The organism is Bacillus sp. DNRA2, assembly GCF_012843265.1.
Lineage (GTDB): Bacteria > Bacillota > Bacilli > Bacillales > Cytobacillaceae > Bacillus_BU.
This window is the reverse complement of the sequence record NZ_JABAIT010000005.1, coordinates 57,672-115,342: the sequence shown is the minus strand read 5'-3', so window position 1 is coordinate 115,342 and position 57,671 is coordinate 57,672. Positions and strand designations below refer to the sequence as shown.

At 38.3% G+C, this 57,671-nt stretch carries 55 protein-coding genes (2 of these 55 cut by a window edge); 44 read left to right on the top strand and 11 right to left on the bottom strand.

Features of this window, described 5'->3' with window-relative positions:
* Positions 1 to 242, top strand: the final stretch of a protein-coding gene (fdhF, locus tag HHO41_RS22335) for a formate dehydrogenase subunit alpha (protein ID WP_348981226.1). The gene continues 1,819 nt to the left of window position 1, outside the view; only the last 242 of its 2,061 coding nucleotides appear in the window; its start codon lies off the left edge, out of view; its stop codon occupies positions 240 to 242.
* A 43-nt stretch (positions 243 to 285) separates the two neighbouring features.
* On the opposite strand, the gene HHO41_RS06460 is transcribed toward fdhF, so the two are convergent.
* Together HHO41_RS06460 and HHO41_RS06455 are read right to left on the bottom strand one after the other, a co-directional pair.
* A complete protein-coding gene (locus tag HHO41_RS06460; RefSeq protein WP_169096658.1) occupies positions 286 to 465 on the bottom strand; it encodes a DUF1657 domain-containing protein in 180 nt (59 codons plus the stop codon).
* A gap of 48 nt (positions 466 to 513) precedes the next feature.
* A complete protein-coding gene (locus HHO41_RS06455) occupies positions 514 to 1,458 on the bottom strand; it encodes a magnesium transporter CorA family protein (protein WP_169096656.1) in 945 nt (314 codons plus the stop codon).
* Between the two features lie 207 nt (positions 1,459 to 1,665).
* Between HHO41_RS06455 and HHO41_RS06450 the strand changes: the two genes are divergently transcribed.
* From HHO41_RS06450 to HHO41_RS06440, 3 genes are all read left to right on the top strand, one after another.
* Positions 1,666 to 1,971 (top strand): iron-sulfur cluster assembly accessory protein, encoded by a 306-nt coding sequence (locus HHO41_RS06450; protein WP_169096654.1) that lies wholly within the window; start codon positions 1,666 to 1,668, stop codon positions 1,969 to 1,971.
* 142 nt (positions 1,972 to 2,113) lie between these two features.
* Complete coding sequence (locus HHO41_RS06445; protein ID WP_169096652.1) at positions 2,114 to 2,398, top strand: hypothetical protein; 285 nt, start codon at positions 2,114 to 2,116, stop codon at positions 2,396 to 2,398.
* Positions 2,399 to 2,429: 31 nt separating this feature from the next.
* Positions 2,430 to 3,062, top strand: coding sequence for a hypothetical protein (locus HHO41_RS06440; RefSeq protein ID WP_169096650.1), 633 nt, complete (start codon positions 2,430 to 2,432; stop codon positions 3,060 to 3,062).
* A gap of 89 nt (positions 3,063 to 3,151) precedes the next feature.
* On the opposite strand, the gene HHO41_RS06435 is transcribed toward HHO41_RS06440, so the two are convergent.
* Both HHO41_RS06435 and cls read right to left on the bottom strand, forming a co-directional pair.
* Positions 3,152 to 3,811, bottom strand: coding sequence for a transglutaminase domain-containing protein (locus tag HHO41_RS06435; RefSeq protein WP_169096648.1), 660 nt, complete (start codon positions 3,809 to 3,811; stop codon positions 3,152 to 3,154).
* Positions 3,812 to 3,996: 185 nt separating this feature from the next.
* Positions 3,997 to 5,442 (bottom strand): cardiolipin synthase, encoded by a 1,446-nt coding sequence (gene cls, locus HHO41_RS06430; RefSeq protein WP_169096647.1) that lies wholly within the window; start codon positions 5,440 to 5,442, stop codon positions 3,997 to 3,999.
* A gap of 421 nt (positions 5,443 to 5,863) precedes the next feature.
* On the opposite strand from cls, the gene HHO41_RS06425 reads away from it, so the two are divergent.
* The 14 genes from HHO41_RS06425 (at position 5,864) to HHO41_RS06360 (ending at position 23,487) form a co-directional block, all read left to right on the top strand.
* Positions 5,864 to 7,615: a SulP family inorganic anion transporter gene (locus tag HHO41_RS06425; RefSeq protein ID WP_169096846.1), complete on the top strand. Its 1,752-nt coding sequence runs from the start codon at positions 5,864 to 5,866 to the stop codon at positions 7,613 to 7,615.
* Positions 7,616 to 7,692: 77 nt separating this feature from the next.
* Entirely contained in the window at positions 7,693 to 8,058 is a 366-nt protein-coding gene (locus tag HHO41_RS06420; RefSeq protein ID WP_169096645.1) for an ArsR/SmtB family transcription factor, read from the top strand.
* Between the two features lie 130 nt (positions 8,059 to 8,188).
* The gene (locus HHO41_RS06415; RefSeq protein WP_169096643.1) at positions 8,189 to 9,271 is read left to right on the top strand and encodes a branched-chain amino acid aminotransferase; all 1,083 of its coding nucleotides are present in this window, start codon (positions 8,189 to 8,191) and stop codon (positions 9,269 to 9,271) included.
* A gap of 227 nt (positions 9,272 to 9,498) precedes the next feature.
* Complete coding sequence (locus tag HHO41_RS06410) at positions 9,499 to 9,840, top strand: hypothetical protein (RefSeq protein ID WP_169096641.1); 342 nt, start codon at positions 9,499 to 9,501, stop codon at positions 9,838 to 9,840.
* 1,189 nt (positions 9,841 to 11,029) lie between these two features.
* Positions 11,030 to 11,554, top strand: a complete 525-nt coding sequence (locus tag HHO41_RS06405; protein ID WP_169096639.1) for an HD domain-containing protein — start codon at positions 11,030 to 11,032, stop codon at positions 11,552 to 11,554.
* Between the two features lie 104 nt (positions 11,555 to 11,658).
* Positions 11,659 to 12,825: a tryptophan synthase subunit beta gene (gene trpB, locus HHO41_RS06400; protein WP_169096637.1), complete on the top strand. Its 1,167-nt coding sequence runs from the start codon at positions 11,659 to 11,661 to the stop codon at positions 12,823 to 12,825.
* A gap of 107 nt (positions 12,826 to 12,932) precedes the next feature.
* Positions 12,933 to 14,672, top strand: a complete 1,740-nt coding sequence (gene ade, locus HHO41_RS06395; RefSeq protein ID WP_481747086.1) for an adenine deaminase — start codon at positions 12,933 to 12,935, stop codon at positions 14,670 to 14,672.
* Between the two features lie 41 nt (positions 14,673 to 14,713).
* Positions 14,714 to 16,036, top strand: coding sequence for a 5'-deoxyadenosine deaminase (locus tag HHO41_RS06390; protein WP_169096842.1), 1,323 nt, complete (start codon positions 14,714 to 14,716; stop codon positions 16,034 to 16,036).
* Positions 16,037 to 16,085: 49 nt separating this feature from the next.
* Positions 16,086 to 17,057, top strand: coding sequence for a factor-independent urate hydroxylase (gene pucL / locus HHO41_RS06385; RefSeq protein WP_169096635.1), 972 nt, complete (start codon positions 16,086 to 16,088; stop codon positions 17,055 to 17,057).
* Positions 17,054 to 17,410, top strand: coding sequence for a hydroxyisourate hydrolase (uraH, locus tag HHO41_RS06380; RefSeq protein WP_169096633.1), 357 nt, complete (start codon positions 17,054 to 17,056; stop codon positions 17,408 to 17,410). The genes pucL and uraH overlap by 4 nt, the downstream gene beginning before the upstream one ends.
* Positions 17,411 to 17,472: 62 nt before the next feature.
* Positions 17,473 to 18,801 (top strand): allantoinase AllB, encoded by a 1,329-nt coding sequence (gene allB, locus HHO41_RS06375; protein ID WP_169096631.1) that lies wholly within the window; start codon positions 17,473 to 17,475, stop codon positions 18,799 to 18,801.
* 12 nt (positions 18,802 to 18,813) lie between these two features.
* Positions 18,814 to 20,070: a Zn-dependent hydrolase gene (locus HHO41_RS06370; protein ID WP_348981225.1), complete on the top strand. Its 1,257-nt coding sequence runs from the start codon at positions 18,814 to 18,816 to the stop codon at positions 20,068 to 20,070.
* Positions 20,071 to 20,074: 4 nt separating this feature from the next.
* Positions 20,075 to 21,319 (top strand): ArgE/DapE family deacylase, encoded by a 1,245-nt coding sequence (locus HHO41_RS06365; protein WP_169096629.1) that lies wholly within the window; start codon positions 20,075 to 20,077, stop codon positions 21,317 to 21,319.
* 317 nt (positions 21,320 to 21,636) lie between these two features.
* Positions 21,637 to 23,487 (top strand): SEC-C domain-containing protein, encoded by a 1,851-nt coding sequence (locus HHO41_RS06360; RefSeq protein ID WP_169096627.1) that lies wholly within the window; start codon positions 21,637 to 21,639, stop codon positions 23,485 to 23,487.
* Positions 23,488 to 23,531: 44 nt separating this feature from the next.
* Here HHO41_RS06360 and yfkAB read toward each other — a convergent pair whose 3' ends face one another.
* On the bottom strand, positions 23,532 to 24,662 hold the full coding sequence (yfkAB, locus tag HHO41_RS06355; protein ID WP_211171058.1) for a radical SAM/CxCxxxxC motif protein YfkAB: 1,131 nt from the start codon (positions 24,660 to 24,662) through the stop codon (positions 23,532 to 23,534).
* Positions 24,663 to 24,857: 195 nt separating this feature from the next.
* On the opposite strand from yfkAB, the gene HHO41_RS06350 reads away from it, so the two are divergent.
* The 9 genes from HHO41_RS06350 (at position 24,858) to HHO41_RS06315 (ending at position 31,092) form a co-directional block, all read left to right on the top strand.
* The gene (locus tag HHO41_RS06350; protein WP_169096625.1) at positions 24,858 to 25,367 is read left to right on the top strand and encodes a uracil-DNA glycosylase family protein; all 510 of its coding nucleotides are present in this window, start codon (positions 24,858 to 24,860) and stop codon (positions 25,365 to 25,367) included.
* Between the two features lie 72 nt (positions 25,368 to 25,439).
* A complete protein-coding gene (locus HHO41_RS06345) occupies positions 25,440 to 25,880 on the top strand; it encodes a peptidylprolyl isomerase (RefSeq protein WP_169096623.1) in 441 nt (146 codons plus the stop codon).
* 113 nt (positions 25,881 to 25,993) lie between these two features.
* Positions 25,994 to 26,422, top strand: a complete 429-nt coding sequence (locus HHO41_RS06340) for a cell wall hydrolase (RefSeq protein WP_169096621.1) — start codon at positions 25,994 to 25,996, stop codon at positions 26,420 to 26,422.
* Between the two features lie 340 nt (positions 26,423 to 26,762).
* The gene (locus HHO41_RS06335; protein ID WP_169096619.1) at positions 26,763 to 26,927 is read left to right on the top strand and encodes a hypothetical protein; all 165 of its coding nucleotides are present in this window, start codon (positions 26,763 to 26,765) and stop codon (positions 26,925 to 26,927) included.
* 96 nt (positions 26,928 to 27,023) lie between these two features.
* Positions 27,024 to 27,485, top strand: a complete 462-nt coding sequence (locus tag HHO41_RS06330; RefSeq protein WP_169096617.1) for a hypothetical protein — start codon at positions 27,024 to 27,026, stop codon at positions 27,483 to 27,485.
* Positions 27,486 to 27,508: 23 nt separating this feature from the next.
* The gene (locus HHO41_RS22580) at positions 27,509 to 27,634 is read left to right on the top strand and encodes a hypothetical protein (RefSeq protein WP_282434268.1); all 126 of its coding nucleotides are present in this window, start codon (positions 27,509 to 27,511) and stop codon (positions 27,632 to 27,634) included.
* A 365-nt stretch (positions 27,635 to 27,999) separates the two neighbouring features.
* Positions 28,000 to 29,103, top strand: a complete 1,104-nt coding sequence (locus HHO41_RS06325) for a CotH kinase family protein (RefSeq protein ID WP_169096615.1) — start codon at positions 28,000 to 28,002, stop codon at positions 29,101 to 29,103.
* Between the two features lie 123 nt (positions 29,104 to 29,226).
* Positions 29,227 to 30,306, top strand: a complete 1,080-nt coding sequence (locus HHO41_RS06320; protein WP_248278385.1) for a spore coat protein — start codon at positions 29,227 to 29,229, stop codon at positions 30,304 to 30,306.
* A 111-nt stretch (positions 30,307 to 30,417) separates the two neighbouring features.
* Positions 30,418 to 31,092, top strand: a complete 675-nt coding sequence (locus HHO41_RS06315; RefSeq protein ID WP_169096611.1) for a DUF2642 domain-containing protein — start codon at positions 30,418 to 30,420, stop codon at positions 31,090 to 31,092.
* Between the two features lie 116 nt (positions 31,093 to 31,208).
* Here the strand turns inward: HHO41_RS06315 and HHO41_RS06310 are convergent, their stop codons facing one another.
* The 3 genes from HHO41_RS06310 to HHO41_RS06300 form a co-directional block, all read right to left on the bottom strand.
* Complete coding sequence (locus tag HHO41_RS06310; RefSeq protein WP_169096609.1) at positions 31,209 to 32,750, bottom strand: solute symporter family protein; 1,542 nt, start codon at positions 32,748 to 32,750, stop codon at positions 31,209 to 31,211.
* A 12-nt stretch (positions 32,751 to 32,762) separates the two neighbouring features.
* A complete protein-coding gene (locus HHO41_RS06305; protein WP_169096607.1) occupies positions 32,763 to 33,104 on the bottom strand; it encodes a DUF485 domain-containing protein in 342 nt (113 codons plus the stop codon).
* 275 nt (positions 33,105 to 33,379) lie between these two features.
* Positions 33,380 to 34,510 (bottom strand): IscS subfamily cysteine desulfurase, encoded by a 1,131-nt coding sequence (locus HHO41_RS06300; RefSeq protein WP_169096605.1) that lies wholly within the window; start codon positions 34,508 to 34,510, stop codon positions 33,380 to 33,382.
* A 109-nt stretch (positions 34,511 to 34,619) separates the two neighbouring features.
* Here HHO41_RS06300 and nadB point away from each other — a divergent pair, with 109 nt between their 5' ends.
* The 9 genes from nadB (at position 34,620) to HHO41_RS06255 (ending at position 46,848) form a co-directional block, all read left to right on the top strand.
* Positions 34,620 to 36,212, top strand: a complete 1,593-nt coding sequence (gene nadB, locus HHO41_RS06295; RefSeq protein WP_169096603.1) for an L-aspartate oxidase — start codon at positions 34,620 to 34,622, stop codon at positions 36,210 to 36,212.
* A complete protein-coding gene (gene nadC, locus HHO41_RS06290; RefSeq protein WP_169096601.1) occupies positions 36,166 to 37,008 on the top strand; it encodes a carboxylating nicotinate-nucleotide diphosphorylase in 843 nt (280 codons plus the stop codon). The genes nadB and nadC overlap by 47 nt, the downstream gene beginning before the upstream one ends.
* A 25-nt stretch (positions 37,009 to 37,033) precedes the next feature.
* The gene (gene nadA, locus HHO41_RS06285; protein WP_169096599.1) at positions 37,034 to 38,140 is read left to right on the top strand and encodes a quinolinate synthase NadA; all 1,107 of its coding nucleotides are present in this window, start codon (positions 37,034 to 37,036) and stop codon (positions 38,138 to 38,140) included.
* Positions 38,141 to 38,303: 163 nt separating this feature from the next.
* Positions 38,304 to 40,871, top strand: a complete 2,568-nt coding sequence (locus tag HHO41_RS06280) for a DEAD/DEAH box helicase (RefSeq protein ID WP_169096597.1) — start codon at positions 38,304 to 38,306, stop codon at positions 40,869 to 40,871.
* A gap of 323 nt (positions 40,872 to 41,194) precedes the next feature.
* Positions 41,195 to 43,381, top strand: coding sequence for a malate synthase G (locus HHO41_RS06275; protein ID WP_169096595.1), 2,187 nt, complete (start codon positions 41,195 to 41,197; stop codon positions 43,379 to 43,381).
* A gap of 97 nt (positions 43,382 to 43,478) precedes the next feature.
* Positions 43,479 to 44,267, top strand: a complete 789-nt coding sequence (locus HHO41_RS06270; protein WP_169096593.1) for a hydroxypyruvate isomerase family protein — start codon at positions 43,479 to 43,481, stop codon at positions 44,265 to 44,267.
* Position 44,268: 1 nt separating this feature from the next.
* Positions 44,269 to 45,162: an NAD(P)-dependent oxidoreductase gene (locus HHO41_RS06265; protein ID WP_169096591.1), complete on the top strand. Its 894-nt coding sequence runs from the start codon at positions 44,269 to 44,271 to the stop codon at positions 45,160 to 45,162.
* A gap of 123 nt (positions 45,163 to 45,285) precedes the next feature.
* On the top strand, positions 45,286 to 46,107 hold the full coding sequence (locus tag HHO41_RS06260) for a uroporphyrinogen-III synthase (protein WP_169096589.1): 822 nt from the start codon (positions 45,286 to 45,288) through the stop codon (positions 46,105 to 46,107).
* A gap of 297 nt (positions 46,108 to 46,404) precedes the next feature.
* Complete coding sequence (locus HHO41_RS06255) at positions 46,405 to 46,848, top strand: PCYCGC motif-containing (lipo)protein (protein WP_348981230.1); 444 nt, start codon at positions 46,405 to 46,407, stop codon at positions 46,846 to 46,848.
* A gap of 19 nt (positions 46,849 to 46,867) precedes the next feature.
* Here HHO41_RS06255 and HHO41_RS06250 read toward each other — a convergent pair whose 3' ends face one another.
* Positions 46,868 to 47,482 (bottom strand): DUF3298 and DUF4163 domain-containing protein, encoded by a 615-nt coding sequence (locus HHO41_RS06250; RefSeq protein WP_169096585.1) that lies wholly within the window; start codon positions 47,480 to 47,482, stop codon positions 46,868 to 46,870.
* A 133-nt stretch (positions 47,483 to 47,615) separates the two neighbouring features.
* Between HHO41_RS06250 and HHO41_RS06245 the strand changes: the two genes are divergently transcribed.
* A complete protein-coding gene (locus HHO41_RS06245; RefSeq protein ID WP_169096583.1) occupies positions 47,616 to 48,275 on the top strand; it encodes a YdeI/OmpD-associated family protein in 660 nt (219 codons plus the stop codon).
* A gap of 198 nt (positions 48,276 to 48,473) precedes the next feature.
* Entirely contained in the window at positions 48,474 to 48,956 is a 483-nt protein-coding gene (locus tag HHO41_RS06240; RefSeq protein WP_169096581.1) for a flavodoxin domain-containing protein, read from the top strand.
* A gap of 289 nt (positions 48,957 to 49,245) precedes the next feature.
* On the opposite strand, the gene shc is transcribed toward HHO41_RS06240, so the two are convergent.
* Positions 49,246 to 51,138 carry a squalene--hopene cyclase gene (shc, locus tag HHO41_RS06235; protein WP_169096579.1) on the bottom strand — a complete coding sequence of 631 codons (1,893 nt, stop codon included), beginning with the start codon at positions 51,136 to 51,138 and terminating at the stop codon, positions 49,246 to 49,248.
* A gap of 163 nt (positions 51,139 to 51,301) precedes the next feature.
* Between shc and HHO41_RS06230 the strand changes: the two genes are divergently transcribed.
* The gene (locus HHO41_RS06230) at positions 51,302 to 52,387 is read left to right on the top strand and encodes a DUF2515 domain-containing protein (RefSeq protein WP_248278384.1); all 1,086 of its coding nucleotides are present in this window, start codon (positions 51,302 to 51,304) and stop codon (positions 52,385 to 52,387) included.
* Positions 52,314 to 52,778 (top strand): CBO0543 family protein, encoded by a 465-nt coding sequence (locus HHO41_RS06225; protein WP_248278383.1) that lies wholly within the window; start codon positions 52,314 to 52,316, stop codon positions 52,776 to 52,778. Before HHO41_RS06230 ends, HHO41_RS06225 begins: the two co-directional genes overlap by 74 nt.
* Before the next feature lie 65 nt (positions 52,779 to 52,843).
* On the opposite strand, the gene HHO41_RS06220 is transcribed toward HHO41_RS06225, so the two are convergent.
* Positions 52,844 to 53,098, bottom strand: coding sequence for a DUF2533 family protein (locus tag HHO41_RS06220; protein ID WP_169096577.1), 255 nt, complete (start codon positions 53,096 to 53,098; stop codon positions 52,844 to 52,846).
* A 255-nt stretch (positions 53,099 to 53,353) separates the two neighbouring features.
* On the opposite strand from HHO41_RS06220, the gene ccpN reads away from it, so the two are divergent.
* The 4 genes from ccpN to HHO41_RS06200 form a co-directional block, all read left to right on the top strand.
* The gene (gene ccpN, locus HHO41_RS06215) at positions 53,354 to 53,989 is read left to right on the top strand and encodes a transcriptional regulator CcpN (protein ID WP_169096575.1); all 636 of its coding nucleotides are present in this window, start codon (positions 53,354 to 53,356) and stop codon (positions 53,987 to 53,989) included.
* A gap of 27 nt (positions 53,990 to 54,016) precedes the next feature.
* Entirely contained in the window at positions 54,017 to 54,832 is an 816-nt protein-coding gene (locus HHO41_RS06210) for a pyruvate, water dikinase regulatory protein (RefSeq protein WP_169096573.1), read from the top strand.
* 1 nt (position 54,833) lies between these two features.
* Complete coding sequence (gene ppdK / locus HHO41_RS06205; protein WP_169096571.1) at positions 54,834 to 57,509, top strand: pyruvate, phosphate dikinase; 2,676 nt, start codon at positions 54,834 to 54,836, stop codon at positions 57,507 to 57,509.
* Positions 57,510 to 57,619: 110 nt separating this feature from the next.
* Positions 57,620 to 57,671, top strand: the 5' end (the start) of a protein-coding gene (locus HHO41_RS06200; RefSeq protein ID WP_169096832.1) for an exodeoxyribonuclease III. It continues 704 nt past the right edge of the window; 52 of the gene's 756 nt are visible here — the first part of the coding sequence; the start codon lies at positions 57,620 to 57,622; its stop codon lies off the right edge, out of view.

Genomic DNA, 57,671 nt, shown 5'->3' with positions numbered 1-57,671 from the left:
TACATCCTGATGATGCTAACGAATTAGGAATTGAAGACGGCGAAATTGTGCATGTAAGTTCTCGCCGTGGTGAATTGACTGTTAAAGCAAAATTGACAGAACAGGTTGTGCCTGGACTTGTGTTTATGAGTTTCCATTGGTCTGAAACTCCAACAAACGTTTTAACATTAAATGAGTATGATCCAATTTCTGGAACAGCTGAGTTCAAAGCCTGTGCCGTTGCAGTTAAAAAGTTATCATAATCACTTAAAAAACCGGGATCATTTGATTCCGGTTTTTCCTTTTTTAGCCTAGTATATGTTTGTGGTTGAGCAAATCTTGCTTTATATCCTGTACAACTAACATCGCCTCATGAAAAATCTGCTGCGTTTTTGGATCAATTGAATTTATCGCTAGTGTCGATAACTGGGACTCAATACCTTTTACTGTAGCCAAAGTTTGCTGAACAAAGTTAATTTCGTTCATAGTATTCCTCCCTCTACAAGATGATCAAATAAAATGAATTTATACCTGTTATTTTCCTTCATTTTTACCCCACCATCCTTTCATTCTGAAAAATAATGCAATCATAAATCCTCCACCAAACATAACCGATAATGCCACAGCATATCCGTAACGCCATGATAATTCAGGCATATGCTCAAAATTCATCCCATAAAGACCTGCAACAAACGTCATGGGGATAAAAATGACACTAACCAAGGTTAAGGTTTTCATAATGGCATTTGTATGGTCTGCTTTCAACGACATTTGTAAATTGTATATACTAACTAGATTTTCTTTAAATGTATCGAAAGCACTAATGATTCTTTCATAATCACTTTCAATATCTTGGAAATAAAAGGTTGAATCATCATTAGTGTAGGGGAATTCCTTGGAAACAATTTCTTTAATAACTGATTCCTGTGGTTCGATAATCTGTCTAAGCTCGTGCAGCTTTGATTTCCAACGGTACGCAGATTTACCGATTCTGTTTTCAAATGGATCTTTAAACACGTCTTTTTCGATGCTAAGAATTTCATCAGCTATTTCATCAATTGTAGAAAGATAGTTAACGGAGATTGTATTAATAATATGAAACAGAATGTGACCAGTATGAGACATTCTATTTGGATCCTCAGAAAACAACTTCGATAATGTATCATTTAAGTGCTGTCTTGCTTTTTCTTCATATGTAATAACATAGTTTTTTCCAACTAAAATATTAATTCTTTCGATATCGTAGTTCCTATCCATTGAAGTTAAGCTAAGTAGAGCTTCATTTGCGTATTCATTTACTTTTGGGATGTTTGAAAATTTAAGGAAACATTGTTTGGCATGCGTATGGATATTCAGTTTGGTTACGATCGATTCAAGTTGATCACTAGAAGGGGAATACCAAAGAATCTCATCGTCGTTCGGAACAACAAATGATTGAATGTGGTGTACTTGGTTTGTGGTTGAGTTAAAAACTAACATATACATCCTTCCTTACGATGAGATTCAAGGCAAGCAAACAGTTATATGCGTACTTTTCCCAAACTGTTGCGAAATTATTTAAGCTTATCGACTTTGCTTTCCTTGTGTGGCCTGAAAATCCGTTAAAGTGTTAATGCTGATGTTGTATTTTGCTTTTCAAGCCTGAAACAGATATGATGAAAATAAAAACATAAAAGGTGAGTAAGAATGAACTGTAAAATTAATCGTTTAGCAGCAAAAGCATTAAAGGAAATGCTAGAAAAGAACGAAGCGGCTAAGGACAAAATGATCCGCGTTTATGTAACTCATATGCACGGAGATCATGCGCATTATGATTTGAAATTCGATACTCCGACAGAGCATGACGAAGTTGTAAAAACTGATAAAGGTATCGATATTATACTAGATTCTCGTGATGAGTTTCTCGATGGAGTTTGGATTCAATATTTCCAGGTTCCAAAAGAAGAATTTGTCATTACAAATCCATCTAAGCACCACCATCATCACCATTAATTGTTTTATCAACCAAGGTTAAGTTACCTTGGTTTTTTTTATGATTAATATTTGCAAACCTCTTCCAATAAAAAATATACTTATGATATTTTTTTCTTTGTCGTTAAAACTAATGTCAACGTCACACATGAGGGTGGGGCAATTGATATTTTTTGCTTGTACAAATTATAATGGCAATAATCCAGAAACCTACGATGGAATTGTCGTTACAACATTGGGTAGCCCCAATATAGTTGTCGCAAACTTTAACTCCTATGATCCCTTGTATGATTATCAAAATTTTGTTAGTTGGACTGAAAGCATAGGAGATGATAACATTGGCTTTTGCGATAGCTTAAAGCACTTTGCTGTGGATTACAAAAAGGTTTCGGAGAATGATTCCGCCTTAATGTTGTCGATGATATACGGTGAACATCAGGAATGCTAGGCAAGTTAGAAAATTATCAGGAGGAGTCAATATGTCATTGGAATGGTTTGACCGTGTTTGCGGGGAGCTTCAGGATCATCTTGAATCGATATGTGCAAAATATGATCAAGTTGGAAACATGACTGTCGAACGTGGGGCAAAGTATCCAAGAATTGAGTTCTTCGTTGAAACTGAAGGTGAGGAGCGTGTATATTTTTGTACGCTTTCCTATGACCCTGCTCATGAAGATTTCTTTTTTGAGACGTTTGCTCCAGAATTAGGACAAACTTCTAGGGTTGTTTTGTATGATATAGAGGATATTGTTGATGCTGTTCACGAAAGCCTACATGATTTTATCAATGAAGAGGACATTGATAATGTGATTGTGGAGGATAATATAGAGGAAGATGAAGAACATGACATCTTTGAAGAAATAGAAGTAGAATGGGAAACCCCTGAGGTGACTGCTTATCTTGAGGAGGATGAAGTAGAGGTTACTTATCAGTTCGGGATTGTTACAGAAACCGGTGATGGGGTATTAAAAAGGATCAACCGGATTTGGACAGATGATGATGAATTAATCAAAGATGAGTCGAATTTTATCTTTAGTAAAGAAGAAGCTTCGACAATTATTGCCATGATTGCAAGCAATCTAGATAAAATGACTAATTTTGACTATTCATAACGCAGTGAATTGTCTTCAAATATGAGACTTGTTTCAGAAAAAATGGGCTTCTCAAAATTGAGAAGCCCATTTTTTCTGTATGTAAATTACTACCAGTAGTATTCTCCTTCTTTTTGAAGATCTTTGCTTATAAAATAATCCATTGAAGGGGAAGGAATAAATTTCTTGTTTTGAGTATCAACAAACCCTGCTCCTTTAGTAGAATCTTGGGCATACCAAGTCCCATCTAAGTAGACCTCATTCCAAGCATGTTCATTACCATACACTACTTTTGCTTCGATTCCAATTGCGCGATGCAATGCAGCGTTTAAATGAGCATATCCCATACACATTGATTTTCGTTTTTCCAACGTCTCAACTGCTGAATCAAAATTGAAGTTTGTTAGATTTTGGACTTGAAAATAATAATCTGCATCATACTCGATGTTTTTGATTATCCAGCTGTAAATAGCTTTGGATTTCTCGAGCTCAGATTCCTTTTCGTCTGTTAACTGTTGGGCCAATGCTTTAATCGTGCTGTTATCACTCTCAACGACATCACTAGGAGTTAGAAAAGGATTTTGATCAAAAGTATTCATCAGGAAGTAAGAGAAACCGGTCATGAACCCCTGCTCCTTTGTTCGAGCATGTCCTAGTTCATTGACAATTGGATTTGAAGAACTAGTAAATACCATGGCAAAAACAGTGTTTTGATAAAAAAAACCAATGCAAAAAAGAATGGCAAAAACAATTGTTCCTTTTACTTTCATGGTCCTGGTTTTTCCTCCATATCCCTTTTTCATTACTTTCTGCAACTTTTATCACTGTGATTTATATCACATCATACTATATACCTTTATTTATTATTTTTCAATAGCCTAAATTTTCAGTTTTTTAAAACGAACAAAAAAAGCCAAGTATTCAATACTTGGCAACAGGATAATTATTAATCATTTTATAAAATTGGTGATAACAGACGGGAAATGGATTCTTTTGTCCGTATTAAAATAGATCGCTTTAGGTATTTTTCTAAGGTTAATTCAGATGAAAGGCGGACATCTGAGTTAAAGATTGTAGCCAATTTTTGGGCAATTTCTGGATGATATAAGAATGCATTAACCTCAAAATTTAAGCGAAAACTGCGTACATCAATATTCGCCGTACCCACAGAGGCAATTTTTCCATCAACGACAATCATTTTTGCATGAAGGAAGCCATTTTCGTATGTGAAAATCTTTATACCAGCTCGAACTAATTGACCAGCATTGGAATAGGTGGCCCAATATACAAAAGGATGGTCCGGTTTATTCGGTATCATAATTTGAATGTCCACCCCGGATAGGGATGCAATTTTTAATGCGTCCAATAAACTTTCGTCAGGAATAAGATATGGAGTTTGAATGTAAACATATTTTTTTGCAGATAATATCATTTTTATATAGCCATACTTTATTTGTTCCCATTCTGAATCTGGACCGCTTGAGACAATTTGAATCCCAATTTCGTTAAGTTTTTTCTGTGTAGGGTAGTAGTATTCTTTAAACGAAATTTTAACTTTTGAAGCCTGATTCCAATCAAGCATAAACCGAGATTGTAGGTTATTGACTGCCTCACCCTCAATCCGCAAATGGGTATCTCGCCAATAACCAAAGCGTTGATTTAAGCCTAAGTATTCATTGCCAATATTAAAACCACCAATATATCCAATTTTACTATCAATGATGGCCAGTTTGCGATGATTCCGATAATTAACACGAAGGTTTATGAGTGGAATTTTACCTGGGAAGAATGGCACAATTGTTCCACCAGCTTGTTCAATTTCACGTTTAAATCTCCTGGATAAATGGCGCGAACCGCTGTCATCATAAAGGACTCGTACCTCGACACCTTGCCTCGCCTTTTCCGCTAATAACTTCGAAATTCTTTTGCCTAGTTCATCATCGCGGATAATATAGTAAATGAGATGAATATGTTCTTTTGCATCACGAATATCATTCAGAAGAGATGCAAACTTCTCATGCCCATCTGTAAATATTTGGAGTGAGTTATTTTCAGTGTACAAGGCTTCGTTATTATTTAAATGCAAAAAAATTAAATCATTATAATTTTGAATCACAGGATTCCGAAATTCGGCCCGATTTTCCTCAATTAACTTCATTTGAGCAAAAACTGCCCTTTGAATATATGTATGCTCGTGTTTATCCCACTTAAATATCCTCCGTCGGCTCATGTTTTGACCAAAGATAATATATAAAATAAAGCCTAAGACTGGGATAAAGATTAGGACCATTAACCACGCCCATGTTGCACTAACATTTCGCCGTTCTAGGAATACTACGACACCTGCTAAAATGATGTTTAATACCGTTAAGATTCCTAAAAGTACGGTTGCAATTTGCATTATTATCTCCTCTCCACTAAGATTGCCATTTGTTAATTGTTATCATTCATTTGTATTATCAATCATTTGCTACCCCACTGTTATAAAGATTAATTCTCCTTTCCTTTGGTTATAACACATTGTATTACATGAATACAAAATAAAAATATTTGTTTAAGACAGAATATTATGAAATATAAAAGGGGATTTGTTGAATTTAGCGAATTATTTTTGAATATAGAGAGAAAATTATCTTTTCGTTTTTATGGAGGATAAGCAAAAGGGTAAAGCAGGAGATTTGTAGAAAAACAAAGAAATTTTTGTCATGAATTAGACAAGGAATGTCAATCTTTTTTCTCGACAAAAGTTGTGAACGGGAGTAACATACTTTGTATATTCAAAAATTCAAATATATAAATATTGTGAGGTAGGTATTTTTGTGATGAATTATTTGAGCAGAAGTAACAACTATTCAATTGAAAGCCTTAGAAAGGATTTTCTATCGGGAGCAATTGTCGGCGTTATTGCTATCCCTTTAGGAATGGCCTTTGCAATTGCATCTGGTGTGAAACCGGAGTATGGTATTTATTCAACGATTATTGCAGGAATTCTTATCTCGTTACTTGGTGGCTCAAAATTCCAAATCGCAGGTCCAACAGGCGCTTTTATCCCAGTTTTACTCGGGGTAGTCATGACATATGGCTATGAAAATCTTTTAGTTGCCGGGTTTATGGCAGGGATTATGCTCTTGTTAATGGGACTCTTTAAAATGGGTTCTTTAATTAAATTTATTCCAAGACCAGTTACGATTGGATTTACATCAGGGATTGCTGTGATTATTTTTACTGGACAGGTTGGCAGCTTTTTTGGTTTAACAGGAATGAAGAAGCATGAAGAATTTATTGCGAACATTAATGAAATCATATTACACATAAATTCAATAAATATGTACAGTATTTTAACAGCTTTAATTTGCTTAGTCATTATTCTTTTTTCACCAAAATGGTTCCCGAAGGTTCCAGGACCGATTATGGGACTGTTAGTTTCAACGATTATTGCTGCAGTGATATATCCGGGTGAGGTTGCGACAATTGGTTCGGCATACGGAGAGATACCTAATAAACTACCAAGCTTTCATATGCTGAACTTTACAATTGACAATATGATGAAAATGATACAGCCCGCGTTTGTGATTGCCATACTTGGTGGAATTGAATCACTGCTCTCTGCAGTGGTTGCTGATGGAATGTCAGGTACAAAGCATAATAGTAATAAGGAATTGATTGGCCAAGGTATTGCTAATATGATTACCCCTTTATTTGGTGGGATACCTGCAACTGGGGCTATTGCGCGCACAGCTACGAATATTAAAAATGGAGCAGTATCGCCTATGTCAGGTATTATTCATGGAATTATTGTTCTTTTAGTTTTATTGCTATTTGCGCCATATGCATCGCATATACCATTAGCTAGTATGGCACCGATTCTCATGGTAGTTGCATGGAATATGAGTGAACGTAAGGAGTTTGCCCATGTCCTTCAAACGAAATCCAGTGACTCACTTATTTTAGTAACAACCTTCTTACTAACCGTCTTTACAAATCTGACGACTGCAGTAGAGGTTGGCTTAATTTTAGCGGCAATCTTGTTCGTTAAAAGAATGAGCAATTTGTTGACGGTTGCTAAAGTATTGCCCGATCAAGACTCTGATCAAAAAAAGGTAAAGCCACACGTTGTTCATGAGGGGCATGATTGTCCACAAATCGGTATTTTTTCTGTTGAGGGACCATTGTTTTTTGGGGCAGCGCAAATGTTCGAGAAGTCCATTATGTCGACGATTAATCACCGACCACGAGTCTTAATTTTACGAATGAGTAAGGTTCCATACATGGATACTACAGGTGAAGGAACTTTAACAAGCATTGTTAGTCACTTCCAAAAACAAGGAGGAACACTCCTAATCTCAGGTCTACAAACACAGCCGTTTCAAGTCATTCGGAAAACTGGGCTCATTAACGAAATCGGTGCGGAGCATATGTTTGAGCATACAGGTGACGCTATCAATTATGCACTTGCCCATTTAAATTATCATAAATGTATAGGTTGTAAGCATTTTGCCTTCCAAGAGTGTTCACATCTTTCACAGCCACAACAAACGAAAGAAATTGGTCGAAAAATGACACTTCAAGTATAATGAAGAAAAAAAGGCATTGGACTAACATCTCGACCGAAAAACTTGAGTTGGTCCGTGGGGATTTATTGGAGGAGAAAATGGATTTACAATTACAGCAATTCAAAGCAGATTTTTTTAAGGCACTCGCACACCCACTAAGGATTCGAATTCTTGAACTACTTAGTGAGGGTGATAAAAATGTCAATGAGCTGTTGACAATTACTGGTGCGGAGGGGTCATCAGTATCACAACAGCTAAGTGTTTTACGGAATAAAAATATTGTAACGGGCACAAAAGACGGAAATCGGGTCCTTTATTCGTTAAGGGATCCGATGATTATTGACTTGTTGAATATTGTGCGCCAGATTTTTAATAATCATTTGATTGATACAGCAATTTTACTTGATAAATTTAGTGAAGATTTGGGAAAAGAACTAAAGGAAAAAGAGGAATCAGTTGATTGAGATAAACCAAATTTTCAAAAAAATTTTGTATTATTGTTGTTGTAGCATATCATTAGCGGTAAAATAGCTTTTATAGATTTTCATTTTCGAAAGTTTTACCAAAAACTTTTAAACAAGGGGATAGTCAAAAATGGACGGACAGAAAGCAATTGAGATTCAATTAACAACGGCCAAAAAGGAAAAACCAGATTTTTCGAATCTAGGATTCGGGAAAGTATTTACTGACCACATGCTGATGATGGATTACAAACAAGGTGAAGGTTGGCATACACCACAAATTGTGCCTTACCAACCTATTACTTTAGACCCAGCTTCAGTCGTTTTTCATTATGGACAAACTGTTTTTGAAGGACTTAAAGCTTATTTGACGAAGGATGGCAGAATTTTATTATTCAGACCAGAGCGTAACTTTAAACGCTTAAACCAATCAAATGATCGCTTATGTATTCCACATATTGACGAAGAGTTAGTGTTAGAAGGATTGAAAAAATTGGTATGGATAGACCGTGAATGGATTCCAAATGTTGAAGGAACATCACTGTACATTCGACCTTTCATTATTTCAACACAGCCTTATCTTGGTGTAAGTGCTTCAACACAATATAAGCTTATGATTATCATGTCGCCTGTAGGTGCTTATTATAAAGAAGGAATTGCTCCAGTAAAAATTGCAGTTGAACAAGAGTTTGCACGTACTGTTAAAGGTGGTACTGGAACTGCAAAAACAGGTGGGAACTACGCAGCAAGTCTTAAGGCGCAAGAAGTTGCTAACGAAAAAGGCTACTCACAGGTATTATGGCTTGACGGAAAAGAAAAGAAATACGTTGAAGAAGTTGGTAGCATGAACATCTTCTTTAAAATAAATGGTGAAGTTGTTACACCGGAATTAAGTGGAAGCATCTTAGAAGGAATTACCCGCAGCTCGATTATTGAATTGTTAAAGTATTGGAACGTTCCTGTGTCTGAGCGAAAAATTTCGATGGATGAAGTTTTTGCAGCTTATAAGGATGGTCAATTGGAAGAAGTATTTGGTACTGGTACTGCAGCTGTCATTTCTCCAGTTGGAGAGTTGTTCTGGCATGGTGAAAAGCTTTCCATTAACAATGGAGAAACAGGAGAATTATCTCAAAAATTATATGACACTCTTACAGGAATCCAAAATGGAAAAATCGAAGATCCATTTAACTGGGTGATTGAAGTAAACGAAAACTAAACGAAAACTAAACTCCAAAGGTCACATAGATCATTACTCTATGTGACCTTTTTTTGCATTTTCCGCCTCGCATTGATAATTCCTAAAAAATTCAATTTTGATATTCTTGGTAATAATAAAATTATTATACAATGAAACTGACCATGGATAATTGTACCTACAAGGATTTTGATAAAGCTAATCACTTATATATATGCAAATAAGAAAGAAGAATGGAGGTTAGTGCTATGCAGGGGAGCCTAAAATTCAAGGTGCCAATCCTTAATAAGGCGGATGAATTTGATAATTCCAACACCATTATGGAGCAAACGAATCATTTAAAAGATGGACGGCCAATGATAACTCAAGTTTGGAGTGAAGATGAATACACCTTCGTAACCTATTTCATCCCAACATTAGGAATTGAAGAAATGTCCCAAAACCAGCTTCTAAATTATTTGATCCAACAGGGGGTAAAGATGCCACCTGATTTTAATGAACTAAGGGTATCGACGATTAAGTTCAACGATATGCTTGATATGGAATGCTGGAGTATTACACTAGTTATAGGCGGGTTAAATGGACATTAGCTTAAACATTAAAAGACATAGGCCTGAGTTCCTGTGTCTTTTTTGGTGATTGTAAACAATTTTAAAACATTAACAATATTAAAAACGGAATAACGGTGTCAGTATTATTTATAAACTGAATATTCTAAACAGTTTGAAATGTTCATCTGTTTGTCACAATTCAGGTCTTCATTGTTCAGAATTTATGATATATTTAAACCATAGAAAGAAACAAACAAACAAGTTAACATCTTAGGAGACTCAGCCATATAAGTGTTCGTTCCGTAAAAAAGTGAACGAGTAACTTATTCTTATCGAGAGCCAGTTTCAAAATAAGGCCATAGCCTAAATGGTCAAGTGGAAGCGGCAGACATCAATTTTTCCACTTTAGTAAATGGAAACCAAAGAATCTGTACCACAACAATTCATAGTCAACATCAATTGGCTGAATACGGAAATTCTACCTATGATAACTTATATACGTAGAAGAGAAGTGTTCTACCAAAACACTATTCGAAATACGATCCACCAAAACAAAGAATGTAAAGAAATTCTTTGTAAATAATGGATTAGAACAGTGAGATGGAGATATGATCAACGACAATTTCGGTGATACGTTGTTGAAAAAGTGGGAAATTGATTCAAAGGTTGAAGCTTAACAAAAGTAGAATAATGAACTGCTCGTAAGGAAATGAAAATTATTAATACTCATTGATACACATTAATAATTAGTAATTTCAACATTACCCCATTATAGGATCGGTACTGAAATGAAATTTTAAAGCCGAAGGATAAGCGAGTCTTCGATTAAATGATCGAAAATATTGTGTTTGTCAGGAACAAAAAACTAGTGTGAAGAAACTAGTGATTGAATTCCTCTAGCGGAACAAACACACATCAGTAATTCTAAAGAATGTAGTTCTTCTAAAATGAAGAAAACATTTTAAAGTGTATTAAAAAGAATTAACTGATGTTTATGGTTGGGTCCCCTAAGATGTTAATACAAAAAGCCCTTTGGCATTAGCCAAAGGGTTCTTTGTGTTTTATTAACAATCATTGCTCTTGTTCATATATATAAAGAAATAAGCTGTTTACTGATACGAAAAAGTTGAAAAAAACTATAAATTTGATAAAATTATAAAAATTTACTTATTTCCACGAGTGTATTTTCTTATTATTTATATAATCTCAATCAAGAGGAAGTGAAAACATGAGAGATGTGAAATTAGCTGACCTTTTTAAACACCATATTGCGCAAAAGTACATTACTCGTTCTGGCCTTGTTCATGCTATTTCGGTATCATATCATGCTTTTGAACTGGCGTGGCAAGCGGGCGAAGATGTGGACATTGCTGCTAAAGCCGGATTCCTACATGATATTGGCCATTATACTTGGTACAAGGATGGAAAATGGGATTATGAATTATATCGAAAAAATGATATACATGCAATTAAAGGTGCAGAACGTGCTCATAAACTATTAATTCGTTGCGGTGAAAATCCGGTTAAGGCCAAAGAAATTTCATTAGCAATCCTTTTTCATACTGATTCATTTCTTCCTGGTGGGGAGGTTGTCAGAACAAAAATGCAGGCAATCATTAAACAAGCTGATGAAATGGACGAAGAACCGGGCGGACTTCACCATTATCGACAAATTGACCAAACCCGAGCTTTAAAGAGCCTAGAAAAGCTCGATGAAAAAATTGACAAAGTCTTAATGGAATTGAAGGAGTAGGAAGGTTTATATATAGAATAATCTGAATATAGAGTTGAACCCAAAATAAAAGTAGTGGTATAATTTTCTCGAGTATTTGTTCATTATTAAGGAGATGAGTTTAGATGAGTCAAGTTAGCCAAGAGAAGTCAGGTTATTTTGGTGAGTTTGGGGGAAGCTTTGTTCCCGCTGAGCTTCAGAATGTGCTAAACATACTAGAACAGGAATTTTTGAAATATAAGGATGATCCTGATTTCAATGAGGAGCTTTCTTATTATTTTAGAGAATACGTTGGCCGTGAGAGTCCACTCTATTTTGCCGAACGCTTAACAAAAGAACTAGGTGGAGCAAAGATTTATTTAAAGCGGGAGGATTTGAACCATACCGGTTCTCATAAGATTAATAATGTTCTAGGACAAATTTTGTTAGCAAAGCGTATGGGTGCAAAGCGTGTCATTGCTGAGACTGGGGCAGGGCAGCATGGAGTCGCAACTGCAACTGCATGTGCAATGTTCGGGATGGACTGTACAATCTACATGGGTGCAGAAGATACAAAGCGCCAGGCATTGAATGTATTTAGAATGGAATTACTCGGTGCGAAAGTAGTCGCTGTTACAAAGGGACAAGCCCGTCTTAAGGATGCAGTAGATGAAGCTTTTGCTGATTTAGTGCAGAACTATCAACATACTTTTTATTTACTCGGTTCAGCTGTTGGTCCACATCCTTTCCCTACAATGGTTAAACATTTCCAATCTGTAATCAGTAAGGAAAGCCGAAAGCAAATTCTAGAAAAAGAAGGTAGACTTCCTGATGCTGTTTTAGCATGTGTCGGAGGTGGAAGTAATGCCATTGGTTCATTTGCAGAGTATATTCCAGATGAAACTGTTCGCTTAATTGGTGTGGAACCATCAGAAGCTGCAACTTTGACTCAAGGGACTCCTGGGGAATTGCATGGTTTTAAATGCATAGTGCTACAGGACGAAGAGGGTAATCCAATGCCAACGTATTCAGTTGCTGCTGGTCTAGATTATCCAGGTGCAGGTCCAGAACATAGTTATTTAAAAACAATCTCCCGAGCAGAATATGTTTCAGTTACTGGTGAGGAAGCGCTAAACGGATTCCAAGTACTATCAAAACTTGAAGGAATTATTCCTGCATTAGAAAGCTCTCATGCTGTTGCTTATGCTATCAAACTAGCACCTACCATGGCCAAAGACCAAATTATCATTGTCAATGTTTCTGGTCGAGGCGATAAAGATGTTGAACAAGTATTTGAAATGTTAAAAAAATAGTCAGATTATTTAACAAAAGAAGCGCCATTCGGTGCTTTTTTTTTTATTGTTAAATATAACAGAAATAAGCACTTATTATTCAGAGACTAAAGGAGGAGGCGGTTGGCTTGACTTTTAGTAATAAAGCATTGATTAAACGAATCGAGGTTGCATCTAAACGGATGAAGGCAGACTTGGTAATTAAAAATGGATTTGTGGTTGATGTTTTCAACCAGGAATTGCTTCTTGTAGATGTAGCCATTGTTGATGGATATATCGCAGGATTGGGTCAATATGATGGGGAAATTGAAATTGATGCGAAAAATAAGTATATTTGTCCTGCGTTTATTGATGGTCATGTCCACATTGAATCCTCAATGGTCACTCCTGTAGAATTTGCAAAGGTCGTCCTTCCCCATGGTGTTACAACAATTATTGCTGACCCACATGAAATCGCCAATGTTGCTGGTGTTGAAGGACTCAAATTTATGCTAGATGCCTCCGAAAGTCTGCCCCTAAATGTATTTTATATGTTACCGTCATGTGTCCCTGCTACTCCTTTCGAAAATGCTGGTGCTGTACTTTTGGCCAGTGATTTAGCCCCATTTTATCACCACCCACGTGTATTAGGTTTAGGAGAAGTAATGGATTATCCGTCAGTGCATGATGGAAGTAAGCAAATGATTGACAAGCTGAGTGGGGCTCATCGTTTTGGAAAAAAGATTGATGGTCATGCTGCTGGTTTACATGGTCAGGCTATTGATGTTTATTCTGCCATAGGCATAAAAACCGATCATGAAGCCGTATCTGTAAGTGAAGCGAAGGAGCGGTTACAAAAAGGAATGTATGTAATTATTCGTCAAGGATCAGTTGCGAAGGATCTCCCAAATTTGATTTCTGTTGTAAACGGATGGAATTCACGGCGGTGCCTCTTTGGTACTGATGATAAACATATAGATGATTTAATGAGTGAAGGAAGTATCGATCATCATGTAAGACTTTCAATCGAATATGGAATGGATCCAATTGCAGCACTTACAATCGCTACTCTCAACGCTGCAGAATGTTACGGTTTAACCAATAAGGGGGCGATTGCCCCTGGCTATGAGGCGGATTTTCTGATACTCGAAGATTTAGAGAAGGTTAAAATTAATCAAGTATATGCAGCAGGGAAATTAGCTGCTGAAAACGGGAAAATCGTCTGTGCATTCAAGGCTAGACAAGCTAGTGAACTAACCCAGAGCGTCAACATTAAACCAATAACAGAGCAAGATCTGAGCATTCCGTTAACTAAAACAAACAAAGCTAATATTATTGAAATTATCCCTAATAGCTTAATAACTAAGCATGTCGTTGAAGAGGTTGTTGTCAAACAGGGTTTCTTTGTCCCATCCATATTCAAGGATCAATTAAAAATGGCAGTGATCGAAAGACATCATTCGCTTGGAAATATTGGGCTTGGAATTGTTAAAGGGCTAAAGCTGAAACAGGGAGCGATAGCTACTACTATTGCCCATGATTCACACAATTTAATTGTTACTGGAACAAATGATGATGAGATTCTGTTTGCAATTGAGGCGATTCAAAAAATCGGAGGCGGCCTGATGGTGGTACGGGATAAACAAATACTTGCACAGCTTCCATTAGCGATTGGTGGAATCATTTCCGAGGAGGACTACTTAACGGTGTATCACCAATTATCGGAAGTAAATCACGCTTTGGCAAAATTAGGGGCATCTCATGAATTTAATCCGTTTTTAACACTGTCCTTCCTGGCTTTACCCGTTATCCCACAATTAAAACTGACAGATTTAGGTTTGTTTGATGTTCAGAGCTTTCAGCATATTGGAATAGAGGCGGGTAATTAATTCATATGTTTATAGATAAGGGGCGAGGATATCGGGTGAAAATGTTAATACGGAATGCCGAAATTATTACAATGAATCCTGATAACGAGATTGTTTACGGGGACTTATTAATTGAAAAAGATACAATTTCGGAAATTGGAACGAAGATTTCATCACTTGGGGTTGAGAAAATCATTGACGCTTCAGGCAAAACGGTCATTCCAGGATTCATTCAAACTCATATCCATCTGTGTCAAACTTTGTTCCGTGGTCAAGCGGATGATTTGGAATTACTAGACTGGTTAAAACAGAAAATCTGGCCGCTTGAAGCTGCACATGATCAAGAATCAATCTATTATTCGGCAATGCTCGGAATAGGGGAACTTATTCAAAGTGGAACGACAGCAATTGTTGATATGGAAACGGTCCACCATGCGGATTCGGCGTTTTTGGCGATTGCAGGTAGTGGCATTCGAGCCATTTCCGGAAAGGTGATGATGGACAAAGGGAATGACGTCCCAATTCGCTTGTTTGAATCGACTAAGAAATCGCTACAACAAAGCGTTGACCTCTTAGAAAAGTGGCACAATTATGATCATGGTCGTATCCAATATGCATTTAGTCCAAGGTTTGTCATTTCTTGTACAGAAGAACTTTTGACAGAGGTACGTGATTTATCAAATCAGTATCAGGTCCATGTCCATACCCACGCTTCAGAAAATTTGGAGGAAATAAGAATCATAGAGCAGGAGCGGGGGATGAGAAATGTCATTTATCTTGACCATATTGGGTTAGCCTCACATCGGCTCATTCTTGCTCATTGCGTCTGGTTAAATGATGAAGAGAAAAGAATTATCAAAGAGCGAGGCATTAAGGTGAGTCACTGTCCAAGTTCCAATTTGAAATTAGCCTCAGGTATCGCTGAAATCCCTGATTTAATGACCAGACAAATACCAATAAGTCTTGGCGCAGATGGTGCACCGTGTAATAACAACCTTGATATGTTTAAAGAAATGAGACTAGCATCAATGATTCAAAAATCGATTCATGGTCCCACGGCAATGAACGCTTATACGGTTTTCAAAATGGCAACTATTGGTGGTGCTGAGGCAGTGGGATTAGAGCATCAAATTGGTAGTTTGGAGGTTGGAAAAAAGGCAGACCTTGCCATCTTAAATCTCGAAGATTTTCACGTGTTTCCTTCGTTTGGTGTTGACCCGATATCTCGTCTTGTTTACTCTGCTACGAGCGCGGACGTAGAAACAACAATGATCAACGGTAAAATAATTATGGAAAACCGTCAAATGAAAACGATGGATAAAAGCATTATTTTAAAAGAAGCGAATTCGTCAATGAAACGATTATTAAAGCGAGTTTCCAAGTAAAGATAGCCTATAACACGATTGAAATGATAATGAGGAGTGAAGTGAGTAGATGCCTAATCGCACAATGTATTACGGAAAAGGTGAAGTTTATGCTTATCGAACATTTGGAGCACCATTGTCTGGAGTGAAGCAAATTCCAGAATCAGAAGTAGTTTCACGCGATCATACGATTTGGGGATTAAATATCAATGTTGCTATTGGCGGAAGGCAATTTTTCACTTCTTTCACTGAAGGGGATAATCAACTTGTTGTTGCAACAGATTCAATGAAAAATTTTATCCAACGACATTTTGCCAAATATAAGGGGAATACAACGGAAGGTTTTTTATATTATGTTGCAAAACAATTCCTCGAGACGTATTCCCAAATGGAGACGATAAAAATTAGTGCTGATGAGCTTCCATTTTTGCCTACCAATTGTATCGAAAAGCATCAACGCAAGACAAGTCCGCATGTTTTCAAAAAATCGCGCAATGAAACTCCATTTGCATGTGTTGAAATCGCAAGAAACGGCAGTGCGGTTGAAATAGTTGAACATTATAGTGGAATCAAAGATCTCCAATTAATCAAAATATGTGGAAATTCCTTTGTTGGGTTTGTCCGTGATGAATATACAACCTTGCCTGAGGATTCGAATCGACCGTTGTTTATTTATTTAAATATTATGTGGAAGTATGAAGAAGTTGAGAGCGGAATCCGTGAAATCCCTGATAAATATGTATTAGCAGAACAGGTCAGCGACATTGCATCAGCAGTGTTCCATGAATTAAATACTAAATCTATTCAACAATTAATCTACCAAATTGGTTTGAGGGTATTGGAGCGATTTCCACAACTTAGTGAGGTTCAATTTGAATCGCAAAATCGCACATGGGAAAATGTTGTTGACAATATACCAAACTCCTCAGGAAAGGTTTACACAGAACCACGGCCGCCATATGGATTTCAAAAATTTACTGTGTACAGAAAGGATTTAGCTAAAGAAAATAACATTGCACAAAATAGCAGAGGCTTTATATGAAAACTGGCTTGACGACTCATGTACTTGACCTAACCAATGGTATTCCTGCAAAAAACGTTAAAGTAGAGTTAATAAAAATTCATGGTCCAAATGAAGAAAAGGAATTCGTTGCAACAGCATTTACGAATGAAGACGGCCGGATAGATTCCGGGCTGCTACCAGATATTCAAGCAGGTGAGTTTGAATTACTGTTTCACATTGGGACCTACTTTTTAATGGTTGGAACAACGGTCAGTAACCCGATATTTTTTAATATTATCCCAGTGAGGTTTTCGTTATCTACAGATAAAAGCCATTTTCATGTCCCACTGTTAATATCTCCATGGGGTTATCAAACGTACCGTGGAAGCTAAAACACCTAAGAATGAAATATCTTCCGTAATTAAGAAAATTAATGATGGAAGAGGTCGATAGCATGGAACATTACGATTTGCTTTTTAAAAATGGGCACATTGTTTGTGAAAATGAAGTAATTAAAGCAGACCTTGCTATCACCGCAGGGAAAATTGTTAACCTTACTGTTGGAATTCCTGAACATAGCGCTAAACAATGTTTCGATATTTCAAATCTGCATATTTTTCCTGGCGTGATTGATAGCCATGTCCATTTAAATGAGCCTGGCAGAACGGAATGGGAAGGGATTACCACTGGGAGTAGGAGCTTAGCCGCTGGTGGAGTAACTACTTATTTTGACATGCCATTAAATAGCACTCCTCCAACGACAACAGTTCGGGCCTATTTGGAAAAAAAACAACTGTCAGAGCAAAAAGCCTTGATTAACTTTAAACTTTGGGGCGGCTTGGTCCCCGGAAATATTGATCAGCTAGCGGGATTAAAGGAATGTGGAGTGATTGGGTTTAAGGCTTTTATGTCAGGTAGTGGAATTGATGATTTTCAGGCTGTCGATGGTGACACATTACAGTCTGGAATGGAGCAGTTAGCCAAATTAGATATGATCTTAGCACTTCATGCTGAAAGTGACCATATCAATCTCAAACTAACTGAAAAAATTATTGCTGAAGGCCGTTTCACTGGAAAAGACTATCAAGAATCACGGCCAGTTTCATCAGAGCTTGAGGCAGTTCGAAAAGTAATCAGGTTAGCCAAAAAGACAGATTGTAAGGTTCATATTGTACATGCGAGCAGCAGTCGTGTTGTAGAACTGATAGAACGTGCTAAACAAGAGGGGGTTAATATTACAGTTGAAACCTGTCCCCATTATTTAGTGCTAACGGTAGAAGATTTAACTAGGTTGGGCGCACTTGCCAAATGTGCTCCACCTTTACGTGAAGCAAATGAGGTCGAACTGTTATGGGAGAATTTGAAAGCGGGTTTTATTGATATGATCGGGTCTGATCATTCTCCAGCACCTCTCACACTGAAACAAGGAAATCTTTTTAAAGCCTGGGGTGGCATTTCTGGAGGACAATCGACGCTAAATGTGTTATTAGAAGAGGGCTATTGGAAACATAGTGTTCCGTTAGAGTTGATTGGAAGGCTTACTTCGACTAATCCCGCAAAACGTTTTTGCCTATATCCGGCAAAAGGCAGTATGAAAATTGGCAGCGATGCTGATTTTGTGATTATAGATTTACAAAAGAAATTCACACTGCAAAAAGCGGGACTTTTCTATCGACACCCCCATAGTCCGTATGTCGGAAAAAGCTTTCGTGGTAAAATTCTCGCCACCTTTGTGCTTGGAAAATGTGTGTTTCGTGATCAAAGCTATCATTCTTTTAATTAAAAGGAGGATATTGTGGGCCAAATTAATACGACAAGAATACTCGAACGGATTGAACAGCTCTCGCTTTGTAGCGAAACTTCAAGCGGTGTTACTCGGCGCTCCTTTACAAAACAAAGTGATGAGGCTGATAAAATGGTAATCGAATGGATGCAAGCAGCTGGTATGTCAGTTCGTAAGGACGCCATGAACAATGTAATCGGTCATTTTGATGGAAGGAATCCAGATGCTCCAGTGTTAATCATGGGGTCTCATCTGGATTCAGTCATCAATGGTGGTAAATATGATGGAACTTTAGGTGTCCTTAGTGCAATTGAAGTCGTTCAAGTATTGTATGAAACTAAACAAATCCCGGAGCATCCCCTTGAGGTTATTTGTTTTTGTGATGAAGAAGGTACAAGATTTCATACAACCTTTCTGGGAAGTCGTGCGATGGCTGGAACCCTGACGGCAGAGGATTTACAAAAATGCGATGATCAGGGGATTTCGATTGCAACAGCCATGCAAGAAAATGGCTTAATTCCAGAATACTTTCATTTTGCCACGCGACATTCCCATTCGATTTTGGCCTATTTGGAACTGCATATTGAGCAGGGACCAGTTCTTGAGTACGTTAACCAACCGTGTGGAAGCGTCTCAGGTATTGCTGGTGTTTCACGCTATACGTTTTCCATCAAAGGGAATGCAGGTCATGCTGGTACGGTCCCTATGGAAAATCGCCAAGACGCCTTAGCTGGAGCAGCCGAAATCATTGCGAAAATCGAAGAATTGGCAAAGAATAATGTACCGCTTGTCGCAACTGTTGGTAAATTGGTTGTGGGTCCTGGCACTAGTAATGTAATTCCAGAAATAGTTAAAGGCACTCTCGATGTTCGCGATATCGATTCCATAAGAAAAGCAGAATTCCTTACGGAGTTGTTCACTATGGTGAATGAAATCACGAAAAGACGAAAATTATCGTGTAAGTTCGAAAGGATTATGGAGGTCACACCTGTTTCATGTTCAAGGAGTATTACAGATTGTATTGATACAGCAATGCTCATAAACGGGATTAATCCTCATCAACTTATTAGTGGAGCAGGTCATGATGCTATGATCATGTCTGGATTAACCGATATCGGCATGATTTTTGTTAGATGCAAAGGTGGAATCAGTCATAGTCCAAAAGAATATGTTTCACCTTATGATATCGAGACAAGTACAAAAATTATGTTGGATACTGTTTGGATGCTAGCTAATGATCGGTCAAATTATTGTTCTGATAGGGAGTGACAACATGTCGGGGGTCGACTCGAAACAAAGACTATTGTCCATTATTGAGAAACGACAAACGGAATTGGTACGATTTCTTAGGGAGTTAGTAGCAATCCCGTCAGATAATCCACCGGGAGATTGTTGGAGGATTGCACAATATGTCCATCATAAATTTGTAGACTATCAATTTAAAAACGTAAATCAATATGATGTACCTGAGCAGGATACAGCAACAGTAGGCATGAAACGAGCAGCAAACGTCGTAGCATATGAGCATTTTTCCGAAAGTGAAGGGGTAGAAATCACTTTAAACTCACACGGTGATGTGGTTCCGCCTGGACGAGGCTGGACACGGGACCCGTATGGTGGAGAACTCATTAATGGGAAGCTTTTTGGCCGTGGTGCGGCTGTTTCCAAATCTGATATTGCCTCATTCACTTTTGCAACATTAGCTTTGAGAGAAGTTGCTGAAGAATTGACCGGGAGAATTTCCTTGGCGATTACCTTTGATGAAGAAACGGGCGGAGAAATTGGGCCTAAATGGTTACTTAATCGAAAACTTATTCAACCTGATATTGCCATTTGTCCCGGTTTTACTCATTCAGTCGTAAATGCTCATAACGGCTGTTTGCATATGGAAATAAAGATAAGCGGTAAACAAGCTCATGCAGCAGAACCGCAATACGGTCATGATGCTCTCGAAGCGATGACTGCGGTTCTTCAGGCTCTTTATCTGTACCGAGGAAAATTGACAGAAAAAAAATCACGAGTGCCTGGAATTGATTCCCCCACTTTAGTAGTTGGCACTATTCACGGTGGAATTAATACGAATGTTGTCCCAGATGAATGTATAGTCCGCTTCGACCGCAGACTCATTCCGGAAGAAGACCCTGAGCTCGTGGAAAGGGAGCTTGAAACGTTAATTGTCAATGTTGTCGAAAAGTTTCAAGGGGCACAAGTAAAACTGAAGCGAATTTTACTTGCTAAAAGCTTCGGTCCGGTTCCTAGAAACACTCCTCTCGTCCAAGCATTCAAACAGAACTGGAGCGAGGTAATGGGTGGGGAACTAAAAATCCATGGTTCCCCACTTTATACTGATGCTCGTCATTTTTATGAAGCTGGTATACCGGTAATATTATTTGGCGCTGGTCCCAGGACATTATTGGAAGCAAATGGTCATCGTGCTGACGAACATGTTAACATCGATGACCTAATCAATGCTACAAAAATCGTTGCAACAAGTCTTTACGATCTTCTAAAGAAGTGAATTAAATTTCCCCTTTGCACAATATATTTGTCTCTTTGTCGTTACTTGGATCATTAACAATGGACCCACCTATGTTTTCCTGTTAGGATGGTGGGTTCTGATATGATTCATTTGATTCCTCAGGCGCTACACATCCTTAAAGCATTCCAATGAGTATAATAAACCACCACTCATATGAACAAATCTCCATTTAAATCCATTATCATCGTTACAAATTTATTCACTTAAAAAAATAAGCGGAAAAGTGATAAGATTTTGTTATAATAATAAAACCGAATATTTAATTTATTTTGATAATTAGGAAAGGTATGGATCTCATGACGATTAATCGAAATTCTCCTTGCCCGTGTGGTAGTGGAAAAAAGTTTAAGAAGTGTTGTTTAAATAAACAACATGTGATTCAAATTCAAGAAATAAAAGAAGAGCGATTTTTTCAACAAAAACATAGTTTAGTAGAAAAAATTCGTAGTTTTATCATGACAAACCTCCCATATAGTCAGTTTGTTCAATTACAAGAGGAGTTCAATACACGCTCGAATGATGCGGTTGCACCACATATCCGCGAAGGATTTTTACAATTCTGGTTATACTTCTGTCACCGCTATGAAAATGGCTTGCGCGGAATAGAGTGGTTTTTCGAAGAACAGCAAGGCAAGTTATCAGTAGCTGAAAAAACGATGGCGAAGGTTTGGACAACGTTATCGTTAAAGATTGTTCAGGCGGTGGATAAAAAGGAAAACACGATTTTGTTTGAGGATTTGCTTACGAAAGAACAATTTACGGTGTTGAATTCTAAGGAAAATATACCGGCATTTTCACCATGGTACGGTACGATTGGTTTATTAGAGGCTTTTGGTGAGTATGATTACTTTAATGGAGTCAGAAGTTTTAACGGGCCTTCAAATTTAGTGAACGTCGTTCAATTTGTGCAAGACCTTATGAAAAAAGAACGACAACCACTCGAACAAACCCTTTTTAAGTATTATCCTGAGATCCTTAGCGTATTAATGGTGGATGATTATGTCAAATCAAATGAAGGTGAGTTAGACGAACTGCAGGAACAGGTTATCCACCAACATGTCTTGCAATATAAAATTATTAATCAATTTTTATTAAATCAATTTTTAAAAGAAAATAAGGATTTTCTTGTTGATAAACAAAATCAAAATCGGGTTACTTTATCTTGGGTTGGAAATTGGAAGGAATATCAGGATAGTGAATTAAAAGATGGAGTCTTAATCGCAGAAGTATTCGCAACGCTTTCAGTTGAGCAGGATAAACTAATGATTAATAGTTTTGACGAATCAAAGGTGGACGAGCTTAAAGAAGTCTTAAAACAAGCTGTACTAGCTCTCCAATTTGTATCAGAAGATACGATGTCATTCAATATCCCAATCAACGGAATTATAAAAAATTCCTTTGTGCAAATGAGTAAAGATACTCCGCCGTATTTCTCATTATTTGCACAAACAAATTTATTAACAGAAATTGATATGCCAATACCAAAATATAACAATCAAACGATTAGACAATTAGTCAAAGAAAAACAATATGAAGCTGCATTAACTTGGCTCCAACAGGTTGAAAATAATATGTATCAGCAGGCCCTTCATCATGATGCCGATTTTCAGGTAACAGTTGATATGAATACGGTGCGAAAAGAGCTTGGGCTCCCATTATCACCATTTGTCACAGGTGGACAAACAAGAGTGACAAGCTTTAAAAACATTGCCAATCCTTATATCCCTGTCGTTGTTGAGTCAAACGATATCCAGTATTACGAGGCGCTTGGCTTTAAACCAAGTACAATCGAGAACTTCTATGCAGTTGATATGGTTGAGTTTTTTAAAGAAAGAACTATTGGGAAAGCTGAAAACACAGCAAGGAAATACCGTAATAGTCTCGGCGTTCTTCGTGAACATCTCGAAACAGAAACGCATACTGGCTGGACGCAATGTGTGCCATCGTTCTGGTTCAGCCTACTTTATCAGCAACTTGTTCAGACTGAATCTAGCAAATCGTTCCAAAAGGATTTCATTAGCACAATGAAGGCATTTACCAAGTGGATCGATAAACATAAAAATACTAATCTTTCCAGCGCGGCACTAGAAGCTATTACAAACATCGAGGAAAGACTTACAAATCCAAAAACATTCCAAAGAGTTTAATAGACTAACAAAATGAGGATGGCAAACCATCCTCTTTTGTTTGATCAATCATTTCTATTGGATTGTTTAGTGATATTTGTACGTAAGCTTGTAAAATCCACATTCGGATAATAGCGGTCCTTTACTAAAATATTCGGACCTAAACAGCTTACTTCGGGACAGTGACAGCTTAACGATTTGGCAACAGGAGTACTGAGCCACCTGTCATATGCATCCTGTAATGAAGTATTGGTAACATTGCCTAGAGGAGGTATGTCGCCAAAATCTGTCACAATAATATCTCCATTAAAAATATTAATGTTCAATCGGGAACGGCCATCTGGATCATTGCGAACTGTTACATTTTTACTTTCATATAATCGCTTTAACAGTTTTAAGTCTGCTTCGTTTGAACTGCATGGATAAAAGGGCAATGTTCCAAATAGCATCCATACTTGATCATTGCGAATATCGAGCAAATGATTAAGGGCAGCGCGAATCTCGTCAATTGATAGATAGTCTAACTCGTTTGCAAAGTCACTTGGATACATTGGATGAACTTCGTGACGCTGACACAGCATGTCATCAACGATCTGACGGTGGATTTTTTCCAAAAAAGGAAGAGTTCTTCGGTTTAGCATAGTTTCGGCGGAGACCATGATTCCTGCCTTTACGAGGGCACGACTATTTTCAATCATCCGGTCAAAATACTTCACTCGATGTGCTATGCTTGGTTTTGGCTCCATTTTGGCAAATCCGGCAGTGGCAAAGTCCTCTTCGTTACCCCAATTATGTGAGATATGTAAAACATCCAAATAAGGACCAATCAGATCGTAACGCTGTAATTCTAACGTTAAATTCGAATTAATCTGGGTTCGGATACCACGATCTTTTGCATATTTAAGCAATGGGACAACATAATTTTTTACCGATGTTAAGGAAAGCATCGGTTCTCCCCCAGTTATGCTTAAAGCCCTCAATGTCGGGATTTCTTCCAATCTATTTAATAGTAATGAAAGTGGCAGTGGATCAGGGTCCTTGGTTTGTAACGTATAGCCAACGGCACAATGCTCACATCTCATATTACATAAAGTTGTGGTTGTGAATTCTATATTTGTTAACGTCATCTTTCCAAATTCTGTGATATCCAGATAGGCTTCCCAAGGATCGTACTGTGGATTAATCGGTTTTAACATCGCTATTCGTTACTCCTTATTTATCAAATAAAAACAAACTAATTATAGACTATTATGATTGGGTTTTGTTAGATTTTTTTGCATTTTCAGAAATGATATCAAAGTAGTTTATGAGTTAATTGATAGCTTTATGAAGGTATGTTTGGATTTTTAATTATTGAGGGCTATAGTAAAAATTGAGAGGGGAGAGGTAAAGTGCTAAAATCTATTCCAGATCATTTAAAAAAAGGGCTAGACATTTTGTTTGTGGGCTTTAATCCTAGCATTAGGTCAAGTGAAGCAGGACATCATTTTGCCAATCCGAATAATCGCTTTTGGACGATTTTACACCAGGCAGGACTGACCGCTCGAAAATATTCACACGAAGAAGACATACTGTTGTTGGAACTTGGTTACGGGTTAACCAATATCGTCGCTAGACCAACTAAAGCGGCTGATGAAATAACCAAATCCGAGTATCAAATCGGACGAATTGAGTTAATTCAAAAAATTAACGATTATAAGCCGAAGATAGTCTGCTTTGTTGGCAAGGGTGTCTACCAGGAATACAGTCGAAAGAAGCAAATCAATTGGGGAGTTCAAGCTGAATCAGTGGTTTCGGGAACAATTGATTTTGTGGCACCATCATCCAGTGGGCTTGTACGTATGAAATTGGCAGATATTGTTTATATTTATATGGAACTTCCAAAATTGCTTAATCAGTAATGTGCAATTTTTGTCTTGAAGAGAAAATAATGGTATGATTAACCTGATTTTTTACATAAGGAGATGTGACAAATGGCTAAAAAAGGATACATACTAATGGAAAACGGGGAAAAAATTGATCTTGAATTTTACCCAAATGAAGCACCAAATACAGTTGCAAACTTTGAAAAATTAGCAAATGATGGTTTTTACGATGGAGTAATCTTCCACCGTATTATTCCAGGCTTCGTATCACAAGGCGGAGATCCGACTGGAACTGGCATGGGTGGTCCTGGTTACTCCATTAAGTGTGAAACAGAAGGAAACCCTCACAAGCATGAAGTAGGAAGTCTTTCGATGGCTCATGCGGGTCGTGACACTGGTGGTAGCCAATTTTTCATCGTTCATGAACCACAACCGCATTTAAATGGGGTTCACACAGTGTTTGGAAAAGTAACAAACGGTATGAACACAGTTCTAAACATGCGAAACGGTGACACAATGAAAGAAGTTCGAGTGTTTGACGAAGAATAAGAAGATTAAGAAGAGCGCAGTAATGTGCTCTTTTTTTTGACTAGATAGTTGTGAGCATCTGCCTAAATTTAGAATAGAATATGGTGGGAAAATAATGGAGGTGCTCAAATCAAATGGCAGTTGTTAAGCATACTCAGGCTGATCTTGACCTGCTTGCGCGGTTGCTCCGAGCAGAAGCCGAGGGCGAAGGGAACCAAGGGATGTTAATGGTTGGTAATGTAGGAATAAACCGTGTTAGAGTCAATTGTTCTGATTTTAAAGGGATTCGTACTATTCGAGAGATGATTTACCAACCACATGCTTTTGAAGCGACAAAAAAGGGTTATTTTTATCAACGGGCAAGAGAAAACGAAAAACTATTAGCGAGAAGAGCCGTGCGAGGCGAGAGAGTTTGGCCAGCAAGGTTTAGCTTGTGGTACTTTAGGCCAGGTGGAAATTGTCCAGCAAAATGGTATAACCAGCCATTCGCTGGAAAATTTAAGCGGCATTGTTTTTACCAGCCTACAGGTGCCGAATGTGAAAATGTATTTAATACTTTTTGAGTCTGAAATGAACGAACCCTATGCCCCAATAAAAACCACCCGAGATTTAACGGGTGGTTTCTTTATGATTAATAGTCTTTGTCACTGCTGCTACTTTACTAGTCCTCATTACTCAATCTTAACGCCCACATATTTTGATCTTTCCAGTATCGTTTATGATATTTGTAATAAGTTTCATTTTTGCTTTTTGAGGAACATTTTGATTTGCAGCATGAGCTCTTTGAACGACATCTAGAAGAATATCTCGTGCTTCTTCTACTCCTTCGTGAACTACGGCGAGAGCTTCTGCGCGAACTACGACGAGAACTTCTTCTTGTACTTCTTCGAGTGGAGCAAGAAGATGAAGAACGACGAGTACTGCGGCGAGAGCTTCTGCGCGAACTACGACGAGAACTTCTTCTTGTACTTCTTCGAGTGGAGCAAGAAGAAGAAGACCGACGAGTGCTGCGGCGAGAGCTTCTGCGCGAACTACGACGAGAACTTCTTCTTGTACTTCTTCGAGTAGAGCAAGAAGAAGAAGACCGACGAGTGCTGCGGCGAGAGCTTCTGCGCGAACTACGACGAGAACTTCTTCTTGTACTTCTTCGAGTGGAGCAAGAAGATGAAGAACGACGAGTACTACGGCGAGAGCTTCTGCGCGAACTACGACGAGAACTTCTTCTTGTACTTCTCCGAGTGGAACAAGAAGATGAAGACCGACGAGTACTACGGCGAGAGCTTCTGCGTGAACTGCGGCGAGAACTTCTTCTTGTACTTCTCCGAGTGGAGCAAGAAGAAGAAGACCGACGAGTACTACGGCGAGAGCTTCTGTGTGAACTGCGGCGAGAACTTCTTCTTGTACTTCTCCGAGTGGAGCGAGAAGAAGAAGACCGACGAGTACTACGGCGAGAGCTTCTGCGCGAACTGTGACGAGAACTTCTTCTTGTACTTCTCCGAGTGGAGCGAGAAGAAGAAGACCGACGGGTACTACGGCGAGAGCTTCTGCGCGAACTGTGACGAGAACTTCTGCGTGTACTCCGTCGTGTATGACGAGAACTGCTACTACTTGAAGTCGAACGTCTAGTGCTCCGAGAAGAACTTCTGCGGGTGCTACGTTTATTACTTCTGCGTGTACTACGCTTCGTACTTCTTCGCGTACTTCGTCTTGAGCTTCGTCTTGTACTAGATGAAGAACTACTACTTGAGCGTTTATCATCCATTGCCATTTGTTGAACTAGGACCTCGTCCTCTGTATCTACATCAACTGTTTCATGTTTTCTAGTCCGACCCTTTGCATTAGGGTCTTGGAACATAAAATCTCTTAATCCCCTTTTGTTTGCTCCTTCAGCTGCTCTAAGAATTTCATCCCATGAGAAAAATCCCACTAAAGAAACCTCCTTATCTTATTGTCTATTGAAAAGGAACTAAATCATCCTAATTGGATTACAAAAAAACACCATCTAGTTCTTTTCTTATATAGCCTACGCCACATAAACTAAATTGCCTGAGTCATTCGTTTAGATAATGAAAAAAATGATGAATCCTAATAGTGTCATTTATCAGCAAGATACATAGGTATAGATAAAAAAGAATGGATGATGAAATTGGAAAAGAATTTTCAAAAAAACCTTCCGATTTATCAGCTCTATATTCATCCTTTAGATTTATTTGAATTAAAAAGAGATATATGGTGTGATGACCCTGTTCCAGCAAAATTAATGATAGGGAAGCGAAAGCTTAATGTCGACCTTGCTTATCGCGGTTCCCATATACGGAAAGCTAAGAAAAAATCCTATCATATTAGTTTTTTTAAACCGACCTTATACAGAAATGCTAAGGAGCTTCACCTGAATGCAGAATACAAGGATCCGTCATTAATAAGAAACAAGTTATCATTGGATTTTTTTTCAGATATTGGAGTACTATCTCCACAATCCAGACATGTGTTTTTGAAAATTAACGGAAAAAATGAAGGGATTTACCTTGAATTGGAATCAGTAGATGAGTACTTTTTGTCAGTAAGGCAAATGCCAAAGGGTGCCATTTATTATGCGGTTGATGGGGATGCCAATTTCTCGTTAATGAGTGATTTGGATAAGGAAGTGAAAAAATCCCTGGATTTGGGTTACGAAAGAAAAATTGGAACCGAACAAGACAACTATTTTTTGCAGGAAATGATCCTTAATGTCAATACCATGCTTAGGGCAGAATTTGAGACTGAAATCGAAAAATATATCCATGTAGATAAATACTTACGCTGGCTGGCTGGTGTTGTCTTTACCCAGAATTATGACGGCTTTGTCCACAACTATGCGTTATACAGAAATGGAGACACTGGTCAATTTGAAATCATTCCATGGGATTATGATGCGACCTGGGGGAGGGATGTGAATGGGCGATATATGAATGAGGATTACGTGAGGATAGAAGGGTTTAATACTCTAACAGCACGCATTCTTGATGTTCCAAGGTATCGAAAAAAGTATAAGTCGCTTTTGGAACAAATTATGTTGCATCAATTTACAACAGAATATATGAACAAAAAAATCGATCGACTTGTCAGTGACATCCGACCATATTTACTGTTAGACCCGTATGAAAAAGAAAAAATAGTTCAATTTGAACAGGAACCGGAATTTATTTCGCAATATATCCAAGCACGGACAAAATATATAAAAAGTAAATTAATATTATTAGATTAGTTTTAAAAATGTGAATGTATTTTTTTTTATAATTAGGCATGTTTACTAGGTCAATAGTTGCCGTTGATACGTAATATATGCATTATAAATAACCATTATGGATATATGACAAGGAGGATAATTATGAACAATGACCTTGCTGAATCATATCACGCGTTTCTTGAGTCATTAAAAGGAAAAATCGTGACTATTTACCGAGGTGGCCCAGAATCTAAAACTGGTATGTTATTGGATGTTAAAACCGACTATATAACTCTATATGCGCAAGATGACAATGATAGCAATGACAACAATAATAATAACAATAATAATCAAAATAACAACAACAACAATAACAACAATAACAATAACAATGATAACAACAATACTGTCATCTATTATCAAGCAAAACACGTAAAGAGTATTAGTGAGGATTCCAAAACCAACTCAACGCAAACAACTCAAGTAAGTGATGAAGATATTGAATTTTTCGAGGCAGATGATTTCCTAGAATTAATCAATAACTTTGAGAATCAAACGATTCAAATTAACCAAGGTGGACCAGAATCAAAATATGGAACATTACTTGGGGTCGCGGAAGATTTCATCGTGTTATACACTGAGGATGATGGAATCGTCTATTTTAACGTGTATCACGTAAAAAGCATAAGCAAATACGAGGACGATGATAACAACAACAACAACAACAACAATAACAATAACAATCAAAATAATCGTTATGTGACTCAAAATTCAGAAACATATCCTGAGATTGTCGAAGCATCAGACTTTCACAATGTATTCCAGCATATGGCTCACAAATGGGTTTCGATTAATCGAGGCGGCCCTGAAGCAATGGAAGGTGTCCTTGTAGAAAATGCTGGCGGCCACTATACACTTGTTAGCAACCAAGAAGTATTAAGAATTCACCCATATCACATTCGAAGCATTAGCTCTGGACCAAAGGGTGCATTAAGCTCAAACAACAACTCAGATGATTCAAGTGACAATAGCCAAAACAACAACAATCAAAATCAAAATCAAAATCAAAACTCAAATGTCCAAAATAGCTCTTCAGACAGCAATGATAAAAACAGTAGCAAGAGTGAAAAAGAATACAAAAAATCCTCATCCTCATCATCTTCAAGAAAATCCAGCAGCTCAGATTATCGACGTGAAAAAGTCGTTAAAACAATTGACTATGTATGGAAGGGCAAACATTAATTACCAGGCTGATGTTTCATTACTCCAATATTGCCACACAAAATGGTGCATTAGTACAAATTACTGATGCACCATTTTATCTAAATACCCGTAAGGAGAGGAGGAGAAACGATGACGGGTATAAAGCAACTTTTAGGAAAAGAAGTAGAAATTGAAATCTCAGGAAAAACTTTTTTTACAGGATTGCTTATTGATGCAGGATTGGATATATTAGTCCTTTTCGATGGTGAAGAGTATTTATACATTCCATTAATGCACCTTCATAATATTAGTGAACGAACCATTAAGTCGAATGAAGAAAGTATAGAAAAGCCTACGAATAAAATGCCCTTTCAAAATGACGAGGAGTCCATTTCGTACCGGAAAATATTGAACAATGCAAAAGGACAATTTTTAGAGGTTTTTGTTACGGGAAATCGCTCCATTCATGGCTATATTACTAGCGTATTAAATGATTATATTGTTTTTTATTCGCCTGTTTATAAGACAATCTTTATTTCAATGCAACATTTGAAATGGCTGATCCCATACTCGAGTACACTTACTCCATACACGTTAAGCAATACAGTTTTACCAGTGGTTCCTTCCAACATTCCCTTATCTCGCTCTTTTGAAGAACAATTAAAAAAATATGAAGGCAAGCTCCTTGTATTTGATTTAGGGGATAACCCGAATAAGGTTGGTTTGGTCAATAGTGTCAAAAATAATATTGTTAATTTGACAACAGCAGGCGGACATACCTTCTTTTGGAAGCTTATCCATCTGAAAACAGTCCATATTCCTTGATTCCTCTAACAAAAAATTCAATATAAAAAAAAAGTACCAATGAGACGAATCTCATTGGTATTTTCGGTAGAGGTGTGTAATACAATAATGAAAAACAATTGTTAAAGAGTGGTTTTTTAAGAGTTAATGTTTTGAATTCCTGTGTTTGCTTTAACCACAATTTCGTCAAACTTCTTCGCATCAGATTTTTTCGATGATACTAAAGTTCCGACAATTGCTGCAATAAATCCAACTGGAATTGAGATAATACCTGGATTTGTTAAGCTAATTAGTGGATCTCCGACAAAGATGGCTTTACCAACCTCAGGTGACCAAACGTTCGGGCTAACCCCAACGAGTGCAAGTGCTGTAAATAATCCGACTAACATTCCTGTGATTGCTCCAGTAGTATTAAAGCGTTTCCAGAAAATTGTTAATAATATAATTGGAAGGTTTGCACTTGCTGCAACAGCGAAAGCTAGGGCAACTAGGAAAGCAACATTCATTTTTTGTGCGAAAAGTGCAAGGATGATTGATAATATCGCAACACCGACTGATGCCCAACGTGCAGCAACAATTTGTTCTTTTTCCGTAGCTTTACCACGACGAATAATATGGCTGTAGAAATCGTGAGCAAATGCGGATGCAGCAGTTAAAACTAATCCTGCTACAACTGCTAATATCGTTGCAAAGGCAACAGCTGATACAAAGGCGAATAAGAAATCTCCGCCTAATGCTTTGGCAAGTAAAGGTGCTGCCATGTTTCCACCAGCATCAGCGGCGATAATCGTATCAAAGCCCACAAATGCAGCAGCTCCAAAGCCAAGGAAGATTGTCATAACATAGAAGATACCGATAATCCAAGTTGCGTATACAACGGATTTACGAGCTGTAACTGCATCCTTAACCGTAAAGAAACGAATTAAAATATGTGGTAAACCTGCTGTACCTAACACAAGTGCTAAGTTAAGCGAAATCGTGTCAAGAGGGTTTTTGAACTTGTTGCCTGGGTTTAAGAAAGATCCTTCTAAAGGTGTAGCCGCTTTCATTTCAGCAAACATTTTCATTACGCTAAAATCAAATTTCGAGAATACGATTAGGGAGATAATGAATGTACCAATCATTAATAATATAGCTTTAACAATTTGCACCCAGCTAGTTGCAGTCATACCACCGAATACAACGTAGACAGTCATCAAAGTACCTACAATAAGGACAGAGTAGATATAATCGATTCCGAGTAAAAGCTTAATTAATCCACCCGCACCAACAAGCTGAGCGATCATGTAAAAAATTGAAATCGTCATTGTGTTTAATGCTGCCACACCACGAACCTTTTTGTCATCAAAACGTGCAGCAATCATATCCGCCAATGTGTATTTTCCAAGATTTCGAAGTGGCTCAGCTACAATATACAATACTACTAGATAGGCTACTAGGAACCCTATACTATAGAAGAAACCGTCAAACCCATTTAGGGCAATCATCCCGGCAATTCCTAGGAAGGACGCTGCAGACATGTAATCTCCGGCAATGGCCATCCCATTTTGCCAGCCTGTTAAACTACCATCAGCAGTATAAAAATCACTGGTAGTTTTTGTTTTCTTCGAAGCGAAGTAAGTGATTACTAGTGTTAAACCAACGATGCCTAGAAATAGTATAAATGCGAGTGTGTTCAAGTGTTTTCCCCCTTAGTTCTTAGATTCTTCGATAATGTCCTCAACAGCTGCATCAAATTTTCTTGCCTTGCTAGAATAGACGCCGCATAAAACCCAAGTCATGATGAATTGTGCTGCAGCGAACACCCATGCCCAACTGATATCACCATATGCCATCTTATTTAACGAGTCAGAGTAAGCTGTCATTAGTGGCAAGGCAAAATAAAACATTAGGAAGAACAATGACAGTGGTATGATGAAGTTGCGTTTTGCTGCTAGTAATTTCTTGAAAGATGCAGTTTGTACAATTTTCGAGTAGTCTAATTCTACCGGTTGTTCCAATTCCCTTTTGAAAGCCTTTTCATTAACTCCCATAAAAATCCCCCTTAACATTGATTTGAAGCGGCCAGCCGTCAATCACAGTTTTCATTATAAACTTATTAGATTATTTTGTAAATTTAGAATTTTTAAAATATTTTCTTCATTTTTCAACAAATTATCTTCAAACTTTGTGGGTTAAGGAAGAAAATAACGGTTTAAAAGCGTGTAATTTGCAGATAAAAGAGAAAAACAGTCCAAAGGCTTTCAGGCTCACAGGCATGGCCTCGGACTGTTTTAAGAATAATCATTAGTAGATGAATTCAATTCGTTTATTTTTCGAATAAAATATTAATTAATAATTCTGCAAAGCTTTGCATATCTGCTTTACTAGTATGACGACCAAATGAAATCCGGAAATATTCTTTTGCTTTTTTCCCCGTAATATCTAAAGCAATCATTGCCTGTGCCGGGGTAAGAAGACCTGTATGGCACGCACTTCCTGTAGAAATCGCAAAGCCGTACCGATTGGCTTCTAAAAGCACCCATTGACCTTCAATTCCATCCAAACTCATGCCGATAATATGAGGTAATTGCTGATGACCTTCACTTCCATAAATCGTAATATGATCCTTTATCGTTTGAAGCGCTTCTAGAAAGCTTGCCCTTAGCAGATGGCCATTTAGTTGGAATTGATCCATTAAATCAACAGCTTTTTTCGCTGCAACCGTCATGGCTGCGATACCAGGTATATTTACTGTACCAGGGCGAAAGCCCTTTTCGTGGGTGGTATTTTGGAAAAAAGGTTTGATATTAAGCTGTGGGCGAACATAAGCTAGACCCGTTCCCTTTGGACCATAAAATTTATGTCCGGAAATAGACAAGCTGTCGATATATTGAGAAATTTGTTTCATATCGAGCTTTCCAAAGGTTTGAACACAGTCTGAATGAAGTAGAATATGTTCTGACTGGCACAGTTCTCCAATCTCACGAATCGGCTGGACAGTGCCAATTTCTGAATTGCCATGCTGTATGATAGCAAGGACGGTATCTTCGCGAAGCGCTTCTTTAAACACGTCAAGATCAATGAGTCCTTTTTCATTAAAAGGCAGGCTTGTGACCAGATACCCTTCTGTCTTTAACCTCTCGAGGTGATTTTGAATAGAAGAGTGCTCTGCTAGTGAAGTAATAATATGTTTTCCAGGCTTTAAAGCAGCCGAAAGCAACGCTTCGATTGCAAGGAAATTACTTTCGGAGCCACCGCTAGTAAAATAAATACCTTCACTGGTAACTCCAAGCATTTGTGAAAATTCAAGTCGACAGTTCTCTAGTAATATTCGCGCGTCTTCGCCAATGTCATGTAGGCTGTTTGCATTGCCGAAGTATTCGGTGGCAATTTTAACATATGTTTTTGCTGCCTCTTCATCAAGGGGACTGGTCGCTGCATAATCAAGATATTTCATATTTTCCCTCCATATTACAGCAAAATTCGAAAAAAATACTTGTCATAATATTAATTCTGTGTAAAGATATGTGTCAAGACAGTTGAATCGTCCAGGAGGGGATTTAGTCTTGAAAAAGGCTGACATTATTGTTATTGGAAGCGGAATTGCTGCGTTGCAATTAGCGCACCATATTAGCACGAAAAAGAATGTGATAATGCTCACAAAGTCGGATGTAAAGGCTAGTAACTCATCATTAGCCCAAGGAGGAATTGCAGCCTCGATTGGTGCTGACGACCATTATTCCCTTCATAGTGATGATACAATGGAAGCTGGGCGTTTTCATAATAATAAAGATGTGGTTGATAAAATTACAAGTGATGCATCGCAGTTAATTCATGAATTGCATGAAGCGGGTTGTCCATTTGATCAAGATTTGTCTGGACAGTTAAAGCTAGGTATGGAGGGAGCCCATAGCCACTATCGAATTGTCCATTCCGGTGGGGATGCAACGGGGAAAAATGTGATTGACTTCTTAGTTGCTACATTACCTAGAAACATCTCGATCGCAGAAAATATGTTTGCTTATGAATTATTAATAAATGAAAAGAACCAGTGCGTGGGTGTAAAGGCTAAAGACGAAACAGGCAATATTCATTATTATTTTGCGGATCATGTTGTGATTGCGACGGGTGGTTGCAGCTATGTCTACAGTCTATCTGCTGGTAGTCCGAACGTAACGGGTGATGGAATTGCAATGGCCTATTTGGCGGGTGCAGAAATTGCGGATATGGAGTTTATCCAATTCCATCCAACCATGTTGATTAAAAATGGTGAAGTTAAAGGATTAATTTCAGAAGCAGTTCGCGGACAAGGGGCTAAGTTAGTCACAAAAAATGGAAAACTCATCATGGAAGGAGTTCATCCATTAAAGGATTTAGCACCACGCCATGTTGTTTCACAAACAATATATGATTATATCCATAAAGGTGAAGAAATTTTTCTAGATATATCTTCAATTGATGATTTTGAAGCAAAGTTTCCTTCTATTACCGAGATTTGTGTATCGAGCGGTATTAATCCGAAAGATGGTCACATTCCAGTAGCACCTGGAAGCCATTTTTTAATGGGTGGGATTAGGGTAGATTTAAATGGTAAAACCAATATTAGTGGTCTTTATGCAATTGGCGAAGCAGCTTGTACGGGTCTTCATGGTGCCAATCGACTTGCAAGTAATTCACTGCTAGAAGGTTTATATTTCGGTAAGCGTTTGGCGAAGTATCTTAATTCTGCATTACCAATGGAAAAGCTTGAAAATGATGTTTTTTTAGAGCGGTCTAATCATACCCCAGTTACTGTTCCTAATTTCAACGAATTAAGAGAGAGAATGATGGAGAATGTCGGGATTGTCCGAACAAAGCATGCATTAGTTAAACATAAATCATGGCTCGAACGCTATTTGCACCTTGATCAAGAATTTCCGTCATTTGATAACTTATCCATTTCAGAAATTCAAAGTATATTAGCGATTGTAATTGCTTTAATGATCACAGATGCTGCATTGGAAAGAACTGAAAGTCGTGGCGGACATTATCGATTGGATTATCCAACTGAAAATATAAATTGGCAAAATCATCAAGTAATCTATCATTATACTAAGGGGAGAATAGGAGCACATGAACAAAATAAAGCTACGGTCCATGCTAGAGCAGTTTTTTGTTGAGGATATCGGAGAACGAGATATTTCAACGGATCTTATCTTTGGAAATGTTGAACGTGGCGAAATATCTTTCATTGCCAAAGAGGATGGACTTTTCTGTGGTGAGGAAGTCATTTCGGTAGGCTTCGAAATATTAAGTAAAGAAAATCAAGTTGAGCAATTTGTCCACGATGGGATGCCATTTAATAAAGGTGATATTTTAGCCAAGGTAACTGGAAAAATTGCTGATTTGTTGACCGGTGAAAGGGTCGTGTTAAATCTAGTGCAAAGAATGTGCGGAGTTGCAACAATGACCAAAAGGGCCGTTTCCCAATTAAACAGCTCACATACTCGCATATGTGATACGCGTAAAACTACTCCAGGATTAAGAATGTTGGAAAAATATGCAGTTCGAATTGGTGGGGGCTTTAACCATCGGATTGGATTATACGATGGAGTGATGATTAAGGATAACCATATTACATTTGCAGGCTCCATTACAGAAGCTGTTACGAAAGCGCGCGCGGGACTCGGTCATATGGTTAAAATTGAAGTGGAAACTGAAACACTTGAACAGGTAAGAGAAGCAATCAATGCAGGTGCTGATGTCATTATGTTCGATAATCGCACACCTCAGGAGATTACAGAATGGATCAAAATCGTACCTGATACGATTATTACTGAAGCATCCGGAGGTATAACGATGGAAAATATTGCTTCATACAGTGAAACAGGTGTAGATTATATTTCACTAGGCTTCCTGACACACTCTGCTAAAGCTGTTGATATTAGTGTTAAAGTATCAATTGCCGCATGCTGATATACGATTAAAGGGGGATATTACGATGAACATATTTGATACTCTTGTGAAAACAACTTCTATTCCCGAAATCTATCGCAATATGAAACAAGAAGAATTAGAAGAAAAAGTAAGAGAAATCAAGGCTAAATTAGGAAAAAAACTATTTATACCAGGTCATCATTACCAAAAAGATGAAGTGATTCAATTTTCAGATGCAACCGGGGATTCATTAAAACTTGCACAAATTTCTGCGAAAAATAAAGATGCTGAAGCGATTGTTTTCTGTGGTGTACATTTCATGGCGGAAACCGCCGATATATTAACAACTGAAAATCAAACTGTTTATTTGCCAGATATGCGGGCAGGTTGCTCGATGGCAGATATGGCCGATATTTTTCAAACTGAACGTGCTTGGACTGAATTAACATCGTTGTTTGGTGATACCATGCTTCCATTAACCTATGTGAACTCAACTGCTGCAATTAAAGCTTTTGTCGGCAGATATAACGGTGCGACGGTTACTTCTGGGAATGCTGAAAAGATGGTGAAATGGGCATTAGAACAAAAGCAGCGCTTAGTATTTCTACCCGATCAGCACTTAGGCCGAAACACAGCCTATAACCTTGGAATAAAGCTAGAGGAAATGGCTGTTTGGGATCCAATTACGAACACCCTTGAAGCTCAAGTGGAAACGGATAAGATAAAAGTGATTCTTTGGAAAGGGCATTGCTCAGTCCACGAAAACTTTACAGTTGAAAATATTAAACAAGTTAGAACTGACTATCCAGAAATGAACATCATTGTTCACCCAGAATGTCGTCACGAAGTTGTAGCCCTATCAGATTATGCTGGTTCTACCAACTACATTATTGACCGAATTAAGCAATCAGAACCAGGCTCTCAGTGGGCAATTGGTACGGAAATGAACCTAGTCAAACGGATTATCAAACAATATCCAGATCGCCATATTGTTTCATTAAATCCTCATATGTGTCCATGCTTAACGATGAATCGTATCGATTTGCCACATTTAGCGTGGAATTTAGATCAAATTATCACTGGTAGCGCTAGTCAAAACATCATTAAAGTTGATACTGAAATTGCCAAAGATGCAAAACTAGCCTTACAACGCATGCTCGATTTAGCGTAATTTTTGGTCTTTAAATCTAAACTTGAGCCCACTACACTACTAAGTGTAGTGGGCTTTTTGTAAATCAATTGAATGTTCATTCTTTTTATAGGAAAATAGTACAGACTATTATTAATAATGGCAGTTTTCGGCTAACAAATGACCCATAAAAAAGGAGCAATAAATGAAAACGTTGGACACGATTTATCCATTTGCTGTTGAGCATACAAAGAAAAAGGTGTTCGAGGATATTGAACATTATTTGGAAAATAAGCCCGAACCAGTTCATTATGAACATTACCGTAACGAGCGAGCCCACTATTTAGATCAGCTCTGGATTAATATTTGGATTAATAAAGCGACTAATGCCATCAACAAAAAGGAGAAAAAGGCTTTCTTAACAGAAAAAGGTTTTCAAGTCGAAGGGGTTGATCGGAAGCTCATCAATCAATTATTCCGCAACGAGATCCGTGATTATCAGCCGTTTGATATCGTCACATGGCTTGATAGTGTGTTTTACAATCACAATGATGCTTGGCTAGAACAATTTGAACAGGCCAGAATGAAGCATGAAGTTCGATTGGCGGAAGAACGAATCGCAACTGAGAAGATGGGCGTTGTTACATCGATTTCAGAGAAGGTAGAACAGCTGTTCCAAAGCCAATATGAAGTGTTATATTTATACATTCGATATTATGTTGCGAAACAAATCATGAAGGATTTTGAGCGAAATCCAAAGTTTGGGATTAAAAAATCCTATCAACTCGAAAAAATCATTGAAACAGATGAATTGCTTAGCCCTTCAGATTTTCGGTTAATGAGTGATTTATTTGAAGAATTGACTGGGGCAATCCATGAAAGTCTTGAACGAGGCCGAGTCTATTATGAATATGAAACCTATAATAATCTGTATGAAACTTTGATTACCCAACATTTATTTGAAATCGCTCCTGGCTTTATTTTTCAAAGGATACCGAACCTTAAGGAGCTTTATGAGGGTGTCTTTGATAAACCACTCTCAGATTCAGCGTTACGTAAGCTCATTTCCGAATTAATACTTGAGCTTAGCTATGATTATACCGAAGAAATTGCCGAAGAGTATGTTGTAGATTTAGTAAAGCTTGCTGATGTTCCATTTGACGAAGATGTTCACTTAAGCCTTTTTAAACAGGACTGCAAGACACGTGATCAGCGTCAGGAAGCAGAGCTTGCAGAAATGAAGCGTAAGGAAGAAGAAGAAGCTCGCATTATTGAAGAGGTATTTGGCAGTGAATACCGACCGAGTATTGGAGGCAATATTCATTTTGTGCTCCATATTGGTGAAACGAATACAGGAAAAACCCATCAGGCACTACGCAGAATGAAACAGGCAGATAGCGGTTTATATTTAGCACCATTAAGGCTACTCGCGCTTGAAGTGTACGATAAACTTAATGCAGAAGGGGTCCCGTGCTCGCTCAAAACAGGTGAGGAAGAAAAATTTACTCCAGGTGCATCACATGTATCTTGTACCGTTGAAATGTTTTATGAAAAAGAATTTTACGATTGTATAGTCATTGATGAAGCTCAAATGCTCGCTGATAAGGACCGAGGCTACTCATGGTATAAAGCGATAACGAAAGCAAACGCCAAAGAGGTTCATATTATTGGTAGTCGAAATATTAAAGAAATGCTGCTTGAACTTTTAGGAGAGTCAAGTTTGGAGATTCATGATTACAGTCGTGAAATTCCGCTTGAGGTAGAAAGTCGCGAGTTTAATTTGTCTCATACAAAAAAAGGTGATGCGCTCGTTTGTTTTTCGCGCCGAAAGGTTCTGGAAACAGCAGCCAGGCTGCAATCTATGAAACATAAAGTTAGCATGATTTACGGAAGTATGCCGCCTGAAACCCGAAAAAAGCAAATCCAACGTTTCAATGACGGTGAAACAACGACAATTGTTTCAACTGATGCGATTGGTATGGGCTTGAATTTACCAATACGGCGCATTGTGTTTTTAGAAAATGAAAAATTTGACGGAACAAGACGGAGACGGCTAACCTCGCAAGAAGTGAAGCAAATTGCCGGACGGGCAGGGCGTAAGGGAATCTACGATATTGGAAAGGTTGCCTTTTCCACTGAAATCGGAACGATGAAGAAGCTCTTGGCTAATGAGGATGAACCTGTCCAATCTTTTGCGATTGCTCCTACAAATGCCGTATTTGAGCGATTTCAGAAATATTATCATGATCTGGGTACCTTCTTTGAACTTTGGGATAAGTTTAAAAGCCCTAAGGGGACAAAAAAAGCGAGCCTAACGGAAGAACGTGAACTGTACCAAATGGTTCAAGGTACAGAGATTGAAGCCCGTTTGTCACTAAAAGATTTATACGGATTCTTGCATCTCCCTTTTTCATCAAAAGAAGTCGAATTAAGGCAGCAATGGCGTCGAACTATTTATGCGATATTGGAAGGGTATGAGCTTCCCGAGCCCAATATCAAAAAGAGAAATCTTGAAGAACTTGAACTAACCTATAAAGCTTTAGGGCTGCATCTTTTGTTTTTATATCGTCTCGAGCAGCGCACTGAAGCCCATTATTGGGAGCGGGTGAGAGAAGAGATTAGTGATGACGTTCATGAACATTTGAAATCGGAAATTAAAACATATAAAAATAAATGTAAGCGATGTGGCCGAAATTTGCCATTGGATTTTTCGTTTCCGATATGTGATTCTTGTCATTCATCCCGATATCGTCGGGAATATGATAAATTTTAGCTTAATGAGACCGTTCTGGCTTAAAACCAGAATGGTCTCTATTTTTTTAAACAATGGGAAAATTTAAAAAATTAACCAAGAATGTCTTTAATTGTGTATCTTTCTCTGTTACAATATTTATTAAATTGGTAAGGTTGTTTTATAACAGGAAGGAATCCAGATTTATAGAGAGAATTATAAAAGAATGTAGAAAATAGAAGATTTTTTTTAGGAGTAAAAAAACACAAAATCTGCAAGGGAGTAACCATTACTTGTCTGAACCTTCTTTAATCAACTAGGCTTACATTTTAATTTTTTTAACTTTGAAAGGTAGGAAATAGTTCATGACTAAATATTTAGAAATAGGCAGTTTAAAAGTAGCTTCCGTATTATATGATTTTGTAAATAAAGAGGTTCTTCCTGGAACTGGTGTGGAGGAAGGCTCATTTTGGGCTGGTTTTGAAGCTCTTATAAATGAACTTGCACCGGAGAATAAAGCATTATTAGCACGTCGTGATGAATTACAAGAAAGAATTAATCAATTCCACTTACAAAATAAAGGTAATGATGATTTCAATCAATACAAATCATTTTTACAAGAAATCGGTTATTTAGAACCTAAACCTGAAGAGTTCAAAATTAACACAGATAATATCGATGAGGAAGTAGCACTTCAAGGTGGACCACAACTCGTTGTTCCAATTAACAATGCTCGCTATGCTATTAACGCTGCTAACGCACGTTGGGGAAGCCTTTATGATGCATTGTATGGAACAGACGCCATTTCTGAAGAAGATGGTGCCAATAAGGGCAAAGGCTATAATCCAGTCCGTGGAGCAAAAGTCATTGCCTACGGTAAGGACTTTTTAGATCAAGCCATTCCATTATCTAACGGTTCCCACAAAGAAGCGGTGAAATATGCGATTATTGATAATGAGTTAACGGTTACACTTGAAAGCGGAAAAAGTGTTGGTTTGAAGGAAGCATCAAAGCTCGTTGGATATCTTGGAGAATTAAGTGAACCAACTTCTATTCTATTAAAAAATAACCGCATGCATATTGAAATTCAAATTGACCACGAATCTCCAATCGGTAAAACAGATGCAGCAGGTGTGAAGGATATCATCCTTGAGTCTGCCATCACTACGATTATGGACTGCGAGGATTCGGTTGCAGCAGTAGATGCTGTTGACAAGGTTGAAGTTTATACAAATTGGTTAGGACTGATCAAAGGAACTCTTTCAGCAAAGTTCTCAAAAGGTTCTAAAGATCTTATTCGTACTTTGAACCCTGATCGTCAATACAAATCAACTCAAGGCGGTACCATTACACTATCTGGTCGTTCTCTAATGTTTATCCGTAATGTTGGACATTTAATGACAAGTGATGCCATTTTAGATAAAAATGGAAATGAAATTCCTGAAGGTATCCTGGATGGCGTGATTACAAGCTTAATTTCTAAACATGAAATCATTGGAAACAGCAAGTATCGCAATTCGACAAAAGGCTCAGTATATATCGTTAAACCGAAAATGCATGGTTCAGCTGAAGCGGCATTTGCTAATAAATTATTTGGCCGAATTGAAGACTTAATTGGCTTAAAGCGCAATACATTAAAAATTGGTGTGATGGATGAAGAGCGCCGTACATCCTTAAACCTAAAAGCTTGTATCCGTGAAGTGAAGGAAAGAATTGCGTTCATCAATACAGGATTCCTTGATCGTACTGGTGATGAAATGCATACTTCAATGGAAGCAGGTCCAATGATTCGCAAAGGCGATATGAAAACATCTGAATGGTTAGCTTCCTATGAAAAATCAAACGTATTTGCTGGACTTGATTGTGGTTTGCAAGGTAACGCTCAAATTGGTAAAGGAATGTGGGCAATGCCAGATTTAATGGCAGACATGCTTGTTCAAAAAATTGGTCACCTTAAAGCTGGTGCCAACACAGCTTGGGTACCATCACCAACTGCAGCAACACTTCATGCAACTCATTACCATTTAGTTGATCCAATTGAAATTCAAAACGTGTTAAAGAAAGAGTCTACTGACTTAACAGATGGTATTTTACAAGTCCCAGTTGCCAAAAATCCTAACTGGTCTCCTGAAGAAATTCAAGCTGAATTGGATAACAATTGTCAAGGTATCTTGGGATATGTAGTTCGTTGGGTTGAACAAGGTGTAGGATGTTCTAAAGTGCCGGATATTAACGACATTGGCTTAATGGAAGATCGTGCGACACTTCGAATATCTAGCCAGCATGTTGCGAACTGGCTACACCACGGTATTTGTACAAAAGAACAAGTCGTTGAAACTTTAAAACGGATGGCAAAAGTAGTTGACGAACAAAACGCAGGTGACTTATTATACCGTCCTATGGCTCATAATTTTGATAATTCTATTGCGTTCCAAGCAGCGTCTGACTTAATTTTCTTAGGCTACGAACAACCAAGTGGCTATACCGAGCCAATTTTACACAAACGTCGTAAGGAAGCAAAAGCAAAATTCTTGGCAGAGCAAGTTCGCTAAGAATAAATCACATAAACATATAATGCAGCCAATGTGCTTAGGTTTACACCGAAGCACATTGGTTCATTTTTTTTCATACATATTTCGGAGGGTAACTATGAATAAATATGCTGTTAATCTCTCAACGATCTTTACTGAAGTACCGTTTATCGAACGTTTTAAAAAAGCAAAACAAGCAGGATTCAATTTTGTCGAATGTCAATTTCCATATAGTGTGCCCGTAAGTACCATTCGAGAAGAACTAGAAATGAATCAGCTATCGCTTGTTTTAATTAATATTCCGGCCGGTGATTGGGAAAATGGTGAACGGGGCTTGGCAATCTACCCAGAACGAATCCCAGAATTTAAGGAGTCAGTTGCAACAGGGATTGAATACGCTCAAGGACTTGGAGTTAAAAAATTGCATTGTCTTGCAGGAATTGTACCAGTTGACATGAACCCAGCATTAGCAAGAAAAACCTATATCGAAAATCTTACTTTTGCAGCGGAACAATTGGCTGCTCATGGAATGACGCTGCTAATCGAGCCAATTAATCAGTTTGACATGCCAGGTTATTTTTTAAATGATATTAAAGAGGCAGTGGAAATAGTGGAAGAAATCAATTTGCCGAATGTGAAACTCCAGTTTGATTTTTATCACATTCAAAAAACAAAAGGTAATTTGTTGGCAAATTTCACTAATTACATGGACAAAATTGAACATATTCAAGTTGCTGATGTGCCAGGACGTCACGAGCCGAATACTGGTGAAATTTATTATCAGCGTGTGTTAGCGGAAGTTTGTAATAATGGATATCGCGGGTTTATTGGTCTGGAATACATCCCTTTAGGAAAAAGTGAAGATAGCTTTTCATGGATAGAACTTTATCAGAGAGGGGAAAAGTGAAATGAAGATAGGGTTCATTGGGACAGGAGTCATGGGAAGTCGCATGGTGAAGCGACTGCTCGCTAAAGGCTATCAGGTGATGGTTTTTAATCGTACACCAGAAAAGGCAGCAGCTTTGGCGGATTTTGGGGCAGAAGTGACCACCTCGATTGCTGAGCTAACGCAGCATTCAGATGTCATTTGTACCTGCTTGCCGATGCCACAAGATGTTGAATTGGTGTATTTGAGCGAAAATGGAGTATTGGCAAATGCCAAACCTCATACAGTGTGTATCGACTTTACGACAGTTGGTGTGGATACGAGCCGTGTGATTTTTGAAGCTGCCGCAGCAAATGGAATCAGCTTTTTGGATGCGCCAGTGAGCGGCGGCCCTGAAGGTGTTGAACATGGAACATTAACGATTATGGTTGGAGGAGAAGAGTCTGTTTTTGACAAAATCGAGCCGATTTTCTCCGTGTTAGGAGAGACCATTCAATATTTGGGGCCATCAGGATCAGGTAGCATTGCCAAATTAATTAACCAATACTTAGTGGCAGTCCACTCGATTGCGGCGTCTGAAGCTATGGTTGCTGGAACCGCACTGGGTTTGGATTCGGAGCAGTTATTCCAATTACTCACGGTAAGTTATGGGGATAGTCGGATGTTGCGCCGCCATATGGAGGGGTTTGTCTTAGAGCGTGAGTTTGCACCGGGTGGCGCAGTGAAATATGTACATAAGGATGTTGCTCTGGCTAATAAGTTGTTTGCTGAAACCGGAATGTCTAAGTTTTTAGGACGTCATGCCGAGAATGCCTTTGCAGGTGCAATGGAGCAAGGCTTAGCTGATCTTGATATGTCAGCCGTAATCCAGCCTTTGGAAAAAGAATGTGGTGTTGTCGTGGCAAAGAAAAAATAAATGAGGTCGGCTTTTTACAGTATTCTTTTAAAATGGCATCACAGAATAGTATAAATATTCGTTTTTTTCTCCTCGGTTTGGTAAGGTAATGTATATACATATATATAACAAAGGGGAGATCATATGGGTCATGCATTAACCGGAAAAACGATTGCGATTGCCGGCAGTCGCAAGTTGGAGGAGATTTCAGCTTTAATTGAAAAACAAGGTGGGATGGCTGTCATCCGTCCACTCCAAGGAACTGTATTTTTAGCAGAAAAAGAAGTGGAGCCAGATCTCCGAAAATTTATTGAAGAGGGAGCCGATTGGGTAATTTTAACAACTGGAATTGGCACAGATACGCTGATTGACCTCGCTGATAAAATGGGTAAGAAGGCGGAATTCCTGAGTCGTCTTAATGAAGCAAAGATTGGTGCTCGAGGATACAAAACCCTAGGTGTCTTGAAGAAAATTGGGATTACACCAGTCGCCATCGATGATGATGGGACTAATCGGGGGCTCGTTCGAAATCTGCAGCATGATGATTTTACTGGAAAGAGAGTTCTAGTACAGCTTCATGGTGAAGCAGCGCCTTCGTTGATTCGTTTTCTTGAAGAAAACGGAGCTACAGTACAGCAAATATTGCCCTATCAACATATTCCACCGCAAACGGAAACCGTTGAACAACTGTGTCAGGAACTTTTATCTCATAAAGTGAATGCCGTCTGTTTTACCACTGCTGTACAGGTACGCTTCTTATTCGAGTACGCCAAGGAAAAGGGAATTGTTGATAAGCTTATTGATGTTTTCAATTCAGATGCACTTGCAGTTGCCGTCGGAAAAATAACGGCAGAGGCGATACGTGAAGAAGGTGTCGAGCGATTAATTGCTCCGGAATTTGAACGAATGGGAGCCATGATTATTGAATTGGCTCGATACTATGAGCAAATTGAAACTTCTAATTGATGTGTTTTAAGCCAATCTTTGGGATTGGCTTATTTTTATTACCTGATTTACCTCGCTTAACCGGGCAGGAAGACTTTCACCTCGATATAAATATATGCAGTTGTTTGGTATCGATTTTATAGATTAATATTAATCATTGATATCGATAATTACTAAGGTGTTTAGTGAGAAAAGTTACTGTTCGATTAGAGTTTGAATTTTATGATTGAAGCGGGTGGAGAAAATCTTTTACCTAAAACACTTATGAAAATTTTAAAGTTACGTACGTGTAATAAATTCCACAACGAGGTGAACAGCATGGAAAGTTTAAAACTGTTGGGCATGATTAGTATTTTGTTTGTTTTAATTTTAGTCGGTTGCGGTAAGAAAGAAGACTTGGTATTAGATTCAAAGCACATTGAGTTGCCAGACTATGTCCTAAATACATCTGAAAAGATTCAAAACACCTATATTATGGCAGCAACATACCCCGAAGCGTTATCGGCAGCTCCCTGCTACTGCGGTTGTAATGGTTCTGATGGCCATGAAAGTGTGCTGGATTGCTTTGTGGATAGTTTTGGCAAGGACAAAAATGTGACAGGCTGGGACCAAATGGGCATTGCCTGTGATATATGTGTGGTCATTGCAAATGAGGCGACAGAAATGCACTTAGATGGTAAAGATCGAAAAGAGATATATAACTATATCACTAAAAAATACGATGATTACGGTGAACCAACACCAACACCTGTTCCAAAATAATATGTTTGATTAGAGAAACTTAAAATGAACCCATCATTTTTCCAAGTGGGCCATTTTCGTCAATGATATTTTGGAGGTCATAAATGCTGATTGGGAAATAAGTAATCCCATAATAGTAGGGTGCTAAATCATATAGCTGATAAAAAAGAATTAAACTTTTATCAGCTATATAAAAATTATTGTTTCCAGGAAAATTTATTGGTTCGCTTATGACCGGAATCTCGCGTTGTTTTATTTGAAACTTAATGATATCTAGCAGCTTAGTTTGATAGTTCGAGCCTGCTTTAAATAAATCAGTTAAAGTGTATTGTTTACCAGTTGTCATATCAAAGGTGAGCGTCCGAATGGTTGTCATGCCATGGGCTCCGCCTGTGTAGGAATAAACATATAATGCCACACTAAAAATGCCACGCTGATTCGTTTTTACCTCAAACCAGCCATTTAATTCAAGGAGTGATGGCTCGTAATAGCTACGTTCCTTCAATAATTGATGATAGGCGTCCATTACGCTCCGATTAATGTGCTGCTGTACGCTATGATTTGTTAAACCAGAAATCATTGGATAATAAATTTCGATTTTTTTGTTTGGTTCAATATGTTGATGTGTCTGGACAAGCGCCGGATGTTGAAACATGGACACCACTCCTTACATTCGTTTGCTACATGTATATACAATTTGTAAAGTAATGGTGCAGATGCCTAATTTTTGTGTTCTGATTCCATTCCTTATATAGTAAAAGAAAAACAACCTAAAGAAGGAGCAATGTATGTCAATCGCAACGAAACTTAAACTCGAAAAATATCATAACTTAGTGATTATTAATCAACCAGCGGATTATGACATCCTACCTGGAAGTGCAACATCTGTATCGCAAGGACATGATTGTATTTTTATTTTTATAACAAATATTGATGAGATGGTTTCAGAGACTCAACAAATCATTAATAATGACAAGCTTCTTGGTGAAAAAGGCTATTTATTCTTTGCCTATCCGAAAAAGGGAAACAAGCGCTACGAGACATATGTTCACCGTGATGAAATATTCCCGGCAATGAAGGTGAATGACGACGACGGATATGTGGGTAACAGCGAAATTAAATTCTCACGCATGGTCAGCATGGATGATGTGTTTACTGTCGTTGGTTTAAAGCGGGAGAAAAGGAAGGCTAAGAAATCTACCGCCTCTAGTCAATGTGTTGACGACTATATTGAAAATGTTGAAGATGTAGAAGCATATCTGTCGAATAATGCCCCGGATGTTTTTGCAATCTTCCAGGAGTTAACACCAGGCTATCAGCGTGATTGGGCACGGTATATATTTTCGGCAAAACAGCAGGCGACTCGAGAAAGACGGCAGCAGCAAATGATGGAGGTACTAGGGCAAGGTTACAAAACGATGGACTTATATCGACAGAAGAAAAAATAAATTATTAATTCAAAAAAATTTCGGAATTTTTTCGAGGGTAAACTTGTCAAATCAACTATGATAGAAGTAGTCATCTTAATACTTTTGCTTAGTAACCGAATACAGCTCAAACTACACAGAATCCCAGCTTAGAACATAAGAGCTTATGTTTGAGCTGGGTATTATTATTTTTAAGAGTGAGATAAGGAGGGCAAATTCATGAAAAGCATTATTGTATACTGTTCATCACATGGCACCACTGCCAAGGCTGCGAGAATTTTAGCAGAACAATTAGAAGGTAAGGTGGATAGAGTTGATCTAAGCCAATACAGAGACCCCGATTTATCCTCCTATGATGCCGTAATCATCGGTGGGTCAATCCATGCTGGTAATATTCAGCGCAAGGTAAAGCAATTCATCAACAATAATCATGACATATTGCTAACCAAAAGGTTAGGATTTTTCCTTTGCTGTTACCGAGATGGTGAAGGGGCAAATGAACAGTTTGAAAATGCCTATCCAGCCGACCTCCGCGCCGTTGCTAAATCTGAAGGACTTTTTGGTGGCGAATTCATATTTGCTGATATGAATTTAATTGAACGGATCATTATTAAAAAGGTTGCCGGTGTTGCAAGTGATACTTCAACCTTTAATGTTGATTCCATCAAACAATTTGCTCAAACCTTTAATCAAGCATCATAAGTGGGGGCCGTAGACTTCTATCATTTGTAGCCAAGGATTCGTAAATACAAAAAACCCCATTTCTTTATTAAGGAAATGGGGTTTTGTGATTTTCGAATTGAAAGAGATCATAGGCGGATAATTTCCGCCTAATGTAAAAAGTGGGGGACAAAATATCCGAAATAAGCGGAAGTTTTCCGACTAAATGCTCTAAAAAGGACTAAATTCAACGATTTGGATAACATTAACGGAATTCCTCCGCTTATTTTCAAACAGTGTGTGATCAACATTCAGCAAAAACAGAGTCCTACTATAAAAACTTATTTCGATAATGGGATAGTGCAAGGAGGGGGAAAATATACCGATAGCTATGGTAATGAATATAGAAACCTCCTGCCATCCCTTGGCCTTTGGGATAGGCTGTCGTCCAATCATTTCGCTCTAGAGATCGAAGCAAATAATGGATACCTGCTTCAATAGACTGTGTTGCAACGTTTGAAACGGAAATTAATGCATCAACAGCCCAAGCAGTATCAGTTAGGGTGCTATTGCTTAAGGGTACATAACGCTTCACCTCGTCACTTAAGCAAGATTCTCCCCATCCACCATCTTGATTTTGTTGAGCTTCTAACCACGTGATCGCCTTTTCGATTGACGGATGTTTGGCATGGACTCCAACTGCGCTAAGTCCTGTCAGGGCTGCCCAAGTCCCGTATAGATAGCAGATGCCCCACCGTCCATACCAAGCTCCGTTTTTCTCTTGCTGCTCGAATAGTGATTGAATTGCTCTAGTGATAATCGGGTGATTGTCTGCGAGTTTCGTATAATGACCAAAAAATTGTAATGTCCTACCAGTTAAATCTGGTGTTGACGGGTCAGCGATTAAGAATTCAGCTTTTTCGAATGGTAATAGTTCCAGCCAGTCCTGATTAATGTTTCGTTCAAAGGATGGCCAGCCACCGTCGTCGTTTTGCATAGAGACGAGCCACTTTATACCCTTTTCCCAAGCAAAGCGGGCTTCACGCTTTAAGCGCACACTTCTAGCTACGGCACGTAAAGCAGCGGTCGTATCATCGATATCGGGATGAAATGTATTAATATGGGAGAAACCCCAGCCGCCAGGCTTCCCCTGCTGGTTATGAAGCTGCCAATCTCCAAATTTTGTTTGCTGCTGCGAGAGCAAATATTGGTTCGCTCGCAATACGGAAGGATCTTGTGTAGAAACGCCTGCTTCTTGCAATGCGGTACTGATTAGTGCGGTATTCCAAACGGTAGCCGTTGTGTATTGGATGTGAGTATGACCGTCAATTTTCGTACGCAAATTGATTAAGCCTGATACGGCCTTCGTGATAAGGGGGTCGTTTTTTGATTTGCCTAAAGCAAGTAGGGCGAAAATCATTAAAAAAGTTGAACTAAAATAATTCAAAAAAGTCCCATCGCCCTCAAGTCTATCCAACATATATTGTTTTGCTTTCTGGGTGGCCACCTTTTTCATTCGCGATGGTAAACCAATTACCGCAGTTAAGCCTTGCTCAATGATTGAGGCTAACGTCTGCCATTTTGTTGATCGACTAAAATTCAGTTCCTCATCATGGACCTGTAACTGTCTATTTATGCGGAGGTGTGAAAGATCTGGACTTTTAGCTGTTCGGATACTACATTTCTTATCTGCTAAAATCATAATCGGACTGAGATTAGCACGCCCAAACACAGAGAGGCTAAAGAAATTCACGGGGGCTGAATTAGGTAAGAGCATGAATTCAACAGGAATCGGAAAAAAGGTTGGCCACTTCATTTGACCTGTTAAACAAAGCATAATTTTTGCAAACATATGGATGTTGTCTAGGCCACCCTTAGCCAAAATAAAACGTTTTGCCCGTTCTAACTCCGGACTGCTAGATTTGTAGAATCCTGAATAAAGCAGACTATAGTAAGCTTCCACTGTTGTCGTAATATTTCCTGTACCCTCATCATCAAATAGTTTCCAAGCACCGTTGTCTTGCTGCCGATGCATGATTCGTCTTGCCAGCTGTTGAATTAACTCCTCATCATTTATCTCAAGCGTTCTTAATAAAATAATCATATAAGCATCTGTCGAGATGCCAGTTTCAAAGGGATATTCCCACGTACCAAGGGGAGATTGATCCTTTTTAAGCTGTTCAATTAAACGTTGTATTCCTGACTCCACATTCGTAAACGTCACGGTCAATTCTCTCCCAACTTATGTTTTTACTCCATAAATATTCGGTTTGCAAAAAAGAATGACTTGAAGGGGGAGATGGGTAATTTTTTTTCTGAATAAAAAACCAGCAGTGAAACCTCTACCTAAGCTTCCTCTGTCATTAGTTGTGCTCAAGAAAGATTTGTTGAAAAAAAAACAATTAACAAGTGAGACTAATCCATCGCCTCCAATTACGAAGGATGAGATGTATTTGATTAATCGGATTCATAGTGAGACACAAAGATGGAATCGTAATAATCTTACGCGAACAAAGGCTTATCTCGATTTTTATAAAAGTCATCCAGAAATTCATTGGGCGTTTCTCGGTCATATGGTGTCTAGAAACGGCGGTTGGAATATGACGGATTTAGAAGGAGAGTTTTTAGCGGTTTTGCTCTCAAGTAATGAAAGGCATCAGTTTTTTTCGTTTCTCGAACGTGGGAACTGGCTTATTTTTCAAGATGCCTATCCACAATTTTTACTTTATGAGGAAAGCCTAAAGCGAGGGAAACCATTATTTCATTTGCTATCCCATTTCGGAGTTTCGATGTTCATGGAAGCAATGTGGAATCATTTCTTTGTTTACCATAATCAGTATATGTTAACCATGGCTCTTGTAGTCAATGAACAAAGTTATTTAGAGGAACGAGTGATACAAAAACCACATTTTAAAACCAATGTGATAAATACACTACAGTTCAAGCTGCAGGAGCTGTTTTCATTTACACATATTTTATTCCCTTATTCTAAGGGTTCAAAAATAGAGCTGATTGGGAAGCCTTTACCGCAGTTTGATTCATTGAGGCAACGGATTTTGCTTGGTAAGGTCTTATATGGGCTGTTATTTCGAAACAAGCAAGTTTTGGAAAGGGTTTATCAATGGGCGCTCTCAACACCACATACTGGTTCAAGAAATGATTATTGGCCAAAGCTGTTTTCTGTAGTTAAAGAGGGGACCCCAGGTAAAATTTATCAACTAAAGAGACTAAATGGCTGTCGCCTTAAGGCTGGAATGCCAAGAATATATAGCCCACAACTACAATATGTATGGAATGACGTTCGCCATGAACCTGCTGAAGGGGGAGATTGGTATAAGGATATCGATGTTTTAGAGTATTTAATTGAAGACCAGGAAAAACTAGGTGGGGATATTAAACGTGAGTATTGTCAAACACTTGAGAAACTTGAGATCGCCGTCATCGCTAAAAAAGCTGTCTCGATATGGACCTAACAATTTTGTTGAACGGCTGTCAACAATCCTGTTTGGAAGTTTAGTAGCAACCTATTTAGATTTATATTTTGTAGGGCATGGTTTGTACAGCTTTCCGATGCGCCCATTTCCAGAAATTTTCTCAATCAACATTTTGTTTACTTTGATTGTCCTGCCATTTAGTCTTTACGTCTATTTTTCGGTAATTTCAATGATAAAGGGATGGAAGCGAACGGGGTTGATTCTTAGTTTGGGTATGCTTGCAGCTGTTTTTGAAAAGTTTGCCGAAGAACAAGGATGGTTTAGCCATCAGTTGAACTGGCATCATTACTATACGGTTTTTGGTTTTTTTATTTATTTACAATTGATTACATTGGTTTATTTTTGGTTTAAACAACTACTACGGAAATAAAAAAGCCACCCTAAAGTTCAGTCAGTTCACTAACTTTGGGGCAGCTTTTTGATGATTAGTATGTCCTATTTGCTTACATACTCCTGAACCATTTGGACGCTAACCATTTGTCGTTCAGGTAGATTTTCAATCTTTTTTGATAAAAGATTCATTTTTTCAGTGACTTGATTAATTTTTTCAGTGCTAAATGGCAGTCCAGCTTTACATAACTGGCAGGCTTCCTCAATGAAGGTTTCTCTGTCTTGATCTAACAAAGCATATTCTCTAATAATATGATTTAGCCCGTTAACATGTGCTGATAATGCTTTATGTACGCTCATTTCTTCTTCGACACTCCAATTCTTTCGTTAATTGTTTTCTATTTTACCATGAAAAGTTGGATAGACAAACAATTGGGAATTTTTCTGTTTTTTCAACTGGAAAAACTTATCCTACAATAATTTGTCACAAATCGTTTACATTCTACGAAGAAATCGAATTGATTCGAAATGTAATATACTATATATTAATCGTATAACACATTTAAATGATTTTTCGCATATGTGTAACACATTTATTTTCCTAGTTGGAGGGTGGTGGATCACATTAAGCTTTCAAAACGGCAAGAAGAAATCCTGCAAATAGTCAAGGACGAAGGACCCATTCCGGGAAAGCAAATTGCCCAGAAATTGTCCTTAACGAGGGCGACCTTAAGACCTGATTTAGCGATCCTTACGATGGTTGGTAATTTAGAAGCGAGACCAAGAGTTGGTTACTATTATAAAGGTCCTGAATTAGACCAATTGAAGGATTGGTTTTCACATCACTATGTCAACCAATATAAGGCACACCCAGTCGTGATAAAAAAGTCTGTTTCAGTCTATGATGCTATTGTTCAGATTTTTTTATTAGATGTTGGAACGCTATATGCTGTCAATCAAAATGGTCATCTTGCCGGTGTTATATCAAGAAAGGATCTTCTCAGAGCTTCAATCGGAAATCGAAATCTTCAAGAATTACCGGTAAGCGTTATTATGACGAGGATGCCTAATGTTATCACGATAAAACCAGAAGCAACCCTCCTTGAGGCAGCGAGAAAAATGATTGACTACCATATCGATTCGTTACCAGTTGTAGAAGAAATAGATGCTGACTCCCATCTATACCAAGTTGTAGGGAGAGTCACAAAAACAACGATAACGAAGGCATTTATCGAGATGGGCAGTCTGTAAAATGGACATAGGAAGGTTGTGCGATTTTTGGACGATAAACAAATTGTCTATGTAGTATCCGATTCAGTCGGAGAAACAGCTGAATTAGTTGTGAAAGCTGTTGTGACACAATTTAATGGCGGGAATGTTGAATTGATTAGAAATCCATATGTTGAGGATTTTGAAGATATCGAGGACATCCTGCTAATGGCAGGAAAAACTAATTCCATTATTGCCTATACCATTGTGATTCCTACTTTAAAAGAGTACATGGATCGGCGGTCAGTTGAGGAAGGGATCGTGGCAGTCGACCTCTTGAATCCTCTTATGGACGCATTTATCCAGAAATTCCACAAGGTTCCAAGACGTGAGCCTAAGTTAATGCGAAAGCTGGATGATGATTATTTTCGAAAAATAGAAGCAATTGAATTTGCTGTTAAATATGATGATGGCCGTGATCCACGCGGGATTCTGCGCGCTGATATTGTCCTCGTGGGAGTTTCGCGGACGTCGAAAACGCCGCTTTCAATGTATTTGGCGCATAAGCGCTATAAAGTGGCAAACGTTCCGTTAGTGCCTGAAGTGGCACCTCCGGATGAGTTGTTTAGCATACCGAGAAAAAGATGTGTAGGGCTGATTATTTCCCCAGATCACTTGAATGCAATTCGAACTGAGCGTCTGAGAAATCTCGGCTTAACAAGTAAAGCAAATTATGCCAACTATGAACGTATTCTTGAAGAATTAGAATACGCAGAAAAAATTATGAAACGGATTGGCTGTCCAGTCATCAATGTATCAAATAAAGCAATCGAAGAAACAGCAGACTACATTTTAGACGTGCTAAAAAGAGAGAGGAGTTCGTAAAATGACAAAATTCGTTTATCTGTTTAATGAAGGACATAGTGGAATGAAAGAATTATTAGGAGGAAAAGGGGCTAATCTAGCTGAAATGACTAGAATTGGTCTTCCTGTTCCTTTTGGCTTTACTATTTCAACCGAGGCTTGTAACGCCTATTACGACGCAGGGAAGAAGATTTCCACTGATGTTGAATTGCAGATTTTGGAAGCACTTTCACATCTAGAAGAAAAAACAGGCAAACGATTAGGGGATCCTACGAATCCACTCTTAGTATCTGTTCGTTCAGGTGCTGTATTCTCAATGCCGGGAATGATGGACACCGTTTTAAACTTAGGTATGAATGACGAAACTGTTGAGGCTGTTGCAAGATTAACAAATAATCCACGCTTTGCTTATGATTCATACCGTCGTTTTATCCAAATGTTCTCAGATGTTGTGCTTGAAGTAGATGTGTTCTTCTTTGAACAATTATTAGAAGAATACCGTGAAGAGAAAGGCTATACCTCTGATCCGGAATTAACAGCGGAAGATTGGAAGGTTATTATCGCTGGTTATAAAGAAATTGTTAAAAAACGTACGAAACACGAGTTCCCACAAGATCCAAGAGAGCAGCTATTCCTATCCATCAATTCAGTATTTGATTCATGGAATAATCAGCGTGCAATCGTTTACCGTCGCCTTCACAAAATTCCAGGCCATTTAGGTACGGCTGTAAATATCCAAAGTATGGTTTTTGGTAACATGGGTGATGATTGTGGAACTGGAGTAGCCTTTACTCGAAATCCGTCTACTGGTGAACATGACTTATATGGTGAATACTTAATTAACGCCCAAGGTGAGGACGTTGTGGCTGGAATTCGGACTCCGCTGCCAATCCATACCTTGAAGAATGAAATGCCGGAAGTGTATCAGCAATTTGCTGACACTTGCCGCCAATTAGAAATGCACTATAAGGATATGCAGGATATTGAATTCACAGTCGAAAAAGGCAAACTATACATCTTGCAAACTCGTACTGGTAAAAGAACTGCACAAGCGGCAATCCGAATTGCTGTGGAAATGGAAAAAGAAGGAATTATCGACAAGAAAACAGCATTACTACGTGTCGACCCAGATCAATTAAATCAATTGCTACACAGTCGTATTGATGATTCTTTTGAGCGAAAAATTATTGCAAAAGGTCTTCCTGCTTCTCCTGGAGCAGCAACTGGACAAGTTGTTTTTGATGCAGACGAAGCAGAAAGCTTAACTAATGAAGGCAAGAAAGTGATTCTTGTGAGACCTGAAACAACTCCTGATGATATTCATGGTATCGTGTCTGCACAGGCAGTAGTTACTAGCCGTGGCGGTATGACAAGCCATGCGGCTGTTGTTGCGCGCGGTATGGGTAAAGCTTGTATCTGCGGTTGTGAAGCACTAAAAATTGATTTAAGAGAAAAGCAATTTACAGTTGGCGATTTAGTCATTAAGTACGGAGATGTCATTACTATTGATGGTGGTACTGGTGAAATCATGCTAGGTGAAATCCCAATGATCGACCCTGAGCTATCAGATGAATTCCAATTATTATTAGAGTGGGCTGATGAAATCCGCAAGCTTGGCGTTCGCGCAAATGCCGATAATCCAGAGGATGCTCGTAAAGCGTTTGAATTTGGCGCTGGTGGTGTCGGTCTATGCCGTACTGAGCATATGTTCATGGATATTAAACGGATTCCAATCGTGCAAAAAATGATTCTAGCTGCCAACGTTGAAGAGCGCAGAGAAGCTTTGGAACAATTATTACCAATGCAACAAGGCGATTTTGAAGGCATTTTCGAAGCAATGGAAGGTTTACCGGTTACAATTCGTTTATTGGATCCTCCTTTGCATGAATTTTTACCTGATAAAGAAGAATTACTTGTTGATGTCACAAGACTGCAAATACTTGATCCAGAATCCGAAGAGCTAAAGCAAAAAGAAATTTTGCTTAAAAAAGTTCGCCAGCTTGACGAATTCAACCCAATGCTTGGTCTTCGCGGTTGCCGTTTAGGTATGATTCACCCTGAAATTTATGAAATGCAAGCAAAGGCTATTTTCTATGCGGTTGCTAAATTGGCTGAAAAAGGGATCGCGGTGAAGCCGGAAATTATGATTCCATTAGTCGGACACGTGAATGAACTTAAAGAAATGCGCCAATTGGTCATCGATGCTGGTATTCAAGTTCAAGAAGAAACTGGTGTTGAGCTAGATTATATCATTGGTACGATGATTGAAATTCCGCGTGCTGCCCTAACTGCTGATCAAATTGCAGAAGTGGCTGATTTCTTCTCATTTGGAACAAATGATTTAACACAAACGACATTTGGCTTCAGCCGTGATGATGCTGAAGGTAAATTCCTTCAAGCATATGTCGAGAATAAAGTTTTACCAGAGAATCCATTTGCGGTCCTTGACCAAGAAGGTGTTGGTAAGCTAGTTGAAACTGGTGTTACACTTGGTCGAATGACAAAGCCAACATTAAAAACTGGTATTTGTGGAGAACATGGTGGTGAAAAATCATCAATCGAATTCTGCTACCGTGCGGGACTTGATTATGTGAGCTGTTCACCATTCCGTGTCCCACTTGCAAGACTCGCTGCTGCACAAGCAACGATCGTAAACGAAGAAGCTGTTGATGATAAGCTATTGGTTTCACAAGCTTAATGATTGGAAGCTGCCTTTTTTGGGAAAGGTAGCTTTTTTCTTTTATGTAATATAGAAACAAGGTAGAATAAAAAAGATTATGAATATTAGACAACAAGGGGAAGAAGATGATGAAACTAGTTTCCTGGAATGTGAACGGGATCAGGGCTTGTGTTAATAAAG

Excerpts from the sequence above, each read along its gene's own strand:
- HHO41_RS06410 (WP_169096641.1), top strand. The coding sequence starts at position 9,499 with ATGCAGGGGAGCCTAAAATTCAAGGTGCCAATCCTTAATAAGGCGGAT.
- HHO41_RS06320 (WP_248278385.1), top strand. The coding sequence starts at position 29,227 with ATGAACAATGACCTTGCTGAATCATATCACGCGTTTCTTGAGTCATTA.
- allB (WP_169096631.1), top strand. The coding sequence starts at position 17,473 with ATGGAACATTACGATTTGCTTTTTAAAAATGGGCACATTGTTTGTGAA.
- HHO41_RS06420 (WP_169096645.1), top strand. The coding sequence starts at position 7,693 with ATGGATTTACAATTACAGCAATTCAAAGCAGATTTTTTTAAGGCACTC.
- HHO41_RS06325 (WP_169096615.1), top strand. The coding sequence starts at position 28,000 with ATGAAATTGGAAAAGAATTTTCAAAAAAACCTTCCGATTTATCAGCTC.
- HHO41_RS06220 (WP_169096577.1), bottom strand. The coding sequence starts at position 53,098 with ATGAGCGTACATAAAGCATTATCAGCACATGTTAACGGGCTAAATCAT.
- HHO41_RS06435 (WP_169096648.1), bottom strand. The coding sequence starts at position 3,811 with ATGAAAGTAAAAGGAACAATTGTTTTTGCCATTCTTTTTTGCATTGGT.
- HHO41_RS06440 (WP_169096650.1), top strand. The coding sequence starts at position 2,430 with ATGTCATTGGAATGGTTTGACCGTGTTTGCGGGGAGCTTCAGGATCAT.
- HHO41_RS06335 (WP_169096619.1), top strand. The coding sequence starts at position 26,763 with ATGAAGAACGACGAGTACTGCGGCGAGAGCTTCTGCGCGAACTACGAC.
- HHO41_RS06260 (WP_169096589.1), top strand. The coding sequence starts at position 45,286 with ATGGGTCATGCATTAACCGGAAAAACGATTGCGATTGCCGGCAGTCGC.
- HHO41_RS06270 (WP_169096593.1), top strand. The coding sequence starts at position 43,479 with ATGAATAAATATGCTGTTAATCTCTCAACGATCTTTACTGAAGTACCG.
- HHO41_RS06280 (WP_169096597.1), top strand. The coding sequence starts at position 38,304 with ATGAAAACGTTGGACACGATTTATCCATTTGCTGTTGAGCATACAAAG.
- trpB (WP_169096637.1), top strand. The coding sequence starts at position 11,659 with ATGAGTCAAGTTAGCCAAGAGAAGTCAGGTTATTTTGGTGAGTTTGGG.
- HHO41_RS06455 (WP_169096656.1), bottom strand. The coding sequence starts at position 1,458 with ATGTTAGTTTTTAACTCAACCACAAACCAAGTACACCACATTCAATCA.
- HHO41_RS06265 (WP_169096591.1), top strand. The coding sequence starts at position 44,269 with ATGAAGATAGGGTTCATTGGGACAGGAGTCATGGGAAGTCGCATGGTG.
- HHO41_RS06255 (WP_348981230.1), top strand. The coding sequence starts at position 46,405 with ATGGAAAGTTTAAAACTGTTGGGCATGATTAGTATTTTGTTTGTTTTA.
- HHO41_RS06360 (WP_169096627.1), top strand. The coding sequence starts at position 21,637 with ATGACGATTAATCGAAATTCTCCTTGCCCGTGTGGTAGTGGAAAAAAG.
- HHO41_RS06330 (WP_169096617.1), top strand. The coding sequence starts at position 27,024 with ATGAAGAACGACGAGTACTACGGCGAGAGCTTCTGCGCGAACTACGAC.
- HHO41_RS06305 (WP_169096607.1), bottom strand. The coding sequence starts at position 33,104 with ATGGGAGTTAATGAAAAGGCTTTCAAAAGGGAATTGGAACAACCGGTA.
- HHO41_RS06240 (WP_169096581.1), top strand. The coding sequence starts at position 48,474 with ATGAAAAGCATTATTGTATACTGTTCATCACATGGCACCACTGCCAAG.
- HHO41_RS06425 (WP_169096846.1), top strand. The coding sequence starts at position 5,864 with ATGAATTATTTGAGCAGAAGTAACAACTATTCAATTGAAAGCCTTAGA.
- HHO41_RS06275 (WP_169096595.1), top strand. The coding sequence starts at position 41,195 with ATGACTAAATATTTAGAAATAGGCAGTTTAAAAGTAGCTTCCGTATTA.
- HHO41_RS06340 (WP_169096621.1), top strand. The coding sequence starts at position 25,994 with ATGGCAGTTGTTAAGCATACTCAGGCTGATCTTGACCTGCTTGCGCGG.
- HHO41_RS06345 (WP_169096623.1), top strand. The coding sequence starts at position 25,440 with ATGGCTAAAAAAGGATACATACTAATGGAAAACGGGGAAAAAATTGAT.
- HHO41_RS06415 (WP_169096643.1), top strand. The coding sequence starts at position 8,189 with ATGGACGGACAGAAAGCAATTGAGATTCAATTAACAACGGCCAAAAAG.
- HHO41_RS06460 (WP_169096658.1), bottom strand. The coding sequence starts at position 465 with ATGAACGAAATTAACTTTGTTCAGCAAACTTTGGCTACAGTAAAAGGT.
- HHO41_RS06390 (WP_169096842.1), top strand. The coding sequence starts at position 14,714 with ATGTTAATACGGAATGCCGAAATTATTACAATGAATCCTGATAACGAG.
- HHO41_RS06405 (WP_169096639.1), top strand. The coding sequence starts at position 11,030 with ATGAGAGATGTGAAATTAGCTGACCTTTTTAAACACCATATTGCGCAA.
- HHO41_RS06450 (WP_169096654.1), top strand. The coding sequence starts at position 1,666 with ATGAACTGTAAAATTAATCGTTTAGCAGCAAAAGCATTAAAGGAAATG.
- HHO41_RS06365 (WP_169096629.1), top strand. The coding sequence starts at position 20,075 with ATGTCGGGGGTCGACTCGAAACAAAGACTATTGTCCATTATTGAGAAA.
- pucL (WP_169096635.1), top strand. The coding sequence starts at position 16,086 with ATGCCTAATCGCACAATGTATTACGGAAAAGGTGAAGTTTATGCTTAT.
- nadC (WP_169096601.1), top strand. The coding sequence starts at position 36,166 with ATGAACAAAATAAAGCTACGGTCCATGCTAGAGCAGTTTTTTGTTGAG.
- yfkAB (WP_211171058.1), bottom strand. The coding sequence starts at position 24,662 with ATGTTAAAACCGATTAATCCACAGTACGATCCTTGGGAAGCCTATCTG.
- nadA (WP_169096599.1), top strand. The coding sequence starts at position 37,034 with ATGAACATATTTGATACTCTTGTGAAAACAACTTCTATTCCCGAAATC.
- ppdK (WP_169096571.1), top strand. The coding sequence starts at position 54,834 with ATGACAAAATTCGTTTATCTGTTTAATGAAGGACATAGTGGAATGAAA.
- HHO41_RS06250 (WP_169096585.1), bottom strand. The coding sequence starts at position 47,482 with ATGTTTCAACATCCGGCGCTTGTCCAGACACATCAACATATTGAACCA.
- HHO41_RS06300 (WP_169096605.1), bottom strand. The coding sequence starts at position 34,510 with ATGAAATATCTTGATTATGCAGCGACCAGTCCCCTTGATGAAGAGGCA.
- uraH (WP_169096633.1), top strand. The coding sequence starts at position 17,054 with ATGAAAACTGGCTTGACGACTCATGTACTTGACCTAACCAATGGTATT.
- cls (WP_169096647.1), bottom strand. The coding sequence starts at position 5,442 with ATGCAAATTGCAACCGTACTTTTAGGAATCTTAACGGTATTAAACATC.
- HHO41_RS06315 (WP_169096611.1), top strand. The coding sequence starts at position 30,418 with ATGACGGGTATAAAGCAACTTTTAGGAAAAGAAGTAGAAATTGAAATC.
- HHO41_RS06245 (WP_169096583.1), top strand. The coding sequence starts at position 47,616 with ATGTCAATCGCAACGAAACTTAAACTCGAAAAATATCATAACTTAGTG.